This is a genomic window from Microbacterium sp. LB12 (assembly GCF_037150835.1).
Taxonomy (GTDB): domain Bacteria; phylum Actinomycetota; class Actinomycetes; order Actinomycetales; family Microbacteriaceae; genus Microbacterium.
Window position 1 is genome coordinate 1 of record NZ_JBBCPF010000004.1, and the last position, 55,182, is coordinate 55,182.

Consider the following 55,182-nt stretch of genomic DNA (forward strand, 5'->3'; position numbering starts at 1 on the left):
CCCGGTTACATTCCGAACCCGGAAGCTAAGCCTCACAGCGCCGATGGTACTGCAGGGGGGACCCTGTGGGAGAGTAGGACACCGCCGGACTCCTTTTAGTCAAGAAAGCCACCCAATGTTGGGTGGCTTTCTTGCGTTAAGGCGCGGGTTTCCCTCGCAGCTTCACCGCTTCAGTCGTGCCTCGAGCATGGCCGCGCACTCCTGCACCGCTGCCACGAGAAGCTGCTCATCCAGATCGTCGCGGCCCCACGTGACGGCCACAGCCGCGACAGGCCATCCGGCCGCGTCGAGAACCGCGGCGCCCACACTCCGCAATCCATCCGCGATCTCGCTGTTCTCCGTCGCATACCCCTGCACCCGCACCTCACGCAGCAACTCCCGCAACTGTCGCGGCGTCCGTGGCCCGAGTCCCGTGCGATCGGGGAAGGCCGATGCATCGGGGTAGAGCGCCCGCACCTGTTCGCGGGGGAGTGCCGCGAGCATGGCCCGGCCCGAGGCGGTCAAGTGCGCCGGAAGCCGGACCCCGACGTCGGTGACCAGAGCCGGGCGTCGAGGTGCCCGCTCTTCGACGATGTAGAGCACATCCCCACCGCTCATCACGGCCAGATGCGCGCTCTCACCCAAGCGGTCGGACAGGGCAGCTACCAATGGTCTTCCACGTCGAGCCAGCGGCTGCTGCCGGGTGTATCCGCCGGCGAGCTCGAACGCCGACGTCCCGAGACCCCACCGTCGCTCCTCGCGCAGGTGCAGCACGAAGCCGTGCGCGGCAAGGGTGGTGAGTAGGTGATAGACCGTCGAGCGCGGCAGCTCCAGCTCACGGGCGATCGCTGAAGCCGCGACCGGGGCAGGGCGACCGGCGAGGTAGCTCAGGATGCGCAGGGTGTTCTCTGCGGCCGGGACCTGTGCCGCTTCCTGCTTGTCTGGTATCACAGACAAAGCATCGCACGAACGGGTGTCCCGGGCGAGCGGCCGGGTGTGGAATCGAGTCATGAGTGATCCTGTCTCCGTTCTCGTCGGCGCGGCCCCGTTGTCTCCTGCCGATGTCGTCGCCGTCGCGCGCCTCGACGCTGCTGTCGTGATCGATGCCGACGCGCTCGAACGCGTCGCCGAGACGCGCCGCGTGATCGACGGGCTCGCGGCCGACCCGCATCCGCACTACGGGGTGTCCACCGGATTCGGCGCACTCGCCACGACGTTCATCGCCCCGGATCGCCGCCTGCAGCTGCAGGCCAGCCTCATCCGCTCCCACGCTGCCGGCACCGGCGCCGAGGTCGAGCGGGAAGTGGTGCGCGGGCTGCAGCTCCTGCGTCTGCAGACCCTCGCCTCCGGGCGCACGGGCGTGCGGCCGGTCGTCGTCGAGACCTATGCCGCCCTGCTGAACGCCGGGATCACGCCGGTCGTGCGCGAGTACGGCTCGCTGGGATGCTCCGGCGATCTCGCCCCCCTCGCACATATCGCCCTCGCTGCGATGGGGGAGGGCGATGTGCGCAACGCATCCGGTGAGCTGGTGCCCGCCGCCGACGCCCTCGCGGACGCGGGCATCGAGCCGCTCACCCTCGTGGAGAAGGAGGGGCTCGCCCTCATCAACGGCACCGACGGCATGCTCGGCATGCTGGTGCTCGCCCTGCACGACCTCGAGACGCTGCTGCTGACCGCCGATCTCGCTGCGGCGATGTCGGTGGAGTCGCAGCTCGGTACCGACGCCGTCTTCGCGGCCGACCTGATGGCTCTCCGCCCCCAGACCGGACAGGCCGAGTCGGGCGGCAACCTGCGGGCCTTCCTCGCCGACTCGCCGATGGTCGCCAGCCACAAGGGGCCCGACGACGGTCGGGTGCAGGACGCGTACTCTCTGCGCTGCTCTCCGCAGGTTCACGGAGCCGCGCGCGACACACTCGCCCACGCGGCCACGATCGCCGGACGCGAACTCGCGAGCGTCATCGACAACCCGGTCATCACGCTGGACGGACGTATCGAGTCCAACGGCAACTTCCACGGGGCGCCGGTCGCGGCGGTTCTCGACTTCCTGGCGATCTCGGTCGCCGACGTCGCGTCGGTCTCGGAGCGCCGCACCGATCGGGCGCTGGATCCGGCGCGCAGCCACGGTCTTCCCCCGTTCCTCGCGGACGAGGTCGGCGTCGACTCCGGCCTCATGATCGCGCAGTACGCGGCGGCCGGGATCGTCTCCGAGCTCAAGCGCCTTGCGGTACCGGCATCCGTCGACTCGATCCCGTCATCCGCGATGCAGGAGGACCACGTGTCGATGGGGTGGGCAGCGGCACGCAAGCTGCGACGCGCGATCGACGGCCTCGGCCGCGTCCTGGCGATCGAGATCCTCACCGGTGCCCGGGCGCTCGACCTGCGTGCCCCGTTGCAGGCCGGTCCTGCCACGGGTGCCGTCCGCGACCTCGTCCGTACCGTCGCCGCCGGGCCCGGCCCCGACCGCTTCCTCTCACCCGAGATGGAAGCCGTCACCGCACTCGTCCAGTCGGGCGCCGTCGCCCGCATCGCAAAGGAGCACGTCCATGGCTGAGAACACCACCTCCGGTCCCCGCGTCGTCCGCGCCGCCCGCGGCAACCAGCGCACCGCGAAGAGCTGGGGCGCCGAGGCCGCCAAGCGCATGCTGATGAACAACCTCGACCCCGAGGTCGCCGAGCACCCCGAAGACCTCGTCGTCTACGGGGGCACGGGCAAAGCCGCGCGCAGCTGGGAGGCATACGACGCCATCGTTCGCACGCTCGACGAACTCGAACCGGACGAGACGCTGCTCGTGCAGTCCGGCAAGCCGGTCGGTGTGTTCCGCACCCACGAGTGGGCGCCGCGCGTGCTGATCGCCAACTCCAACCTGGTGGGGGACTGGGCGAACTGGCCGGAGTTCCGCAGGCTCGAAGAGCTCGGACTCATCATGTACGGACAGATGACCGCCGGCTCCTGGATCTACATCGGAACCCAGGGCATCCTGCAGGGCACGTACGAGACCTTCGCCGCCGTGGCCCGCTCGCTCGGCCGCGACTCGCTGCGCGGCACCCTGACCCTCACCGGCGGTGCCGGGGGAATGGGCGGCGCGCAGCCGCTCGCCGTGACCCTGAACGACGGGGCGGTGCTGATCGTCGACGTCGACGAGTCGCGCCTGGCGCGCCGCGTGGAGCACGGGTACCTCGACGAGTACACGACCGATCTCGACGCCGCCGTCGCGCGCGTCGTCGCGGCCAAAGACGCGGGGGAGGCCCTGTCTGTCGGAGTGGTCGGCAACGCTGCCGCGGTGTTCCCCGAGCTGCTGCGTCGCGGAGTGCCGATCGACGTCGTGACCGACCAGACCAGCGCGCACGACCCGCTCGCCTACCTCCCGCTCGGCACCACGGTGGCGGATTGGAAGGCGGAGGCGGAGCGCGACCCCGAGGACTTCACCCGCCGCTCGCGCGCATCGATGGCCGCGCACGTCGAGGCCATGGTGGCGTTCCAGGATGCGGGGGCTGCGGTGTTCGACTACGGCAACTCGATCCGTGCGGAAGCACAGCTGGGCGGCTTCGACCGGGCGTTCGAGTTCCCCGGATTCGTGCCCGCGTACATCCGCCCGCAGTTCGTAGAGGGACGCGGACCGTTCCGCTGGGCCGCGCTCTCGGGCGACCCCGAGGACATCTACAAGACGGACCGGGCGATCGCCGAGCTCTTCCCCGAAGACGCCGCCCTGCACCGCTGGCTCGAGAAGGCCGGCTCGACCGTGCATTTCGAGGGGCTGCCCGCCCGCATCTGCTGGCTCGGATACAAGGAGCGTCACCTCGCGGGACTCAAGTTCAACGAGATGGTCGCCTCGGGTGAGCTCTCGGCGCCGATCGTGATCGGTCGCGATCACCTCGACTCCGGCTCCGTGGCCTCGCCGTATCGCGAGACCGAGGCGATGAAGGACGGCTCCGACGCGATCGCCGACTGGCCTCTGCTGAACGCCCTGCTCAACACGGCATCCGGCGCGTCGTGGGTGTCGCTGCATCATGGCGGCGGCGTGGGCATCGGCCGCTCCATCCACGCCGGCCAGGTCACGGTCGCCGACGGTTCGGAGCTCGCCGCCCAGAAGCTGGAGCGCGTGCTGACCAACGATCCCGGCACCGGCGTGATGCGCCACGTCGATGCCGGCTACGAGCATGCCCGCGAGGTCGCCCGCGAGCGCGGCCTGAACGTGCCGATGCTCTGAGAGGCTCAGGACATGTCGACGCTCATCACGAACATCGCGGAGCTGACCACGAACATCGCCGCGGGTGACGACCCCACCGGAGTCCTCACCGATGCCGCGGTGCTGATCGAGGGGGAGCGGATCGCGTGGGTCGGTGCCGCCGCGGACGCGCCGGAGGCCGACGCGGTCGTGGACGCTTCCGGGCGAGCGATGATCCCCGGGTTCGTCGACAGTCACAGCCACCTCGTCTTCGCGGGCGACCGCGCCGCCGAGTTCGAGGCGCGCATGGCGGGGCAGAAGTACGCCGCCGGCGGCATCCGCTCCACTGTCGCTGCGACCCGTGCCGCAACCGAGGACGAGCTGCGCGGCCGACTGCGGGGCTTCCTCGACGAGATGCTCGCGCAGGGCACCACGACCGTCGAGATCAAGAGCGGCTACGGACTGAGTGTCGATGCGGAGGAGCGACTGGTGCGGCTCGCCGCGGAGGTGACGCCCGAGGTCACGTTCCTCGGCGCCCATGTCGTCCCCGCCGAGTACGCCGACCGACCCGACGCGTACGTCGAGCTGGTCATCGGTCCCATGCTCGACGCCTGCGCGCCGCACGCGAAGTGGGTCGACGTGTTCTGCGAGACCGGCGCCTTCACGGTGGCCCAGTCGCGGCGCGTCCTGGAAGCGGGGATCGCACGCGGGCTCGTGCCTCGCGTGCACGCCAGCCAGCTCGGCCCCGGGGAGGGCGTGCGTCTCGCGGTCGAGCTCGGCGCGGCCTCCATCGACCACGGCACCTACCTGACCGACGAAGACGTGGATGCGCTCGCCGGCTCCGACACCGTGCTCACGCTGCTGCCCGGCGTCGAGTTCTCGACCCGACAGCCGTACCCCGACGCCCGACGCCTCATCGACGCCGGGGTCACCGTGGCGCTGGCCTGCGACACCAACCCGGGGTCGAGCTTCACCTCGTCGATGCCGTTCTGCATCGCGGTGGCCGTGCGCGACATGGGGATGAGCCCTGCGGAGGCCGTGTGGGCGGCGACCGCAGGGGGAGCGCGGGCGCTGCGCCGGGACGACATCGGCGTGATCGCCCCGGGGGCCAGGGCCGACCTGGTGCTGCTGACGGCGCCGACGCGCATCCACCTGGCCTACCGTCCCGGTGTGCCGCTCGTGGACACCGTCTGGAAGGACGGCGCGGCGGTCGGCTGAGGCCACCCGGCGCTCAGCCGACCACCGCGGTCACCGCAGAGCGTTCACTCCAGAGCGCTCGCGACGACGACCGCCGCCGCCGCGGACCACGCCTGCGGGCGGCACGCGGCCGGATAGGGCAGCGGCGCGCCACCGGGCACTCGCGTATCGCCGGCGTGCAACTCGGGCACCCGGTAGTCGAAGCCCTCCGCGAGATCGAGCAGCTGCCCCGCGATCAGGCGTGCGTCGCTGTCGAGTCCGGCGCGCAACATGCCGTGCACCGCGATCGCGGTGTCGTGTGCCCACACGCTGCCGCCGTGATAGCTGAGCGGCCAGTATCCGGCGGCACCCGTGGACATCGTCCGGATGCCGTAGCCGCTCGACATGCTGGGAGCGGTCAACAGGGCCGCGCACACCCGCTCCTCCTCAGGATCGAGGATGCCGGTGCCGATGAGGTGACCGATGTTGCTCGTGAGCGTGTCGACCGGGGCGCCGTGCGCGTCGAGGGCGATGGCCGGATAGTGTCCCTCGGGCGTGGTGACCCAGTACGCGGATCGGAACCGTTCGCGGAGGTCCGCGGCCCAGGTGCGCAGCTCTCCCGCACCGGGTTCGCCGAACGTATCGAGGAGGTCGGCGCCGCGGACGGCCGCCTCGTAGGCGTAGCCCTGCACCTCGCTGAGGGCGATGGGACCTTCGGCCAGGCGTCCGTCACGCCACTGGATCGAGTCGCCGGAGTCCTTCCAGCCCTGGTTCGCGAGACCGTGTCCCGACTCGTCGGCGTAGTCGATGAAGCCGCTGCCCGAGGCGTCGCCGTGCACCGTCATCCAGGTGAGTGCCGCACGGAGGGCAGGGAGCAGTGCCCGCACCTCACGCTCGGGCATCCCCCCGGCGTGGGCGTCGGCGAGGAGGCAGATCCAGAGCGGAGTCGCGTCTACGGTGCCGTAGTACAGCGGTGGCAGGTGCACGCCCTCGTTCGGCAGAGACAGTGCGCCGCTGCGCAGTTCGTGGGCGATCTTGCCCGGTGCCTCGGCCGTCGAGGCGTCGTGCGTCGTGCCCTGGAGTCGCGCCAGCACGCGCAGCGTCGACGCCGCGATCTCGGGGTCGAGCGTCAGCGCCAGCCGCGCGGCCCACAGCGAATCCCGCCCGAAGAGCGTGAAGAACCAGGGGGCACCCGCCGCGTAGAACGCGTCGTCCGGATGCGCGGGGAGGGCGAGGCGGAGGGCGGAGAGATCGGCCGTGGCCTGAGCCATCCAGCGAGCGGCCCGGGAATCGGCGGGCACGGCGGGCTGCGGGGCCCGCGACGGACGCGCGGCCGTGACGACCAGTGTCGGGTCGTCGAGGTCGACCAGCCAGCCCACGGCGACGGATCCCCGCGGCGGCACCACCGCGTGCCAGCGCAGCACCAGGGCATCGCCGTCCTGCGTCACTGCGGCCTCGGGAGCGGTCAGCGTGAACGACACTTCGCCCGCGCGGCAGACCTCGCCATCCCAGCTCCACGCCTCCTCCGCGGCCAGCCCCGCCTTGACCCGCTGCATGGGGGCGAAGTCGGGGGTGATCCGGACCGTGAGAGTGACCGGGGTCGCGGTCGCGAGATGCGAGGCCACCGTGATCCGCTCGGAGAACGATCCGGCGGCGACACGGCGGTCGCGATCCATCCGCACCTTCGGGTCGGCGGAGTCGTCATCGAGCCCACGCAGGAGGTCCGTGAGGATCGTCTGCGAGGGCTCCGGCGAGGCGCAGCCGATGGACTCCAGCGCGGTCCCCGCGACCGTGAGCTCGATGCTCCTGATGTGCCGGACATCGCCGTGATAGATGCCGTGGATCGGGGCCGTGCCCATGCGTCCGAGGTCGTCGGACCAGGCCTGGGTCGGCGCCTCGAGCATGATCACGGCGTCGTCCAACAGCGGCTGGAGGGGCGGGGTGGGGGTCATTCCTTGACGGCTCCTTCTGTGGAGTTCATGATGCGGCGCTGGAAGACGAAGAACATCACGGCGACGGGGATCGTCATGATGAGCGCGGCCGCCAGCTTGAGCGGATACTGGGTGCCCTGGCTGAGCCCGCCGCTGGCGAGCGAGGCGACGCCCTTGGTCAGCGTGGTCAGCGCGGGGTCGTTGGTGGACACGATGAAGTGGCTGAGCTCGTTCCACGAGCCCTGGAACGACAGGATCACGATCGTCACGAGCGCCGGCGTCGCCATCGGCAGCACCACCGACCAGAACAGCCGGAACGTGCCGGCCCCGTCGATCCGCGCCTGCTCCTCGACCGATTCGGGGATCGACTCGAAGAAGTTCTTCATGATGAACACCCCGGCCGCGTCGACGAGCAGCGGGAGGATCATCCCGGCGTAGGAGTTGAAGATGCCGAGCTGGTTGATCACGAGGAACTTGGGGATCAGCAGCACCACGGTCGGCACCGACATCACCGCGACCAGGGCGGCGAAGACCACCCCGCGACCGCGGAACCGGAGCCGGGCGAGCGCGTAGCCGGCGAGCGAGTTGAAGAACACCCGTCCCGCGGTGACGAAGATCGTCACGATCGCGCTGTTCACGAACCAGGACGGGAAGTCGGAGTTGCGGAAGAGGCGCTCGTACGCCGCGAACGTCCAGACGTCCGGGATGAGCGTGATGCCGCTGGTCGCGGCATCCTCATCGGTCTTGAAGCTCGTCGCGACCTGGATCAGGAACGGATAGATGTAGATGATCGCGAGGACGATGAGCAGGGCGTACAGCAGGACCTGCCAGGTGAGCTGCTTCGAGGAGAGGCGTCTCATGACGATGCCCCCTTCGATGGCGACTGGTAGGCGCGGATGCGGCGCTTCGAGACCGGTCGATCGCGCAGGACCCAGCGCTGCAGGAGTGTGAAGACCACGATGATGACGAACAGGATGAACGCGATCGCCGCGCCCTGGCCCCACTCCTGGTTCTGGAACGCGGTCTGGTACGAGAGATAGGCGGGCGTGAGAGTCGTCTTGCTCGGCGCGCCCCGGGTGCCCGTGTAGATCTGGTCGAACACCTGCCAGCAGCCGATCAGACCCAGGGTCAGCACCGTGAACAGGGTCGGTCGCAGCTGAGGGAGCGTGATGCGCCAGAAGCGCTGCCAGCCGTTCGCACCGTCCATCATGGCGGCCTCGTCGACGTCGGCGCCGAGGTTCTGGAGCCCGGCGAGGAAGATGAGCATGAACGTGCCGGAGGTCGTGAAGATCGCCATCAGGATGTACGCGCTCATCGCGATCGAGGGCCCTGCGAGCCACTCCCACCAGGACACCCCGAGCGCGCCGCTCTGGGTGAGGGCGGCGGGCCCGGCATCGACGCCGACCGTGCCGAGCGCGAGGTGCAGGATGCCGCGCGGGTCGTTGAACCAGTTGGGGCCGTTGATGCCGAACCAGGCGAGCACGTCGTTCACGGCGCCGCTGGAGGTGAAGAGGAACATCCAGAGCACGGTGATCGCGACGGTGCTGGTCACCGAGGGGAAGTAGTAGGCGGTGCGGAAGAAGCCGCGACCACGCAGCATGGCGCGGTTGACGAGGATGGCGAGGAACAGCGCGAGCGCGGTCTGCAGGGGGACCACGAGCAGGACGTACCAGGCGTTGTTGCGCAGCGCGGTGCCGAAGTCCTTGGTGGCGAGCCCGCCGTCGGTGAGGACCGCTGCGAAGTTGTCGCCGCCGACGAAGGACACCGAGCCCGAGAGGGGGCTGCCGCGCCCTGCCCAGTCCGACACGCTCACCCAGAGCGCCATGAGGACCGGGATGAGCAGGAAGACGCCGAGGATGATGATCACCGGCGCGGTGAACAGCCATCCGGCTGCCGCCTCGCCGCGGCGGAGCCCGGAGGCCCCACCACGACGAGACGCTGCCTTGACCGCCATGGTTACTTGACGACCGCTTCGAGGTTCGACTGGACGGAGTCGAGGATCGTCTTCGGGTCGGCGGTCTTCAGGGACTCGAGCTGCGAGTTGAAGTCCGCGATGACGTCGGCCGTGCCGGCCTGGTTCGGCGGGAACTGTGCGTACTCCGCACCGGCGAGGAACGGCGCCAGGTCGGGGTTCGCGGACGTCCAGTCGGCGGCGGCGGACTTGATCGACGGCATCGGACCGAACGCCTTCGAGAAGGCGAGCTGGCTGTCGGCACTGGTGAGGTACTCGACCAGGTCGAGCGCGGCCTGCTGGTTGGGGCTGTCCGCGGCCATGCCCCAGCAGTTGGTGAACTGGAGAGTGCCCTTGCCGCCGGGACCCTCGGGCAGCTCGGCGACCGTGTACTGCAGGCTGCTGTAGTCGTTCGCGAGCGCGCCGGTGATCCAGTTGCCCTCGATCACCATGGCGGCGGCCTGCTTGCCGAGCGCCTCGCCGCCCCATCCTGCCCCGACGTCCTTGGCGAAGGCGAAGGAGCCGTCGGCGAGATGCGTCTTGACGTAGTCGAGGGCGTCGACGTTGGCGGGGTCGTTCGCGATGACCGTGCCGTCGCTGACGAGACCGCCGCCCGCCTGCGCCATGAAGGTGCCGACGCGCTGGTACTCGGCGCCGAATGCGAGACCGACGTGGTCGGCCGTGGTGAGCTTCTGCGCCACAGCGGCGAGGTCGTCCCACGTCTTCGGGAGGTCGGCGTCGGTGAGACCGGCGTCGGTCCACATCTGCGTGTTGATGATGAGGGAGAGGGTGGAGAAGTCCTTGGGGGCGCAGTAGAACGTGCCGTCGACCGTGAAGTTCTCCACGAGCGAGGGGTAGAAGTCGTCCTTGTTCGCGAGCTGGTCGCCGTAGGCCTTGAGGGATCCGTTGGCGGCGTAGCCGGACGCCTGGTCGGTGGAGAGGTAGAACAGGTCGGCCGGGTCGCCCGCGGCGAAGCCCTGCGACAGCTCCTGGTCGAGGTTGCTCGCGGTCTGAAGCTTCACCTTGGTGCCGGATTCGGCCGACCATGCATCGAGCGCGGACTGCACGGCAGCGGTCTCGGCGTCGCCGGAGGAGCCGATCAGCACTGTCAGCGCGTCGTCGGAGGAGGTGAGTCCCTCGCCGTCCGACTTCTGGTCGTCGCCGGCGAATCCGGAGCCGCAGCCCGTGAGCACGAGCGCGCTGGTGAGCAGCACCGCTCCTGTTCCGAAGACTGCGCGAGTGGTGTGCCGTGTCATGGTCTCTCTCCTTTGATGAGTCACTGCGGGCGACGGCCTCGGGTGGACCGTGCAGGATCGTCGCAGAAATTTGAACGATCAAACTCTGCGTGGAATAGGCTAGGCGGGAGTCGCGGGACCTGTCAACCCGGACGTGAGCGAGGAGGTCCGATGGCGAAGGCGCCGACCGTCGAAGACGTCGCCGAGCGCGCGGGCGTCTCTCGGCAGACCGTCTCGAACGTGCTGAACACGCCGGACATCGTGCGGCCGGCGACCCGGGAACGCGTCATCGCGGCGATCCACGAGCTCGGCTACCGACGCCATGCCGCGGCGCGCCAGCTGCGCCTACGCCGCAGCTCGACGATCGGCATCCGCCTCGATCCGTACGTCGGCGGGATCTCCGGCGTCGTGCTCGACCGCTTCGTGCATGCGATCACCGAGCGGGCGAGCGAACGCGGCATGCGGATGCTCGTCTACGCCGCACGCACCCGCGAAGAGGAGATCGCCCGTCTCGCCGAGCTCTGGGAGGGGTCGGAGATCGACGCCGCCATCATCACCGGCACCTCGCGAGACGACCCGCGCGTGCGCAGCCTCGACCAGGACGGACTGCCCTTCATCTCGTTCGGCCGCCCCTGGGGCGAGGACGACATCGCCGATCCGCGCCACCTCTGGGTCGACGTCGACGGTGCCGCGGGTACGCGCGCCGCGACCGCCCACGCCCTCACGTTCGGTCACCGCGTCGCCTTCCTCGGCTGGCCCTCGGGCTCGGGCACCGGCGACGACCGCGAGCGCGGCTGGCGTGAGGCCATGGATGCGGCAGGCGCCGACGGCATGCGGCTGACGGCAGAGGAAGGCGTGCCCTTCGGGCGAGCCGGGATGGAAGCGGCGCTCGCCGCGGGGGCGGCCCCCGACGCGCTCGTGTGCGCCAGCGACTCGCTCGCCGTCGGTGCGCTGCTGGCCGTCGCGGCGGCGGGACTCACTCTCCCGGTGATCGGGTTCGACAACACGCCGACGGCGGAGGCACTGGGCTTCTCGAGTGTCGAACAGCGTCCGGAGGACGTCGCCACGGCGGTCCTGGAACTCCTCATGGGGCCCACGGGCGAGGTCGTCGCGCCGCGGAGTCTGCAGGCCGGATCCGCCCACGCCCTGATCACCCCGGAGCTCGTGGTCCGCTGACCGCGGGTACGATCCCGCGTCAGGATCCCGGCGGTCGTGCCGTCACGGCATCGAGGAGGTTGTGCAGCCGCTCTTGCGGATCCCCGGTGAGGAACACGACCCGCGGAGCGTGCTCGTCATCCTCCAGGTCGTCGACGAGGTCGAGCAGCGCCTCGTCCATCGCCTCGCGCAGGGCCGGGTCCTCGTCGTCCGGGACGGCGATGCGGCGCCCGGATTCGAGGGGCAGCACGGCCAACAGCTCGAACGTCGGCAGCGACTCCTCGACGATGTGCGTCGCCCGGCCCAGCAGCGCGCCGTCGCTCCGCCCCAGTCGCTCGAGTGCGACGAGGTAGGCGAGGAAGTCGAGGGGTCCGCGCTCGGCGATCAGCGCCGCGTGCCCCGCGCTCTCGAGCAGACGCGAGGCGGAGACCCGCAGCTGCACGGCGAAGCTGGACTCGCTCGCCGGGTCGTCCAGATCGAGGTCCTCGAACGGATCGGGGAGGACCAGGTACTCCGGCAGCGCGGCGTGGAAGTCGGCGATCAGCGTGCTCTTGCCGCTCGCATGCGTGCCGGCGACGACGATCCTCATCGACGGGCGGCGAAACCGGCCAGCAGTTCGAGCACGCACAGGGCGGCGAGCCGGACCGTGCGCGCATCCTCGGCGTCGGCTGTCGCGTCGACCTCGGCGAGATCGGCGCTGACGACCCGCGCATCTGCGGCGACGGCCCGGGTGAGGGCCCGCAGCTCCCACGCCTGGAGGCCGCCGGGGACACTCGCCGGGCACCCGGGCGCCACAGAGCGATCGCACACGTCGACGTCGATGTCGAGGTGGATGCGCGGTGCGCTCCCGCCTCCCGCGATCTCCAGCGCTTCCGCGACCACGTCGTCGACGCCGCGGCGGCGCAGCTCATCGAGGGTGATGACGCGGATGCCCCACTCGGCTGCGCGCTGCGCGTAGGCGAGGGAGTTCGCGAAGTCCGCGATGCCGATCTGGACGATCCTCGTGGGTTCGATCCGTGCGGTGTCGATGGGAGACGCGGTCGGGGTGTCCTCGACGAGACGCCGCACCGGGGTGCCGTTGGAGACGCCGTCGCGAAGGTCGAAGTGCGCGTCGAATGTGATGAGCCCGGTGGCCTCGGCGCCGAGCGCGACCGGATAGGTGAGGGAGTTGTCGCCGCCGAGCGCGATCACGAGCCCGGCCGCCGCGGCGAGCTCGCGCACGCGGGAGATGACCCTCGCCTCGCCCGCTGCACCGTCGGGGTCGGTCACGTCGCCGGCATCGACGATGCGCAGGACCTCGTTCAGATCCCGTGCCGGCGGTCCCATCAGCGTCGTCCCGTAGCGGGGGAGCGCGTCGCGGATCGCTGCGGGAGTCGCATGCGCGCCCGTCGGCGAGAGGGAGGTGCGCCACGTCGGCACGCCGAGCACCACGGCATCGGCGTGGCCGTCGAAGGCGGGCCACGAGCCGGCGCGCGGCCAGAGCGGGTCGTGACTGAGCTGTCGGGATGCGGGGGCCATGGTCAGACTCCGGGGATCAGGGCGTGGGCGATGGTGAAGATGGCGAGACCCGCGAGAGCCCCGACGAAGGTGCCATTCAGGCGGATGTACTGCAGGTCGCGACCCACCATGAGCTCGATCTTCTCGGTGGTCTCGACCGGGTCCCAGCGCTCGACGGTGTCGGTGATGATCGACGCGATGTCGTGGCGGTAGCGGTCGACGAGGAACACCGCGGCATCCGACACCCAGGTGTCGACGCGCTGCTGCAGCGCAGCATCCGTCGTCAGACGCTCGCCGACCTCCTGCAGGGCCTGGACCGCCCGGCGGCGCAGCCCGCTGTCGGGGTCGGCGAGGGCCGAAAGCAGCCCGTTCTTGGCGGTGTTCCACGCCTCGGCGGCGAGGGCGCCGACCCGCGGGCTGTCGAACAGCGAGGCCTTGGCGTTCTCGAGCTTCGCGCGCGTCGCCGGATCGTTCTGCAGGCTGTCGGCCAGGCGCGCGAGGTAGCCGTCGATCGCGAGGCGGGCCGGGTGGCGGGGGTCCTCCTGCACCGCGCGGACGAACTTCACCGCCTCGTGGTAGACCGTGTCGTCGACGAATCGGTGCGCGAGCTTCGGCACCCAACCGGGCAGGCGCCGCGAGACGAGACCCGTGAACGACGCGGCGTTGGCGTCGAGCCAGCGGGCGATGCTGTCCGCAGCGAGATCGACCGCGCCGTGATGGGCGTCCGCCTCGACGATCTTCTCGAGCCAGGCGCCGGCGGGCGGACCCCATTCGGGTGCCACCAGGTGCTCGCGGGCGAGGTCGGTGATGAGGTCGCGCACGTCGTCGTCGCTGAGCGCGTTGAGCACGGCGGCGGCGATCGTCGCCCCCTCCGCACCGACCCGCTCGGCGTGCGGGGCCTCGCGCAGCCACTCGCCGGCACGCAGCGCGATCCGCGTGCTGGAGAGCTTGGTGCGCACGACGCTCGCCTCGAGGAAGTTGGTCTCGACGAACTCGCCGAGCGTGCGTCCGATCTCATCCTTGCGGTTCGGGATGATCGCGGTGTGCGGGATGGGCAGGCCGAGTGGCCGCCGGAAGAGCGCGGTCACCGCGAACCAGTCCGCCAGCGCACCCACCATGCCGCCCTCGGCGGCGGCGCGGACGTACGCGAGCCATTCGATCCGCTGCTGGAACGCGAACGCGAACACGAACACGACGGCCATGAACACCAGCGCACCGAGCGCCACCGCCTTCATGCGCCGGAGCGCGCGCAGACGCTCCTGGTCGGCGGGCGAGAGCTGCGTCATCGGTGTTCGCGGCATGACGTCATCCTTTCACGCCGCCCGCCGTGCGGACCCGGGCGTCGGACGGCCCATGTCTCGGCGCTCAGACAGCCGGGCCGGCCGCGGGGCGAGTACCCTCGAGACGTGATCGAAGACATCAAGAAGCGTGCACTGCACCGCACCAGCATCCTCGAGGGTCAGATGCGCGGCGTCGCGCGGATGATCGAGAACGAGGAGTACTGCATGGACATCATCACGCAGTCCCGTGCGATCCAGCGCTCCCTGGAATCCCTCAACCGGCTGCTGCTGGAGAACCACCTGCGCACGCACGTGACGCACATGTTCGACGAGGGCGGCGAGGAGCGGGACAAGGCCGTGGTCGAGCTGCTCAAGGCGTTCGACTTCGACAAGAAGTAGACACGACGCGGCGCCCCGACGAAGTCGTCGGAGCGCCGCGCGGCGGTTCAGCGGCCGTCGAAGACCTCGTCCTCCATGGCGTCGTACCCCTCGGCCTGGGGGTCGCCGTGCGAGCCGCCCGAGATCGCGTACTCCTCCTCCGGGGAGAGCACCAGGCGGTGGCGGAAGAACAACCCGAATCCGAGCAGGATCACCACGTAGACGATCGCGATCGCGATGATCGCCGGACCGAACGTCGGGTTCAGCAGGAAGCCGACGAAGATGAGTGCGGCGATGACCAGCGCGACGGCGGCACCCGGGATGCCCCAGGGGCTGCGGTACGGGCGGTCGACGTTCGGGTACTTCTTGCGCAGCACCATGAACGAGATGAGCTGCAGGCCGTAGGCGAGCACCGCACCCCACACGGCGATGTTCAGCACGATCGCGCCGGCCACGGATCCCGCGCCCTTCGCATCGACCGCGGCGAGCACATCGAGCACGATGAGGGCGACGAAGCCGATGGCCGCACCGACCACGAGAGCCACCCACGGCGTCTGCCGCTTGCCCGTGAGGGACAGGAACCGCGGGTAGTAGCCGGCGCGGGACAGCGAGTACATGTTGCGTCCGTAGGCGAACATGATGCCCTGCAGCGAGGCGAGCAGACCGATCAGGGCGAACAGTGCGAGCACGGCCGCGAGCTGGTCACCGACGATCGCGCGGAATCCGTCGAGCAGCGGTTCGCCGGCGGTGCCGGTGGCCTCGGCGCCGATCACGCCGGTGTTGAGGAACAGCACCAGCAGGCCCGTGACGATGAGGGTGCCGCGCGCCCAGAACCCGGCCTTCGGGATGTCGCGGGTCGGGTTGTGCGACTCCTCGGCCGCCAGCGGCAGCTCCTCGATCCCCAGGAAGAACCACATCGCGAACGGCAGGGCGAAGAGGATCGGCAGCACGCCGTGCGGCAGGAACTCGGTCTGGCCCGGGTCGGGCGCGATGTCCCACAGGGCATCCCAGCTGAACGCGCCGGAGAAGATCGCCATCAGCGAGAACACCAGGATGATGCCGATCGAGATGATCGAGACGATGATCGCGAAGCGGAAGGAGATCGCCGCTCCCGCGGAGTTGAGGGCGATGAAGACGACGTAGAGGATCAGATACCAGAGCCACCCCGGCAGCTCGAGGCCGAGCAGCTCACTGGTGATGCCGTTCGCATACGAGGCCGAGAAGTAGACGATCACCGCCGTCGTCGCGACGTATTCGATCGTCTCCGCCGCGCCCGTGACCAGGCCGCCCCACGGCCCCATGGCCGAGCGTGCGAAGGAGTAGGCGCCTCCGGTGTGCGGCATCATCGCCGCCATCTCGCCGATCGCGAAGATCATGCCGTAGTACATGAGCACGAGGATCACGAACGCGATCAGCATCCCGCCGAAGCCCGCGAAGTCGATGCCGAAGTTCCAGCCCGAGAAGTCACCGGAGATGACGGCCGCGACGGCGAGGCCCCACAGGCCCCAGACGCCGGCGGATCTCTTCAGCGTGCGTTTCTCGAAGTACTCGCTCCCGGCGCGTGTATAGGTCGCCCCAGCGACCTTGCGGGACTCATTGCTCTGCTCAGACATCCGCTCTCCGTTCGCATGCATACAGGCGCCGCGTGCACCTTGCGGATGATTGTGGCAGTCAATGGTGGTTTCGTCTACCTTTAAACGTCGAGGTGTGATCTACTCTGAGGGCGAAGCCGGTCGAACGATCGCTTCACCACGACGACGGGAGCGAGAAGATGTCGGGAAACCTGAGCATCGAGCAGCTGGACGCCGGCATCGCCGCCGGCGAGATCGACACGGTGATCGTGGCCTTCGCCGATGCGCAGGGACGACTGGTCGGCAAGCGGGTGTCCGCGCGGCTGTTCCAGGAGGACATCCTGCACCACGGCGCCGAGGCCTGCGACTACCTGCTGTCGGTCGATGTCGACATGAACACGGTCGACGGCTACGCGATGTCCGGCTGGGACCGCGGCTACGGCGACATGGTGCTGCGGCCCGACGTCGAAACCCTCCGCCGCATCCCCTGGCTGGACGGCACCGCTCTGGTCATCGCCGACCTGGTGTGGCAGAACGGCGAACCGGTCGGCCCGTCACCCCGGGCGATCCTCGACCGGCAGCGCGAACGCCTCGCCGAGCGCGGATGGACCGCGTTCTCCGGCACCGAGCTGGAGTTCATCGTCTTCGACAACACCTACCGCGACGCCTGGGCGCGCCGGTATGAGGGGCTCACCCCGGCCACCGACTACAACGTCGACTACAACCTGCTGGCCTCCACGCGGCTCGAGCCGCTGCTGCGCGACATCCGCAACGGCATGGACGGCGCCGGGCTCTACTGCGAAGGCGTGAAGGGGGAGTGCAACCTGGGTCAGCAGGAGATCGCGTTCCGCTACGCCGAGGTGCGCGAGACCGCCGACCAGCACGCGCTGTACAAGAACGGCGCGAAGGAGATCGCGGAGCAGCACGGCCAGGCGCTCACCTTCATGGCCAAGTTCAACGAGCGCGAGGGCAACAGCTGCCACATCCACCTCTCGCTGCGCGCCGACGACGGCACACCCGTCATGGCCGGCGACGGCGAGCACGGCTTCAGTCCCGTCATGGAGCATTGGATCGCCGGCATCCTCGCGACTCTGCGCGAGTTCACGCTGCTCTACGCGCCCAACATCAATTCGTACAAGCGCTTCGCGAAAGGCAGCTTCGCGCCCACCGGGGTCGCCTGGGGCATCGACAACCGCACGTGCGCGCTGCGCGTGGTCGGGCACGGCTCCGGGCTGCGGGTCGAGAACCGGGTGCCGGGCGGCGACGTGAACCCGTACCTGGGCATCTCGGCGATCATCGCCGGAGGCCTGTACGGCATCGAGAACGAGCTGCCGCTGCCCGAGCGCTTCACCGGCAACGCCTACGAGGCAGGCGTCGATCACCTGCCCACGACGCTGCGTGAGGCCGCGCAGCTGTTCAGCGAATCGTCCATCGCCCGTGCGGCCTTCGGCGACGACGTCGTTGACCACTACCTGAACCAGGCGCGCATCGAGGTCGAGGCCTACGACGCCGCCGTCACCGACTGGGAGCGCATCCGTGGTTTCGAGCGGCTCTGAAACGGCACCCCTGGTCGGCGTCACGACCTATCTCGAGCAGGCGCAGCAGGGGGTGTGGAACGTGCGTGCCGCGTTCCTCCCCGAGCAGTACCTCACCGGTGTGACCTCGTCCGGTGGCATCGCGATCCTGCTGCCCCCGCAGAACCCCGATGCGGCGGATGCGGCCATCGCGGGGCTGGACGGGCTGATCCTCTCCGGCGGCGCGGACGTCGCGCCCGAGCTCTACGGCGCCGAACGGCATCCGCTCACCGACCCCGCCCGTGTCGACCGCGATGCGTGGGAGCTCGCGCTGTTCCGGGCGGCGGAGCGACGGCGCATGCCGGTGCTCGCGATCTGCCGGGGGCTGCAGCTGGTCAACGTCGCCCGCGGCGGGACGCTCCAGCAGCATCTGCCCGAGTCGCTGGGCACCGAGCGCTATCGCATCGGCGGCGGGGTCTTCGCCGAGAACGAGGTGCAGGTGTCGGACGGCACCGCGCTGGCCGGTGTGCTCGGCGCGGGCGACGTGCGCGTGCACAGCTACCACCACCAGGGCATCGACCGGCTCGGCGAGGGGCTGGTGGCCGCTGCGCGCTCCGACGACGGTCTCGTGCAGGCCTTCGTCGACGACTCGGCGGGCCACCTCGTCGGCATCCAATGGCATCCGGAGGAGAACGCGGAGGACCGGCGGCTCTTCGCCGACCTCGTCGCGCAGGCGCGTGCATTCGCTGAGACCAGAGAGGGAGGCGCCCGATGAGCGCGTTCACCGTCATCAATCCGTCGACCGGCGCCGCGATCCGCGAGGTCGCCCGTGCGGATGTCGGCGAGACAGACGCCGCGATCGCCCGCGCCGTCGTGGCGCAGCGACGGTGGGCCACGCTCGCCCCCGTCGCCCGGGCCGACGCGCTCCGATCCTTCGCGCGGGCGGTCGAAGCCGCGACCGAGGAGCTGGCGCAGCTGGAGGTGCTCAACTCCGGGCATCCGATCGGCTCCGCACGCTGGGAGGCCGGGCACGTCGCACAGGTGCTCAATTACTACTCCGCCGACCCGGAACGACTGTCGGGCCGGCAGATCCCGGTCGCCGGCGGGCTGGATGTCACCTTCCACGACCCGTACGGCGTGGTCGGGGTGATCGTGCCGTGGAACTTCCCGATGACGATCGCCTCCTGGGCGTTCGCGCCGGCGCTCGCCGCGGGCAACGCGGTCGTGCTGAAGCCGGCCGAGCTGACCCCGCTCACCGCGATCCGCCTGGGCGAGCTCGCCCTCGACGCAGGGCTCCCGGAGGGACTGTTCGAGGTCGTCACCGGGTCAGGTTCGGTGGTCGGTCAGCGACTCGTCGATCACCCGGACGTGCGCAAGGTCGTCTTCACCGGATCGACCGAGGTCGGCATCGAGGTCGCGGCGGGCTGCGCGCGGGCGCTCAAGCCCGTGACGCTCGAACTCGGCGGCAAGAGCGCCAACATCGTCTTCGCCGATGCCGACCTGGAACGTGCGGCGGCCGGAGTGCCCGGCTCGGTGTTCGACAACGCCGGACAGGACTGCTGTGCGCGCAGCCGCCTGCTCGTGCAGCGCTCGGTGTACGACCGCTTCCTCGAACTGCTCGAACCGGCCGTGGCCGCCTGGCGTGTGGGAGATCCCGCGCATCCCGACACCGACATGGGACCGCTGATCTCCGCGGGACACCGCGACACCGTCGCCTCGTTCCTCGACGGGGCGGACATCGCCTTCCGTGGCACGGCTCCCGACGGGGACGGCTTCTGGTTCGCCCCTGCGGTCGTGCTCGCGGACCCTGCCGACCGGATCGCCCAGCAGGAGGTGTTCGGACCGGTCGTCGCGGTGATGCCGTTCGACGATGAGGCCGACGCGATCCGCCTCGCGAACGACACCGTGTACGGACTCGCCGGCTCGGTGTGGACCCAGAACCTCGGGCGGGGTGTGCGTGTCGCCCGCGGTGTGCGCAGCGGGGTGCTGTCCGTGAACTCGCACTCCTCGGTGCGCTACGCGACCCCGTTCGGCGGCATGAAGGCGTCGGGGCTGGGGCGCGAGCTCGGGCCCGACGCGGCCGAGCACTTCACCGAGACCAAGAACGTCTTCTTCGCGACCGATGACCACTGATCGCGTCACCGCCCACCACACTCTGAACGGAGAACCCACATGAGCATCGATCTCACCCAGCGTCTCAAGGACCGCGTCGCCATCATCACCGGCGGTGCGAGCGGCATCGGGTTCGCCACCGCGAGGCGCTTCGCCGACGAGGGCGCCTTCGTCGTCATCGCCGACGTCGATCCGACCACCGGCGAGGCGGCTGCGGCGGAGGTGGGCGGGGTGTTCCGTCCCGTGGACGTCGCCGACGAGGCGAAGGTCGATGCACTGTTCGACGGTGTCGCCGCCGAGTTCGGGCGCATCGACATCGCCTTCAACAACGCGGGGATCTCGCCCGCCGACGACGACTCGATCGAGACGACCGAGCTCCCGGCCTGGGACCGGGTGCAGGATGTGAACCTCAAGAGCGTGTACCTGTGCAGCCGCGCGGCGCTGCGGCACATGGTGCCGGCGGGGAAGGGCTCCATCATCAACACGGCGTCGTTCGTCGCGCTGCTGGGATCCGCGACGTCGCAGATCAGCTACACCGCGTCGAAGGGTGGCGTGCTGGCGATGTCGCGCGAGCTGGGCGTGCAGTTCGCCCGGCAGGGGGTGCGCGTGAACGCACTGTGCCCCGGGCCGGTGAACACCCCGCTGCTGCAGGAGCTGTTCGCGAAGGATCCGGAGCGCGCCCAGCGGCGCCTGGTGCACGTGCCGATGGGACGCTTCGCCGAGCCCGCGGAACTCGCCGCCGCCGTGGCGTTCCTCGCCTCCGACGACTCGTCCTTCATCACCGCGAGTGCGTTCGTCGTGGACGGCGGCATCACGAACGCCTACGTCACCCCGCTGTGAGCGGCCCTCACCTCGCTGTGACAGGGTGAAGGCATGAGCGATCACCTCCACGACGGCGACCTCGTCGAGGTGCGCAGAGCGGTCTATCGACCCCTGCGGCGCGGCAACGCGCTCGAGGATGCGGTCGCCCGCCTCGTGCAGACCATCCGTCTCGGCGTCGTCGCCCCGGGGGAGTCGCTGCCTCCGGAGCGCGAGCTCGCGGCCTCGTTCGGCGTGAGCCGGGACACGGTGCGCGAGGCGATCCGCGAGCTCGCCGACACCGGCTACCTGCGGGCGCGCCGTGGACGGTACGGGGGCACGTTCGTGGCCGACCCGCTGCCGCACCCCTCGGTGGCGCGCACCGTGACGCCCGAGGAGATCGACGACGTGCTGGGTCTGCGGCGGGTGCTCGAGACCGGTGCGGTCCGGGCGGCGGCCGGGCGCACGCTGGACGCCGCCACCCGCGCCGACCTGTGGGCACGGCATGAGGCGGCGCTGCCGGCCGGTCCGGACGAGTACCGTCGCCTGGACACCCTGCTGCATCTCGCGATCGCCGAGGCGGCCGGGATCCCCTCGCTCGTGGCACTCGTCGCGGAGAACCGCGCCGACGTCAACGCCTGGCTCGACACGTTCCCCCTGATGCCGCGCAACATCCAGCACTCGGGCGAGCAGCACGAACGCATCGTCACCGCCATCCTCGCCGGACGCCCGGATGCGGCGGACGCGGCGATGCGCGACCACCTCGCCGGCTCCGAGGCCCTGCTGCGCGGCTTCCTGATCTGATCCGGGCCAATCGGTCGTGAGTTTCGCGAATCGCAACGGATACCGTTGCGACTCGAGCACGAGACTTTCCATTTCGCTATACCTGCGGTCATTTCTCTGACAGACTCGCGGCAAGCGAATCTCAATGGGGAGGCTCCATGCCCGACACCACCCGAACGTCGACGGCCACACTCGACGCACCCACCGTGACCGGTGGAGTGCGCATCGACCGCGTCACCAAGCGCTACGGCACCGCCACCGCCGTCGACGACCTCAGCCTCGACGTGCAGCCGGGGGAGTTCCTCTCCCTCCTCGGCCCTTCCGGCTGCGGCAAGACGACCACCCTGCGCATGATCGCGGGGTTCGAATATCCGGATGCCGGAGACATCCTCATCTCCGGTCGCAGCGTGCTGACCCTGCCGCCCTACCGGCGTGAGGTCAACACCGTCTTCCAGGCCTACGCGCTCTTCCCGCACCTCACGGTCGCCGAGAACGTCGCCTACGGTCTGCAGCAGAAGCGCGTGCCCAAGGCGGAGCAGCGGGAGCGGGTCAGCGAGGCGCTCGACATGGTGCAGCTGCGGGCGTTCGCCGACCGCAAGCCGACCCAGCTCTCCGGCGGGCAGCAGCAGCGCATCGCGCTCTCGCGCGCGCTCATCAACCGTCCGAGCGTGCTGCTGCTCGACGAGCCGCTGGCCGCGCTCGACCGTCAGCTGCGCGAGGAGATGCAGCTCGAGCTCAAGCTGCTCCAGGCGCGGTTGGGCACGACGTTCGTGTTCGTCACGCACGACCAGGCCGAGGCGCTGTCGATGAGCGACCGGATCGCCGTGATGCGGGCGGGGCGGATCGAGCAGCTCGACGCGCCGGCCGCGATCTACGCCGAGCCCGCGTCGGCCTATGTCGCCTCGTTCATCGGGCAGCAGAACTTCGTGCACGGCATGGTGCGCGCGGACGGAGCCGCGGTCGACACCGCGATCGGCGCGATCGCCGGACGCTGGGGCGGCGAGCCGGTCGCTGCGGGACAGCCCGCCGTGGCCGCTATCCGCCCCGAGTACGTGCGGCTGGAACAGGGAGAGGGAGCCGGCGTGCCGGGACGGGTCCTCGGCGTCTCGCATCTCGGCGAGACCCTGCAGGTGGCCGTGCGCGTCGGCGAGGACGCCACGTTCCTCTCACGGATGCCTGCGCCGACCGCCCCGCCCGTCGGCGTCGACGACGAGGTGCGGTGCGTGTGGAATGCGGCCGACGCCCGCCTGTTCGCCGCCGACGGCATCCCGACCACGGCGACCCACGTGATCACCCTCCCGCAGGGCGGCGGCCGATGACGGGCGCTCCTCCGGTGCGCGTGCTCGCGCATCGGAGCGCTGCTCGCGTCATCACGGCCGAACTCACCCGCCGCGGATTCCTCGCCACTGCGCTCGCCGCGGGCGGCGCCGTGCTGCTGAGCGCGTGCGCGCCGGGACAGAACGCCGCCGCCGTGCACGCGAAGGGCGGACCGCTCGAGGACAAGCTGTCGATCTACAGCTGGGGCGACTACGACGCCCCCGAGGTGCTCGAACAGTTCACCGCCGAGAACGGGCCGAGGATCGTGCTCGACGCGTTCAACTCCAATGAGGAACTGATCGCCAAGCTCGTCGCAGCGCGCGGCACCTCGGGGTATGACATCGTCGTGCCGACCGGGGTGTTCGTGGGCCCGATGGCCGAGAACGGGCTGCTGCAGAAGTTCAACCTCGACCTGCTGCCGAACATGACGCACGTGGCACCCGAGTTCCGCGGGCGCTCGTGGGATCCCGGCAACGAGTACTCCGTCTGCAAGGCGTGGGGGACCACCGGGTTCGTGTACGACAAGCGCGTGATCTCGCGGGAGCTCACCACGTGGAGCGACTTCATCGACGCCGCGCAGAACGAGGCGTCCGGATCCACCTCGGTGCTCGACGACCCGGCGCCGCTTCTCGGCATCTACTTCTGGGCGAACGGCATCGACTGGACGACCACCGACCCCGCCGACCTCGACGCGGTCGAGAAGTTCCTCGTGAAGGAGCTCGCCCCACACGTCTCGGCGTTCGACTCGTACCCCGGCGGCTCGTCGATCCCGCAGGCCTCGCACGCGCTGCTGCAGTCGTACAACGGCGATGCACGGCTCGGCATCTTCGAATCCGACGACCCCGACCGCTGGCAGTGGGTGCTGGGGAGTCCGGCGACCGAGCTGTGGATGGACAACTGGGCCATCGCCGCCGGTGCGCCGCACCCCGAGGCCGCGCACGCGTTCATCAACTTCGTGCTGCAGCCCGACGTACAGCTCGCGCAGGTCGATTACATCGGGTATGACACCGGTATCTCGGGCATCCGCGACGAGGCGGAGGCGGCCGGGCTGGAACGGCTCGACATGGTGTTCTTCGACGAGGAGCAGGTGCAGACGATGCATGAGGGAAAGCTGACGGAGGCGCAGGATCGCGTGGTCGAGATCTGGAACTCGATGAAGGCGGCCGCCGGTGCCTAAGCTCAAGTTCGGTCTCGCGATCCCCGCCTGGATCTGGCTGCTCGTCTTCTTCGTCGCCCCGATCTTCATGGTCGTGGTGTTCAGCTTCGGCTACAAGCCGAGCATCTTCGCCACGCATGCCCTCGACCACCTCTCGTTCGACCGCTATCTCGAAGCGCTCTCGCCGACGTTCTTCAGCACGTTCCTGAACACCCTGTGGATCGGCATCCTGGGCACGCTGCTGTGCCTGGTGATCGGCGGTCCCGTCGCGTACTGGATCGCGGTGAAGGCGCCGCCCTCGAAGCGCGGGCTGCTGCTCGCCCTCGTGATGGTGCCGTTCTGGACGAACTTCCTGGTGCGCACGATCGGCTGGCAGGTGATCCTCGCCCCGGAGGGCTGGCTCTCGCAGCTGCTGCAGGGCATCGGCATCATCCCCGGTCCGCTCGATCTGCTCTACTCGCGCGGGGCGGTGCTGCTCGGCGTGGTCTACAACTATCTGCCGCTGATGATCCTCCCGCTGTTCGTGGCCTTCGACCGGGTGTCCGGTCCGCTGCGGGAGGCGAGCAAGGACCTCGGCGCGAACAGCATCACCACCCTCCTGCGGGTGACGGTGCCGCTGGCCCGGCCGGGCATCATCGCGGGTGTGCTCCTCGTCTACATCCCGCTCATGGGCGACTACATCACCGCCACGGTGCTGGGAGGCGCGAAGGGCAACATGATCGGGCAGGTCGTGGCGAGTCAGTTCCAGACCGCGCAGAACTGGGCACTCGGCTCGGCGATGGCGGTGCTGCTGATCATCGTCATCATGCTCTCGATCGCGGTGGCCGCGGGTCTGCTCTGGCTCCTGACGCTGCCACTGAGACAGCGCAACCGACTCGTCCTGGGGGAGGGATCATGACCGACACGAAGACCAAGACCGATGCGACCACCATGACCGCCCCGACGTCCGCGGCACCGGCACCCCGCGTGCGACGAGGGGCGGGACGCTTCGTGCTCCCGATCTGGGCGGCGCTGGTGTTCCTGTTCCTGTTCCTGCCGATCCTCGTGATCATCGCGTATTCGTTCAACGTGGGACGCCTGCTGGTGTCGTGGGACCACTTCGGCTTCGAGTCGTTCCTCGCGATCGTCAACAAGCCGGCGATCCGCGATGCCGTGCTCGTGTCGGTGCGCACCGGACTCCTCGCCGCCCTGCTCGCCACCGCACTCGGCACGCTGGCGGGCATCGCGATGGCCCGCAACCCGGGCAAGTGGGTGTGGTGGTTCCTCGGGCTCCTGCTGCTCGTCTCGGTCACGCCCGAGATCGTGGATGCCGTCGCACTGCTGCCGTGGCTGGTGTTCCTCGGGCAGGATGCCGGCATCGGCATCTTCAACGACGGCACCATGAGACTCGTGGTCGGGCAGTCGCTGTTCTCGATCGCGATCGTGTCGTACATCGTGCGGGCGCGGCTGGTGGGACTCGACGCGCGACTGGAGGAGGCGTCGGCCGACCTGTACGCACCGCCCGTGCGCACGTTCTTCAAGGTCACGCTGCCGCTGGCGATGCCCGCCGTGCTGGCCGGGTTCCTGCTCTCGTTCACCCTGAGCCTCGACAACACCGTCGTGTCGGCGTTCGTGCAGGTATCGGGCACCACGCCGTGGCCGGTGTACGTGCTCAGCGCACTGCGCAGCGGGTTGCGCCCGGAGATCGCCGCGGTGTCGACGATCATGCTGGTGCTCACGCTGCTCGCGCTCGCACTGGTGGCCGTGGTGCTCAAGAGGGCGGGGGACTCGGCCACCGAGATCGCCCGCACGATGGCAGGAGGATGACCGTGGCCTACGCAGATCTCGTCTTCACCGGCGGTGCCGCAGGAGGTCGGGTGTTCCTCTCGGACGCCGCACGCTCCACCGCCCACGCCGTGGCCGTCACGGACGGCCGCATCAGCGCGGTCGGGCACGACGTGTCGGCGCTGATCGGCCCCGACACCGAGGTCGTCGACCTGGCGGGTGGGTTGCTGGTGCCCGGCTTCCAGGACGCGCACGTGCATCCGGTGTGGGGCGGGCTGGACATGCTCCGCTGCGACCTGTCCGCCCTGGCGACGCGGGACGAGTATCTGGCGCGCATCGCCGAGTACGCGGCCGCGCATCCGGGGGACGAGTGGATCCTCGGCGGGGGCTGGCAGATGTCGGCCTTCCCCGGTGGCACCCCGACCGCGGCCGACCTCGATACGGTGCTCCCCGATCGCCCGGCATTCCTGCCGAACCGGGACGGGCACGGTGCGTGGGTCAATTCCCGGGCACTCGCGCTGGCCGGCATCACGAGCGACACCCCGGATCCGGTGGACGGTCGTATCGAGCGCGACGCGTCGGGTGCCCCGACGGGCACGCTGCATGAGGGCGCGATGAGTCTCGTGAACCGGCACCTGCCGGTCGAGCCGCCCGAACGCCTGATCGACGCGCTCCTGCAGGGGCAGCGCTACCTGCATTCGTACGGGGTCACCGCCTGGCAGGATGCGATCGTCGGCACCGAGTACGGCGATGCGGGCGACCCGCTCCCCGCCTACCTGGCCACCGCGTCGTCCGGCGCGCTCACCGGCCGGGTGGTCGGCTCGCTGTGGTGGGATCGCTCGCGCGGGCTCGAGCAGATCGAGGATCTGGTCCGGCGGCGCGACGAGAGCACGGCGGGTCGATTCCGCGCGCGCAGCGTGAAGATCATGCAGGACGGCGTCGCCGAGAACTTCACCGCCGCGATGCTCGAACCGTACTGCGACGGGCACGGACATCCGCGCGAGGACTCGGGCATCTCGTTCGTCGAGCCCGAGCTGCTGAAGGAGGCCGCGACCCGGCTCGATGCGCTCGGGTTCACGCTGCACTTCCACGCGATCGGCGATCGGGCGGTGCGGGAATGCCTGGACGCGGTCGAGGCGGCGCTGCGGCACAACGGCCCACGCGGGAACCGGCATCACATCTCGCACATCCAGGTCGTGCACCCCGACGACGTGCCGCGGTTCCGGGCCCTCGACGTCACCGCGAACATGCAGATGCTGTGGGCGACGCTGGAGCCGCAGATGGTCGACCTCACGATCCCGTTCCTCGGCGCGCAGCGCAGCACCTGGCAGTATCCGTTCGGAGACCTGTTGCGCTCGGGGGCCGCGCTCGCCGCGGGAAGCGACTGGTCGGTGAGCACCCCGAACCCGATGGCCGCGATCCATGTCGCCGTGAACCGCCGCTCCGCCCCGACCGAGTGGGAGGGTGACTACGAGGCGTTCCTGCCGGAGCAGTCGATCGACCTGGCCACCGCGCTCGTCGCCTACACGGCGGGTTCGGCGCGGGTGAACCACCTCGACGACACCGGCACGATCGCGGTGGGCATGCGTGCCGACCTCGCCCTGCTCGACCGCGACCCGTTCGTGCATCCCATCGAGGAGATCGGTCTCACCGAGGTGCGCGGCACCTGGGTCGAGGGGGAGCGGGTGTACGACGCGGCAGTCTGAACAGGCGCCTCCACGCAGAAGGGCCCGGCGATCACGAGTCGCCGGGCCCTTCTGCGTGGCTGGTCAGCCCGCGGCGACCTCGTCGGCCACGGACAGGGCGCCGTCGATCGCGGCGAGACCGCGCACCAGCTCGTCCTCGCTGATCACGAGCGGCGGAGCGACGTGCACGCGGTTGAAGTGCGTGAACGGCCAGACCCCTGCCTTCTTCGCGGCGGCGGCGAACGCACCCATCGGCGCGGCGTCCGCGCCCGAGGCGTTGAACGGCACCAGCGGTTCGCGCGTCTCCTGGTCGCGCACGAGCTCGACCGCCCAGAACAGGCCGCGTCCACGGACCTCGCCCACACTCGGGTGCGACTGCGCCCAGGCGCGCAGCGTGGGCTCGACGATGCGCTCGCCGAGGTCGCGCACGCGTTCCAGGATGCCGTCGCGGCGGAACACCTCGAACGTGGCGACGCCGGCCGCACAGGCGAGCGGGTGACCCGAGTAGGTCAGGCCGCCGGCGAACGGCATCGTGTCGAACGCGTTCGCGATGCGGTCGGAGATGACCACGCCGCCGAGCGGCACGTAGCCCGAGTTCACCCCCTTCGCGAAGGTGATGAGGTCGGGGCGGCCGTCGTACGCGTCGACGCCGAACCACTCGCCGAGGCGGCCGAAGCCGACCATGACCTCGTCGGCGATGTAGACGATGCCGTAGCGGTCGCACAGCTCGCGCACGCCCTGCAGGTAGCCGGGCGGCGGCACGAGCACGCCGTTGGTGCCGACGACCGTCTCGATGATGATGGCAGCGATCGTCTGCGGTCCTTCGAGCTGGATCGTCTGCTCGAGGTGCGCGAGGGCACGCTCGGACTCCTGCTCGGGGGTCTCGGCGTGGAACGGCGAGCGGTACAGGTACGGGCCGAAGAAGCGCACGGCGCCGGAGTCGACCGTGTCGTTCGCCCAGCGGCGCGGGTCGCCCGTGAGCGAGATCGCGGTCGACGTGGAGCCGTGGTAGCTGCGGTACATCGACAGCACCTTGCGGCGGCCGGTGAACTGGCGGGCCATGCGCACCGCGTACTCGTTCGCCTCGGCGCCGCCGTTGGTGAAGAACACCTTCTCCAGGCCCTCCGGCGCGACCTCGGCGATCAGCCGGGCGAGCTCACCGCGCACGTCGTTCGCGATCGCCGGCTGGATGGTGGCGAGGCGGCCGGCCTGCTGCTGGATCGCGGCGACCAGGTCGGGGTGCTGGTGCCCGAGGTTGAGGTTCACGAGCTGGCTGGAGAAGTCGAGGTACGCGTTGCCCTGGTAGTCCCAGAACGTGGACCCCTCGCCCGCGGCGACGGGCAGCGGATCGATCAGTCCCTGCGCGCTCCAGGAGTGGAACACGTGGCCGCGGTCGTCCGCGCGCACCTGCGCCTCGGCCTCGGGGGCGGGAAGCGGGTGCGAGACGCCGTGGCGGTCGGTGTACTTCGTCATCGTGATGGCTCCTGTCAGTGGTTGCTCGGGAAGCCGAGGTCGATCTGGGAGGGGGTGTGGTCGGGCCAGCGGGTGGTGACGACCTTGGAGCGCGTGTAGAAGTGCACCGACTCGGGGCCGTAGATGTGCGAGTCGCCGAACAGCGAGTCCTTCCAGCCGCCGAACGAGTAGGCGCCGATCGGCACGGGGATCGGCACGTTGACGCCGACCATGCCGACCTCGATGTCGAACTCGTACTGGCGGGCCGTGCCGCCGTCGCGCGTGAAGATCGCGGTGCCGTTGCCGTAGGCGTTGCTGTTGACGAGGGCGACCGCGTCGGCGTAGGTGTCCACGCGCACGACCGACAGCACCGGGCCGAAGATCTCGTCGTCGTACACCTTCATGCCGGGGGCGACCTGGTCGATCAGGCTGACGCCGAGGAAGAAGCCGTTCGAGTCGAACTCCTTCTGCGTGCCGTCGACGACGACCGTGGCCCCCTCGGCGGCGGCGCCGGTGACGTACGAGGCGACCTTGTCGCGGTGCTCGCGCGTGATGAGCGGCCCCATCTCGCTCGCGGCATCCGTGCCGGCACCGATCGTGAGTCCGCCGATGCGGTCCGCGATCGCGGTGACCAGGTCGTCGGCCACATCGCCCACGGCGACCAGGACGGAGACGGCCATGCAGCGCTCGCCGGCCGAGCCGTAGGCGGCGGACACGGCGGCGTCGGCGGCGGCGTCGATGTCGGCATCCGGCATCACGACCATGTGGTTCTTCGCGCCGCCGAGCGCCTGCACGCGCTTGCCGGCAGCGGAGGCGCGCTGGTAGATCGAGCGGGCGATCGGGGTGGAGCCGACGAAGCTGACGGCGTTGACCCGCGGGGAGTCGAGCAGGGCGTCGACGGCCTCCTTGTCGCCGTTGACGACGTTGAGCACGCCGTCGGGGAGGCCGGCCTCCTGGAACAGTTTGGCGAGCCAGATCGAGGCGGACGGGTCCTTCTCGCTCGGCTTGAGCACGACCGTGTTGCCGCAGGCGATCGCCGAGGCGACCATCCACAGCGGCACCATGACGGGGAAGTTGAACGGGGTGATCGCGGCGACCACACCCACCGGCTGCTTGACGGAATGCACGTCGACACCGCGGGCGACCTGTTCGCTGCGCTCGCCCTTGAGCAGGTGCACGAGGCCGGCGGCGAACTCGACGTTCTCGATGCCGCGCGACACCTCGCCGGCGGCGTCGGAGAGCACCTTGCCGTGCTCGGACGTGACGATCGCCGCCAGCTCGGGGGTGCGCTCCTTGAGCAGCTGCCGCAGCCGGAAGAACACGTCGGCGCGCTTGATGAGGCTGGTCTCGCGCCAGGCGGGGAGGGCAGCGGCTGCCGCGGCGACGGCGGCGTCCACCTCGGCGGTGGAGGCGAGGGCGACCTGCTTGGTGACCTCGCCGGTGGCGGGATCGAAGACCTGACCGGTGCGGACCGCTTCCGCGGTCTCTGCGCCGTTGATGACGTGACGGACGATGTCCACGGTGTTCCTCCGACTGCTGAAGATGGGGATTCTCGAACACTCTGACCGAGGTTCGGTACGCTGATACTCCTCAATGATCACAGAGCGGAGTCGTGAATCGTGATGTCAGAACGTCAGGAGTTCGTCGCGGACCGGACAGATCGTCCGACACGCGCCAGCGTGCTGCTCACGGTCGCCGAGGTGCTCGCGGAGTCGGCGCTGCAGGCGGGCGAGCCCGAGGTCGTCGTCGGCGGCGGCGCGCTCGACGCCGAGGTGCGCTGGGCCCACGTGTCCGACAGCGCGGGCGTGGCCCGCCTGCTCGACGGCGGCGAGCTGCTGCTGAGCACCGGTGCCGGCTGGCCGGAGCGCCCGGAGGAGCAGACCGCATTCGTACGAGGGCTGCATCGTGTCGGCATCGCGGGGATCGTCCTGGAGCTCGGCGCTTCGCACCCGCGAGTGCCGGATGCCGTGGCGCAGGCGTGCGCGGAGGTCGGCCTGGCTCTGATCGCCCTGACCAGCGAGGTGAAGTTCGTCACCGTGACGGAGGCGGTGCACCGCGCGCTGATCGCGGCGCAGACCGATGCCCTGCACGAGCGTCAGCACCTGCACGAGCTGTTCACCGCCCTCAGCCTGCAGGGTGCTCCCGCCGATGTGGTCGTGGCCGAGACCGCCAGGGCGCTCGGCTCACCGGTCGTGCTGCAGAACCTCGCCCACGAGGTGATCGCCGTCGAGGGGCTCCGCGTGCCGGTGGCGGACGTGCTCGCGGGGCTCGACGACGTCGACGTGGAATCCGTCCCGGTTCAGGCGCGCGGGGTGCGCTGGGGCACGCTGTCCGCGCTGCCCGGCCCGTCGCATCCTGCGGGACGGCATACCGTGCTCGAGCAGGGGGCAACCGCGCTGGCATTCGGATGCCTCGCCGATGGTGGTGACGCCGAGTGGGCGGTCCTCGCGCAGAGCGGCCTCATCGACGACCTGCTCGGTGCACGGTTCGCGAATCCCGACGACATCCGCGCGCGGCTCGCCGCGGGTGGCTTCGTGCTCGCCGACCATCACTGCCACGGCATCGTCGCCCGCGGCGCCGTCTCCGCGAGCGAGCTGGCGTATCGGGCGCGACAGGCCGGGTGCGCGGTGGTCGCCGCCCGCGTCGACCAGGACGACGTCGCGCTGCTGTCGGCTCCTGCATCCGTGCCGCTGACCGACGCCGTGCTCGCCCGCATCGCCGGGCCCGATCGCACGGTGTTCGTGGGGCCGGTCGCCGATGACGTCCTCGGTCTGCTCGCATCCGTGCGCGCGGCGCGGGACCTGGCGGCGGGCGATCCGTCCCGCACCGGGTCGCGGGTGCGGCGGGTGGAGGACCGCCCGCTCGAACGCCTCGTCGCCTCCCTGCGCGACGATCACCGCCTGCACGAGCACAGCGAACGCATGCTGGCGCCGCTCATCACCCACGACCGGGAGCGCCACGGCGACCTGCTGGACGTGCTCACCGCGCTCGTCGCGCATCCCGGGAACCGTTCGGCGGCCGCAACGGCCAGCCACCTGTCCCGGTCGGTGTTCTACCAGCGGCTCGCCGTCATCGCCGACCTGCTCGACGTCGATCTCGACGACGGCGAGACCCTTGCGGCGCTCCACCTCGCCCTCTCGGCACGGCGGAGCGCCACACGGGTCTAGAGCGCGGACTGCGCGCGCGTCAGCACATCCCGCAGGATCTGCTCGATCTCGCGGAACTCGGCGGGGCCGATCGTGAGCGGCGGAGCGAGCTGGATCACGGGGTCGCCCCGGTCGTCGGCACGGCAGTACAGTCCGGCCTCGAACAGCGCGGGGGAGAGGAAGCCGCGCAGCAGACGCTCGGACTCGGCGTCGTCGAACGTCTCCTTCGTGCCCTTGTCCTTCACGAGCTCGATGCCGAAGAAGTAGCCGTCGCCGCGCACGTCGCCGACCAGCGGCAGATCGAGAAGCTTCTCGAGCTCGGCGCGGAACTGCGGCGAGTTCTCGCGCACGTTCGCGTTGAGGTTCTCCTCGTCGAAGATCGCCAGGTTCTCCAGCGCCACGGCGGCCGACACCGGGTGCCCACCGAACGTGTAGCCGTGCGGGAAGTAGGTGTCGCCCTTCGAGAACGGCTCGTAGATGCGGTCGCTGACGATCGTGGCGCCGATGGGGGAGTATCCGCTGGTCATGCCCTTGGCGCACGTGATCATGTCGGGCACGTAGCCGAGTCCGGTGCACGCGAAGGTGTGGCCGAGGCGGCCGAAGGCGCAGATGACCTCGTCCGACACGAGCAGCACGTCGTACTTGTCGCAGATCTCGCGCACGCGGGCGAAGTACCCGGGAGGGGGCGGGAAGCATCCGCCGGAGTTCTGCACCGGTTCGAGGAACACCGCGGCCACCGTGTCCGGGCCTTCGAACAGGATCATCTCCTCGATGCGGTTGGCGGCCCAGAGCCCGAACGCCTCGATGTCGTCGGTGGGTCCGCCCATCTCGGCGGCGCGGTAGAAGTTCGTGTTCGGCACGCGGAAGCCACCGGGGGTGACCGGCTCGAACATCGACTTCATGGCGGGGATGCCCGTGATCGCCAGGGCTCCCTGCGGGGTGCCGTGGTAGGCGACCGCGCGCGAGATCACCTTGTGCTTGGTGGGCTGGCCCTGCAGCTTCCAGTAGTGCTTGGCGAGCTTGAACGCGGTCTCGACCGCCTCGCCGCCGCCGGTCGAGAAGAAGACGCGGTTGAGGTCGCCGGGTGCCTCATCGGCCAGGCGGTCGGCCAGCTCGATCGCGGCGGGGTGAGCGTACGACCACAGCGGGAAGAACGACAGCTCGGACGCCTGCGCCGCCGCGGCCTCGGCGAGCCGTCGCCGCCCGTGACCCGCGTTCACCACGAACAGGCCTGCGAGACCGTCGAAGTACTCCTTGCCCTTCGAATCCCAGATCCGGTGTCCGTCGCCCTTGACGATGATGGGGACGCCGGACTCCGCCATCGTGGACTGCCGGGTGAAGTGCATCCAGAGATGGTCCTTGGCCATCGTCTGGAGCGCGGATTCCGACGGGATGGTGCGTGAATTGCTCATCTGGTCCCCCAGTTGTAGAGCTGCTTCTGCAGCTTGGCGTAGATGAAGGTTTCGGTGGAGAGGACGCCCTCGATGGGGCGGATGACGTCGTTGATGAGGGCGAGCAAGTCGTCGTCGTCCTCGCAGACGACTTCGGCGAGCACATCGAAGGAGCCGACCGTGATGACGACGTAGTCGACCGTCTCGATCGCGGCGATGGCCTCGGCGACCCGCCGCGCATCGCCCGACACGCGCACGCCGATCATGGCCTGCCGGTGGAAGCCCAGCTGCATCGGGTCTGTGACCGCCACGATCTGCATGACGCCCGACTCGGTCAGTCGCTGCACGCGCTGGCGCACGGCGGCCTCGCTCATCCCCACGGTGCGGCCGATGTCGGAGTACGAACGGCGGCCGTCCTCCTGGAGCAGCTCGACGATCGTCTTCGAGACCGCATCGAGGGAGGGGTGCTTCTTAGCCGGGCTCATGGTGCGATCTTCGCACTTGGACGCGCTCTCAGCAACCGATCTCGCAGAATCGAGCGATTCGACCAGCGGAATCAGTACGAAAGTGATCAGGAGTCGAGCGGTCCCAGCCAGGCGCTCGCCGCGGTGGAGTGCGCGGATTCGGGGTCGGAGGGGTGGAAAGCTCCCGCCAGCACGTCGCGGTAGAGCCGGGACAGCTCGTTGGCGGAGAAGTACGAGCCGCCGCCGGCGACGAGCATCGCCTGGTCGACGACGTGCTTGGCCATGGTGATCGCCCGGTGCTTGACACCCGACAACTGCGGGAACCACCGGGCCCCGTGGTCGACCCGGTCGTCGACGTCGCGGGCGAGCACGGCGATCTGCGGGGGCAGCGCGTCGTAGGCGATGGCCATGTCGGCGATGCGCCACCGGATGTCGGGGTCCTGGCTGTATGCCAGGCCGGTCTTCTTGGAGTGCCGCTTCTGCGCCGTCGCGACCGAGAGCTCCAGGGCGCGCCGGGCGATGCCGGTGTAGACGGAGGCGAGCAGGATCTCGAACACGGAGAAGATGCCGAACACGATCGGGTCGGGGCTGGGGCCGGGGTCGATGCGCCGCACCACGTGGGCCGCGTCCGCCGTGGCGCCGTCGAGGCGGGTGGTCCTGCTCTGCGTCGCCCGCATGCCGAGCGTGTCCCAGTCATCGGAGGTGGTGACGGCGTCCGTCCGCTCGATGAACGCGAACACGAGTTTGGGGGCATCCGCGCTGGTGGTGTCGAGCCCGTGCAGGCCGAGTCGCGTCCAGACCGGGGCGAGCGAGGTGAAGATCTTCGTGCCGGTGAACGCGTAGCCGCCGTCGGCGTCGGGTACGGCGGCGGTATCGCTGCCGAACAGCACGAGGTCGTTGCCACCCTCGCTGATCCCGAACGCGAACACCTCGCCGGCGACAGCCCCGTCCTGCACGAACTCGAGGCCGGGAACCCCGCGGTCGGAGAAGACCTTCGCGACGCCGGTCCACACCAGGTGCATGTTGATCGCGAGGGCGGTCGCGGGGGCAGCTCCGGCCAGGCGCTGCTGCAGGATCGCGGCCTCGGCGAGTCCGAGTCCCGCGCCGCCACGCTCGGTCGGGACCAGGATCGACAGGTAGCCCGCGGCACGCAGTTCGTCGAGATCCTGCTGCGGGAACGTGTTCTCGCGGTCGTGGATCGGCGCGCGCTCGCGGATGCGCGCGAGCAGGTCGTCGGGAAGGTATGCGGACGGATCGAAGCCGCTCATGCCAGGGCCTCCAGAAGCTGTCGGATCGATTCCTCCGGGCGATCGCGGTGCAGGGAGTGCCCGGCGCCCTCGACCACCGACATCGTGATCCGCGGGTTCGCGGCGAGCACCTCTTCGGCGAGGTCGCCCGTGAAGATGCTGTAGACGCTGGGGTCGGCACCGATCACGTGCGTGGGGACCGCGAGGCGGGCGGCGTCGGCACGCACATCCCACGGCTGATTCTGCGCGCTGGTCTGCTCCACCGCCCAGGCGCTCGCGCGCAGCACGGCATCCACCTTGAGCTCCTGATCCTGCGGGTGCCAGTGCGGATGCTCCTCCTGCACGACCTCGAGCCTGGTGTCGGCGAACGCGCGCTCCTGGCTCTTGCGCACGATCGACGCGTCCCGGCCGTCGACGTGGATCGCGGGGTCGATGAGCACGAGCCGCCGGGTCCACTCCGGTGCCGATGCCGCGGCCACGGTGGCGGATGCCCCGCCCAGGGAGTGCCCGACGACCGCGTCCCACGCGTCGCCGTCGGCGGGACGCGTGTCGATGAGGTCGGCACCGTACGCGCCGACGGAGTAGTCCAGCGATCGCGGGGCGTCGCCGTGGCCACGCAGGTCGACCGCCGTCGCATGCCAGCCCGCCGCGGCGAGAGCGTCGCCGAGACGCCACATCAGGGCGGCGGAGGAGCCGAGCCCATGGACCAGGAGGGCGCGTCGAGCGGCGGTGGGAGACCCCCACGCGATGCGGGGCAGGGTGAGCGGTGCGGCCATTGCACCAGCCTACGACCGCGGGAGTCGGGGGCTCCGTGCTCCCGGATCGAGAGTTCGATTCAGTCGAGCGGCGGCAGGTCGGCGGCGATCGTCAGCACGCGCTCCGCGGCGGCGTGGCCCGCGGAGAGGCGGGCGGCGAGGTCGGCCCCCTCCAGCGTCGCCGCGAGGAAACCGGACGCGAAGGCGTCACCTGCTCCGACGGGTTCGACGACCTCGACGACGGGCGCCGGCACGAACACGGGCTCGGCGTCTCCGTCGAAGGCGGTCGCGCCGATGTCGCCGTCCTTGACGATCAGCAGTGCGCAGTGAGGAAGGAACGCACGGATCTGCGCGGGGGTCACGGTGCCCCAGATCCGCTCGGCCTCGTCACGGCCGACGAACGCGATGTCGGCGGCATCCGCGAGGCGGGCGAGGGTCCGAGCCGCCTCCTCGGGGCTCCAGAGGGCACGGCGGTCGTTCACGTCGAACGACACCAGGGCGCCGGCCGCGCGGGCGTCGTCATACAGTCGCTCCACCATCGCGAGGCACGTCTCCGACAGGGCGGGCGTGATGCCGGTGGTGTGCACGATGCGCACGCCGTCGAGATGAGCGGCGCCGAGGAATCCCGGTTCCATGCGGGATGCCGCCGATCCGCGGCGGTAGTAGTAGACCGCCGACGATTCGACGCCGGGGTCCTTGAACATGACGCCGGTGGGCGCGGTGTCATCCCGCTCGACCCACAGCTCCACGCCGCGGCGTTCGAGCTCGGTGGCGAGCCGGGTGCCGAGGGGATCCTGCCCGAGCCGCGAGGCCCAGACGGCCCGGTGTCCGGCCAGCGCGACGCCGACCGCCACGTTCGCCTCGGCGCCGGCGTGGGTGATCGTCGCGGTGTCCGCTTCGGCGAGACCGGCGCCGGTGGGGGTGACCAGCGCCATCGACTCGCCGACGCACACGATGGCCGGAGCAGAGAGAGAGGAGGGGGAAGTGCTCATGAAGGGGTGACCGCCAGGGGCTCGGTGTCGGGATGGGGGCTCGCGTCGCGGTGACGCAGGTCGGGGAAGGAACGGACGAAGACGACGGAGACGATCAGGCCGACCGCGGCGAAGATCGTGGCGGCGAGGTAGGCACCGCGCCAGTCGCTGACGTCGACGAGGAACCCGGCGACGGCAGATCCGGCGGCGGCGCCGATGAGCTGGCCGGTACCGGCCCAGCCGAACGCCTCGGCGGTCTCGCTGAACTTCACGCTCGCCGAGGTGATCGCGAACAGCACGGCGAGGGCGGGGGCGATGCCGATGCCGGCGAGGATCAGTGTGCCGCCGAGCCAGAAGACGTTGAGCATGACCATCGTGAGGCCGAGTCCGATGGTGACGATCAGCAGGCGGCGGGCCATGGCCCAGGGGCCGATCGGGATGTGACCGAACGCCAGACCGCCCGCCAGGCTGCCGACCGAGAACACGGCCAGCACGAGCCCGGCGGCCAGGCTGCCGTGCTCGAACGTCGCGACGACGCCCACCTCGACCGCGGCGCAGGCCCCGATGAGCAGGAAGCCGATCACGGTGGCGAGCAGGACCGGCGGTTTGAGCACGACCTTGCCGAGCGCGTTGCGGCTGCGCGGGATGCGCACACGGCCGACCTCCGGGGAGAGGATGAACCACGTGCCGCCCAGCACGAGGATGATCGCCACCAGCAGGAGTCCCTCTGTGGTGCCGATCTGCGTCGAGACGAGCGTGATCACGACCGGGGCGAGGATCCAGATGATCTCCTGCAGCGAGGCATCCAGGGAGAACAGCGGAGTGAGCTGCGAGGAGTTCACGAGCTTGGGGTAGATGGTGCGCACCGCGGCCTGGATCGGCGGGGTGGAGAGTCCGGCGATCATGCCCAGCGCCATGTAGCCCGGCACGTTGAGCGGAAGCGTGGCGAGGCACAGCACGGCCAGCACGCACACCGACAGGGTGAGGGTGATCACGCGGCGCATGCCCCACACGCCCATCCAGCGGCTCGTGATGGGACCGGCCACGGCCTGTCCCACGCTGGTCGCGGCGAGCACGAGCCCGGCGGATCCGTACGACCCGGTCTGCTGCTCGACGTGCAGCAGGATGGCCAGCGACATCATCCCGTTGGGGAATCGCGCGGTCAGCTGAGCAGCGATCATGCGCGCCACTCCGGGCGTGCGAAGAAGATCCCGATATCCCGCCACCAGGCAACGGTACCGGGCGGCGGGTCCGCTCGTCGAAGGGGGCGATCCGCGACACGCCCGCGACACGCCGAAGGACGATTTCCACAGGAATCCGAATGTCGGAAGCTGGGCGTACCGTGCCCCCTGTGGATGGATCGCTCACAGGGGCTTCCCAGCCGCGATTTCCCGCGGTTCGAGTGCTCTTCGGGAGGGGCTTCGCCTGTGGAAGAAACGGTGGAGAACCTGTGTTGTACCCGTGGAGAACGGTGGATAACTACACGGATGTAACTACTACCCCTTGTGGTCGCCCCCAATGTCGGTCCCCATATGTAGTATTGAAGTCCCGGCAGGGGTCTACCGGGAAAACGCCTGACGAGACACGCAGGCCAGAGATTTGAGGGGTTACGAAACGATGTCGATCACGGTCTACACCAAGCCTTCCTGCGTTCAGTGCAACGCCACCTACCGTGCCCTGGATGCCAAGGGCATCGAGTACGAGATCCTCGACCTGTCCGAGGACCCGACGGCTCTCGAGCACGTGAAGTCGCTCGGCTACATGCAGGCGCCCGTCGTCGTCACCGACGAGGGTCACTGGTCGGGCTTCCGTCCCGACAAGATCGACGAGCTCGCCACCCGCCTGGCGTGACACACCATGAGCGCCGTCGCGACCGCAGCGCCGCTCCTGGTCTACTTCTCGAGCGTCTCGGGTAACACCGCGCGATTCATCGAGAAGCTCGGGCTTCCGGCTCGACGCATCCCCCTCACCCGAAAAGACGAAGACCTCGTCATCGACGAGCCCTTCGTGCTGGTCACCCCGACCTATGGCGGGGGAGTCGGACGAGGCGTCGAGAAGGGCGCCGTTCCCAAGCAGGTGATCCGGTTTCTCAACGACGAGCGCAACCGGCGTCACATCAGGGGAGTGATCTCCGCGGGAAACACCAACTTCGGCGAGGCGTTCTGCCTCGCCGGCGACATCATCAGCCGCAAGTGCCACGTGCCTCACTTGTATCGGCTCGAGATCTTCGGCACACAAGACGATGTGGATCGCGTGAGCGACGGATTGGAACGACGGTGGCAGCTCCAGTGACTGAGACAGTGGCATTCAAGGCGAACCCGGCATATGAGGGGCTCGACTATCACGCGCTGAACGCGATGCTCAACCTGTACGACGCGAACGGCAAGATCCAGTTCGACGCCGACAAGCGGGCAGCGCGGGAGTACTTCCTGCAGCACGTGAACCAGAACACGGTGTTCTTCCACTCGCTCAAGGAGCGCCTGGACTACCTCGTGGAGAAGGAGTACTACGAGGGCGCGGTCATCGAGAAGTACTCGATGGAGTTCATCCAGAAGCTCAACGATCTCGCGTACGGCAAGAAGTTCCGCTTCGAGACGTTCCTCGGCGCGTTCAAGTACTACACGAGCTACACGCTCAAGACGTTCGACGGCAAGCGCTACCTCGAGCGCTTCGAGGACCGCGTCGTCATGACCGCCCTCGGTCTGGCCGACGGCGACGAGAAGCTCGCCGTGAACCTCGTCGAGGAGATCATCTCCGGCCGCTTCCAGCCGGCCACCCCGACGTTCCTCAACGCCGGCAAGGCGCAGCGCGGCGAGCTCGTCAGCTGCTTCCTGCTGCGCATCGAAGACAACATGGAGTCGATCGCCCGCGGCATCAACTCCGCGCTGCAGCTCTCCAAGCGCGGCGGCGGTGTCGCTCTGCTGCTCTCGAACATCCGCGAGTCGGGTGCGCCCATCAAGCAGATCGAGAACCAGTCCTCGGGCATCATCCCCGTGATGAAGCTCCTCGAAGACAGCTTCAGTTACGCCAACCAGCTCGGCGCGCGTCAGGGCGCCGGCGCGGTGTACCTCAATGCGCACCACCCCGACATCATGCGGTTCCTCGACACCAAGCGCGAGAACGCCGACGAGAAGATTCGCATCAAGACCCTGTCGCTGGGTGTCGTCGTGCCGGACATCACGTTCGAGCTCGCCAAGAACGACGAGGACATGTACCTGTTCTCGCCCTACGACGTCGAGAAGGTCTACGGCGTGCCGTTCGGCGACATCTCGGTCACCGAGAAGTACCGCGAGATGGTCGACGACTCGCGCATCAAGAAGACCAAGATCAACGCGCGCGAGTTCTTCCAGACGGTCGCCGAGATCCAGTTCGAGTCCGGCTACCCGTACGTCATGTTCGAAGACACGGTGAACAAGGCCAACCCGATCAAGGGTCGCATCAACATGTCCAACCTCTGCAGTGAGATCCTGCAGGTGAACACGCCGACCACGTACAACGACGACCTGTCGTACGACAACATCGGCAAGGACATCTCCTGCAACCTCGGGTCGATGAACATCGCGCTGTCGATGGACGCCGACGACCTCGGCCAGACCGTCGAGACGGCGATCCGCGCCCTCACCGCGGTGAGCGACCAGAGCCACATCGGCTCGGTGCGCTCGATCGAGGACGGCAACGACCGCTCCCACGCGATCGGCCTCGGCCAGATGAACCTGCACGGCTACCTCGCTCGCGAGCACGTGTACTACGGGTCGGAAGAGGGCATCGACTTCACGAACATCTACTTCTACACGGTGCTGTTCCACGCGCTGCGCGCGTCGAACAACCTCGCCATCGAGCGCGGCACGACGTTCGACGGGTTCGAGGACTCGAAGTACGCGTCGGGGGAGTTCTTCGACAAGTACATCGACCAGGCCTGGGTTCCCGCGACCGAGAAGGTCAAGGAGCTGTTCGCCGGCAAGCACATCCCGACGCAGGATGACTGGGCCGAGCTGAAGGCGTCGATCCAGAAGCACGGCATCTACAACCAGAACCTGCAGGCGGTGCCGCCGACCGGCTCGATCTCGTACATCAACAACTCGACGTCGTCGATCCACCCGATCGCGTCGAAGATCGAGATCCGCAAGGAAGGCAAGCTCGGTCGCGTCTACTACCCGGCGGCGTTCATGACGAACGACAACCTGGAGTACTACCAGGACGCGTACGAGATCGGCTACGAGAAGGTCATCGACACCTACGCGGCAGCCACCCAGCACGTCGACCAGGGTCTGTCGCTGACGCTGTTCTTCAAGGACACCGCCACCACGCGCGACATCAACAAGGCGCAGATCTACGCATGGCGCAAGGGCATCAAGACGATCTACTACATCCGTCTGCGTCAGCTGGCGCTCGAGGGCACCGACATGGCCGAGTGCGTCTCGTGCATGCTCTGACCCGCTGACCCGCGAACGCATCTGATACCGAGAAACGACGAAGAACAATGACTCCCGAAAGACTCAAGCTGGTGTCCAGCGTCCAGGCCATCAACTGGAACCGCATCCAGGACGACAAGGACCTCGAGGTCTGGAACCGTCTGGTGAACAACTTCTGGCTGCCGGAGAAGGTGCCGCTGTCGAACGACGTGCAGTCGTGGAACACGCTCACCCCCGACGAGCAGCTGCTCACCATGCGGGTGTTCACCGGTCTGACCCTGCTCGACACGATCCAGGGCACCGTGGGCGCGGTGTCGCTGATCCCCGACGCGATCACGCCGCACGAAGAGGCCGTGTACACGAACATCGCGTTCATGGAGTCGGTGCACGCGAAGAGCTACTCCTCGATCTTCTCGACGCTCGCGTCGACGAAGGAGATCGATGAGGCGTTCCGCTGGTCCACCGAGAACCCGAACCTTCAGAAGAAGGCTCAGATCATCATGGACTACTACCAGGGCGATGACCCGCTCAAGCGCAAGGTCGCCTCCACCCTGCTGGAGTCGTTCCTGTTCTACTCGGGGTTCTACCTGCCGATCTACTGGTCGTCGAAGGCGAAGCTGACGAACACGGCTGACCTGATCCGCCTCATCATCCGTGACGAGGCCGTGCACGGGTACTACATCGGCTACAAGTTCCAGCGCGGCCTGGAGACGGCGGATCAGGCGCGCCGCGACGAGCTGAAGGACTACACCTTCTCGCTGCTGTACGAGCTCTACGACAACGAGGTGCAGTACACGCAGGACCTCTACGACGGCGTCGGTCTGACCGAAGACGTCAAGAAGTTCCTGCACTACAACGCCAACAAGGCCCTCATGAACCTGGGCTACGAGGCGATGTTCCCCTCCAGCGTCACCAACGTGAACCCGGCGATCCTGTCGGCGCTGTCGCCGAACGCGGACGAGAACCACGACTTCTTCTCGGGGTCGGGCTCGTCGTACGTCATCGGCAAGGCCGAGGCCACGGAAGACGACGACTGGGACTTCTGAGTGTCGTGAGTCGGCGGCGGATGCGCTGACGACGGCAAAGCCCCCGGCGGGTCGCTCTGATCGAGCATCCCGCCGGGGGCTTTGCCGTAGGCTCAGGCGGTCGCCACTGCCGGCGTCACAGGCGCATCGGCCGGGTCCTCTTCCACGACGAGTCTCCCCTGGTCGCGGAAGTGCCCGATGACGACCAACACGAGGCCGGCGACTGCCCACCCCGCGAGAACGAGGATCGGGAAGGTGACATTGGCGTCGGGGAAGTACGACGTGTCGCGGAGCAGCGAGTTGCCCGCTCCGGGCGGAAGCCACTGTCCGACGGCACCCCATGGCGTGGCGAGGAACTCCTTGGGAAGCTGTGCGCCCGAGATCGGGTTGCCGATCAGCATGAACAGCACCGGACCGACGGCGATGCCGGGGCGGCCAAAGATCGACGCGAAGCCGACGATCGTGGCGCCCATCGCGAGCAGGGTGAGCCCGAACGCACCCGCGTTCGCCCAGTAGTCGCCGCCGAGGAACCCGAACCATCCCTGCATGATCCCGGCGATCGCCATGCCGCCGACGGCGGCGTAGACGACCAGGGCGGTGACCCGGCGCCAGGCTCCGGAAACCGCGAACACGATGCCGATGCCGCCGATCATCCCGCCGAACACGAGCGGGAGCGCGGCGGATGCCAGGCCGACGCCACGGGTGTCGGTGCTCACGAGGGGCACGATGTCGGTGAGCGGGACGGTCACCACAGGCGTCGTCGGGGCACCCGCTGCGGCTGCCGCCGCGGTGGCCTGCTGCTGCGCCATCGTCTGCAGCTGCGCGTGGAGCTGGGTCATGATCGCAGACGTCGCGGATCCCGCGGCCGACGCGGTGAGCACCTCGGGCTCGGTTCCGAGGATGATCGCGCCGTACGCCTCACGCGTCTTGATCGCCTCGACGGCTGCCGCGCGATCGGACACCTCGATCAGGTCGAACGCGCCGTCGCCCTGCTCTTCGAGGGCCTGTTCCACGGGCGCGAGCGCCTCGGACGGGCCGCTGATCGCGATCGGGACGTTCTTCGGGTCGACCGTGGCGCTCGGCCAGGAGAATGCGAGCACCACCAGGCAGACGACGGCGGAGAGCACGACGCCCATGAGTGTGGCGCGTGCCCACGGGGTGTGGGGTGCGTGGAGTCCCGATGCGGCGAGAGCGGGGGCGGAATCGGACATGGTGCCTCTTCAGTTCAAAAAAAACGAATGTACGTTCTTTATAATACGACGACGGGGGTGCCGCAAGTCCCGGGCATCGAAATCAGAGAGGATGAGAGCATGCCGAAAGTCAGCGAGGCTCATCGCGAATCCCGACGCGATCAGATTCTCGACGCCGCCGTCACCTGCTTCCTTCGCCGTGGCGTACGCGCGACGACCATGGCGGAGATCATCGCCGAATCGGAACTCTCCGCCGGCGCGATCTACGGCTACTTCGAGGGCAAGCAGGATCTGGCGGTCGCAGTGATGCGTCGCGAGGTCGCGAGCCGCCAACAGGAGCTCGAGGCGCTCTCCGAGAGCGCGAACGTCCGCCCGCCCCAGGTGATCCGGATGATCGCCGGCTCCATCGCAGGCAAGGCCGCCACGCCTTCGCTCATCGTGCAGATGTGGGGGGAGGCCGCGAGTGACCCCGACTTCGAGCAGATCGCCGCGGCCGCCTTCGCAGAGGTGCGCGATCTGCACAGCACTCACCTCATCCGCTGGCTCGAGGCGAGCCGTGGGCTCGGACGTCAGGAGGCCGAGCAGCAGGCGCAGCTCCTGCTGCCGGTGCTGCTCTCGCTCGTGCAGGGCTTCATCCTGCAGCTCGCTCTCGTGCCCGGGTTCGACGAGGGCCGGTATCTCGATGGCGTGGAGCTGTTGTTCGGAGGTGCGCAACGATCCGGGAGCACCGCCGACGCCTAGACTCGTCGGGATGACCGAGGAGACCGTCACCGACGCGCGCGTCCCGGCGACCGTGACCCGGAAGCTCGTGCGGAACCCGGCCATCTGGGGCGCTCTGCTGCTGCTCGCGGCGCTCGGATTCACGCTCGCGGGCGACGACCTGAGCTTCTTCCCGTTCCTGCTCATGCTCGTCGGCGGGTGGTGCTTCGGCTTCTCGTTCGTGAACACTACGCTGGGCATGGTTCCCGCTCGGAACGGGGCGGCGCTGCACGTCGGAGTGGCCGTCGTGCTCGGCGCGCTGATGGTGTTCATGACGGAGTTCGGGGGAGCCCTGCTCGGCCCTCTGCCCGAGTCGGTCCGCGCGGTCGTCCTCGTGCTGCAACTGGCGGCGATACCGGCGACCGGATGGATCTGGTTCGGGGTCATCAGCCGCGTGACTGATCTGATCCGGCGACGGGACGCCAAGAAGCGTCCTCCGCTCGTGTGCCCGGACTGGGAGCGAGACGAGAGCGGAGACGGTTCGATCGTGCGCTTCCCCGGCATAGAACTGCGCATGCGCAGGCTCACCCAGATGATCGTCGCGATCGTGTTGGTCGTCGGCCTGTTCGGTGTCGCCCTGCTGATCGCCCTCGACGACATCGTGATGCGGATCGGTCCGCGCATCGCGATCATCCTGATGGGCGTGGTGGTCGGTCTTCCCGCGTACCTGCTGTTCGCCGCCCTCCTGCGACGTCGTACGCAGGAGTGTGCTGTCGCGTTCGGGAACGACGAGATCCGCGTGAGGGTGGGGTCCGCGGTGTACACCGTGCCGTTCCGCGAGCTGGAGTACCTGCGCTGGCGCTCGCGCAGCGAGTACGCGCGCCTCGAGGTCCGCTCCGGCGCGGACGTGGACCTCTCCATCGTGACCGGACTCGCGAAGCCGCCGACGGGCTTCTCCGCCGAGCTCCCTGCACTGCCGAGGAGAGTCTTTCGACGGCTGGAGCTCGCCGGACTCTCCGTCGAGAAGTCGCGGCGTGACGAGGTGATCACCTTCCGGCGATGATCGTGCAACACCGCGAGTCCGACGTCGGTGGTGCGTGCGACGATCCGGGACATGGAATCCCTTCGACTCCGTCTCTGGTCCGCGCAGGACATCGAGCTGCTGCACGCCGCGAACACCCCGGCCATGACCGCGCATCTGAACGGGCCCGAGAGCGAGGAGGAGATCGTGGAGCGGCACGCCCGCTACCTCCGGCTCCTGGAATCCGGCGAGGCGCGGACGTTCGTGATCGAAGACGACGACGGTCTCGCACTCGGTTCGATCGGTCACTGGCGTGTCGACTGGCGGGACGAGCCCGCGCTCGAGACGGGGTGGTTCGTTCTCCCGGAGGCTCAGGGGCGCGGTGTGGCGTCGGCAGCACTCGCTCTGCTCATCGACGACGCCCGCGCCCACCGTGACGCTCGCCGGTTCCTGACCGCCTTCCCCGGCGTCGATAACGCGGCATCCAACGGTGTGTGCCGTCGGAACGGATTCGCGCTGGTCGGCACCATCGGCGAGGAGTTCCGCGGCGCCGAGCTCGTCATGAACGAGTGGGCTCTCGACCTCACGAGCCCGCCGGGTACTCCTGTTCCCTGAGTGAGCGTGCGAGGTGCGCGGCGTTCCTCGTGGCCGTCGCGATCGCCGAAGCGACCTTCTCCGGCGTCTCCTCAAGATCTTTGTAGTCGGTCGTGTGCATCGCCTCGCCGTTCCAGTAGACCGAGCCCTGCGCGGGGATCGAGTAGCCGACGTCGTTCAGCGACTGGAACAGGATCGCTGCGATGTGATGGGCGCCGTCCTCGTTTCCGACGATGCCCGCGATCGCCACCTTGTCGAACAGCGTGGGCCGCCCGCGGGCATCGGTCTCGGCGAGCTCGGCGTCGAGGCGTTCCAGTACGCGCTGCGCGACGCTGGAGTGCTGGCCCATCCAGGTCGGCGTGACGAACACGAGGATGTCGGCGTCCAGGACCTGTCGTCGGATGCGTGGCCATTCGTCGTCCCCGCCCATGTCCTTCTCGACGCCGGGGCGAAGGGACAGATCGACCGCGCGGACCAGGTCGCCCGTGATGCCGTGCCCGGCGAGGGCATCGAGGAGCTGCGAGGCGAGCAGATCGGAACTGGACGCCGCAGGGGAGGGCTTCAGCGTGCACGAGATTGCGAGGGCGGTGAGCGGGCTCTTCATGTCCCGAGCACACCACGGGATGATCGGGGTGCACAGGGGCTTTCCGTGTCCGGGCTATCCTGGTAAACGGCACCGACGACAGGAGATCCCGTGATCCTCAGCTTCCTCTTCTTCATGATCCTCTTCATCGGAGGGATCCTGGTGATGGGCATGTCGTTCGGCCTGCCCGAGTTCCAGGCGCTCGCCTTCTGCGGCGGACTCCTGCTGGTCACCCTCTCGCTCGCGTTCATCTTCCGGGAGCGCGGCACGGCCACCCGCCGGTCGAACAACTGGTCGGGCAAGGCCACCGACTGATCTGACGCGATTCGGCGTCTCGACGACGCCGACCGCTCAGTCCTGACCGCTCAGCGCCGTCGCGCGAGTCGCGCCTCGAGGTTCGCCCTCACGGCGGGCCACTCCGGTTCGATGATGGAGTACTCGACGCTGTCGCGCAGCGCCCCGTTGCGGTAGCGGCTCATGGCCCGCATCACGCCGTCCTGCTTGGCGCCGAGCCGCTCGATGGCCGCGCGCGACTGGAAGTTCACCCATTGCGTGGTGAGGCCGACGCGGAAGACCCCCAGCGTCTCGAAGGCGTGCCGGAGGAGCAGGAGCTTCGATTCGGCGTTCGTGCCGGATCCGTGCGCCGACGGACGGTTCCACGTGAACCCGATGTGCAGCCGCGGGACGTCGGCGACGATGTCGTAGTACGACGTGAGCCCCAGGATGCGGCCCGTCGCATCGAACGCGGTGAACGGCACCATCTCGCCCTTCTCGATCAGCCCGATGCGTCGGTCGACCTCGGCGGCGACTCCGTCGGGTGCGGGGACCGAGGTGTACCACGCCGACTTCCACAGGTCGCCCTCCTGCACCGCCTCGATCAGCCCGTCGACGTGCGCGCGATCGAGGGGGCGCAGCTCCACGAGATCGCCGGAGAGAGTGACGGGTGCGGGCGTGACGAGGAAGGCCATGACGATATTCAACCAGTGCGAGCGAGAGCGCCTCGGCGCAACAGGCGCTGGTAGGCGCTGACGAGCTCGATCGTGACGTCGAGCTCGAATGCCAGGCTGGCAAGGTGCGGGCCGCGCAGCTCCTCGGCGTCGGCGTAGGCCTGCGGGGTGATCAGCAGACCGGCAGCCCATTCGTCGGCCTGGCGCTCCTGCTGTTCGCGCCGTGCCGCCGACGCCGTGGGAGCGTGACCGAGCCGCGCGTGGCCGAGTTCGTGCGCCAGGACGCTGCGGGTGGTGCGTGCGCTCATCCCTGGTGCGAGGCGGATGGTGCGTGCCACGGGGTCGTACCCGCCGCACGTGCGTCCCGGACGTTCGATGACACGCAGCCTCTGCTCCTCGGCGAGGCGGAGCAGCTGCTGCATGGGTCTCCTCAGTAGAGGTCGTCCGTGTCGGCGTCGTGCCGGACCGGGGAGTCGAAGGCGACTTCGGGGATATCTTCGCGTGGGCCGGCGACATCGGGGGTGCGGCGGATCGGGGTGATGCGCGCGGTGGGCTCGCCGTCGGCGCGGAGTCGCTCCTCGGCGCGCGAGATCAGCACGTGGGGTTCGAGTCCCAGCGTGGCGCAGACCGCGTAGACGACGGGGACGGGGATCGCGCGCTTGCCCGTGACGTAGTTGTCGAGTGCGCTGCGCGCGATGTTGATGCTGCGGGCCATCGCTGCGATGCTGCTCCGTGAGGCGGCGATCTCCGCGCGCAACTGGCGACCGACAGCGTCGTTGAACTCCTCGGCAGGTGTCTTCACCCGCCTCACCATAGCAGCGGATCGACCCCAGAATGCTGCCATTCTGGTCCATGCGAACGCTAGAGGGTGACAGGTGGGGGTGTATTGTAGACGGATGGGGACAGTCTTGCGTCATCTGTTGGCATCCGAAGTCGAAGGCGCGCGCGTTCACGCCGGAGTCAGCTTCTCGCGACTGGCGCAAGCGACGGGGATCCGAGGCGAGGCGCTGGCCGACCTGCTCGACGGGCGTGAGGACTTCACGATCGTCGACCTGGTGCGGATCGCCGAGGTTCTCGACGTGCCGGTCACCACGCTGCTCCCCGGCGCAGTCGGCGAAGACGGCTGACGACCGGCGGATGCCGAGGGATGCCGAGGGATGGCGAGGGTGCGCGCGGTAGCGTGGGGCCATGAAGACCGTACCGTTCGGATCCACCACTGCTCCCGCCGTCGTCGCCGGAATGATGCGCATCATCGACAAGGACGACGCTCACATCCGCGAGCTGTACGCGACGGCGCGCGCGGCCGGCATCGACTTCTTCGACCATGCCGACATCTACGGCGGCGGCATGCACCGGTGCGAGGAGCGCTTCGCCGAGGCGCTGGGGCTCACGTCCTCGGAGCGCGACGAGATCGTGATCCAGACGAAGTGCGGCATCGTGCCGTCGCAGGGGATGTACGACTTCTCCTACGAGCACATCGTGGGCCAGGTGGAGGGCTCGCTCGCGGCCCTGCGCACCGACCGGATCGACGTGCTCCTGCTGCACCGCCCCGACATCCTCGTTGAGCCGGACGAGGTCGCCCGCGCCTTCGACCACCTGGAGTCCTCCGGCAAGGTCCGCGCGTTCGGCGTCTCGAACCACACCCCGCGTCAGATCGACCTGTTGCGCACCGCCGTGCGGCAGCCCCTGGTCGCCAATCAGTTGCAGCTGTCGATCGCGCACGCGCCGATCCTCGCCCAGCCGGTCGCCGCGAACATCGAGGGGCAGGAGCAGGGGGTCGTGCGCGACGGCGGCGGCATCGTGGACTACTGCCGCATCAACGGGATCACGATCCAGGCCTGGTCGCCGTTCCAGGCCGGTCATGGGCAGGGGGTGTTCCTCGACAACCCCGCGTATCCCGAGCTCAACGCCGTGATCGACCGGCTCGCAGGGGCGTACGCGGTGAGCCCGCTGGCCATCGCCACCGCATGGATCACCCGGCACCCCGCGGGCATGCAGGTCGTGCTCGGCACCACGACACCGCAGCGGGTGCAGGATGCCGCGGCCGGCGCTCACATCGAGCTGACCCGCCCCGAGTGGTACGAGCTGTTCCGTGCAGCGGGGCATGTGCTTCCGTAGACCGCGCCACGACCCCTGGCGTCGTCTACCCTGAACACATGTCGTTCCTGTTCTCGCTTCTCGTCATCGCCCTGATGATCGGCGCGCTGATCGACATCATCACGCGGGACAACTCCCTCGTGAAGCACCTGCCGAAGTTCGTGTGGATCATCGTCGTCATCCTGCTGCCGCTGATCGGCAGCATCCTGTGGTTCGCGGTCGGCCGGGAATGGGGCGAGAGTGGGATCGCGATCCCGAGGATGCGGCGGCCCGAGCGGACGGCTCCGCGCACCGACGTTCGACCGGCTCCACCCACCGACACCCGCACGACCGAGCAGCAGATCGCCGACCTCGACCGCGAGATCGAGGAGTGGCGCCTGCGCGAGGAGATCGAGAAGCGCCGCCGCGACGGCGACGGCACGAGCGGAACGCCCGGTCCGTCGTCCTAGCCGACCGGCTCGCGATCGAAGGACTCGCGGATCGCCTCTTCGAGTGCCGGATGACGGAACACGAAGCCGGCGGCGAGCAGCTTCTCCGGCAGCACCCAGCGGCTCTTGAGGATCAACTCCGTCTCGGTGCGGATCCCGATGGCCCCGAGTTCGAGCATCCAGCGCGGCATCGGCGGACCGATACGCGCGCCCAGCACCTGTCGGACGGTCGCCATGAACTCGACGTTGTCGACCGGATGCGGGGAGGCCGCGTTCACCGGCCCGTCGAGCGACGGCGTGCGCGCGAGGAAGTCGATGATGCGGGCCACGTCTTCGATGTGCACCCAGCTGAAGCGCTGCCGACCGCGGCGAGCCCCGGGGGCATGCCCCGTCCCTGCCGCGCGGCGAGCGGCGCTCACCGGCCATCGACCGTCGTACTGCGGGCCGCCGAGGCCGAGACGCGCGAGATTCCGAAGCGGGGCGAGCACGCCGCCATGACCGAGCACGATCGTGCTGCGCAGCGCGACGCGACGGGTCGCCGGGAGATCCTCGGCGTAGAGCGCGGCCTCCCATGCCTTCGCGACCTCGACCGAGAACCCGCTGCCGATCTCGCCGGTGGACTCGGTCATCGGGCGGTCTTCGGCGTGCCGATAGATCGTGGCCGTCGACGAGTTCACCCAGAGCGCGGGAGGAGTCGACGCCCGCGCGATCGCCGTGCTCAGCGACGCCGTCGTGTCGAGCCGGGACCGGAAGATCTCCGCCCGGTTCTCCGGTGTGTAGCGGCAGTTGACGCTCTTGCCGGCCAACCCGATCACCAGCGCGGCGCCGTCGACCGCGCGATCGATCGCGACCTGATCGCCCCAGCGGATGTCCGCTCCCGACCGGGAGATCGTGACGACCTCGCGGCCCTCGGCACGCAGCCGCGGCACGAGGAAGCTCCCCATGAAGCCCGTGGATCCGCCGATGACGACCCGGCCTGTGCTCATGCGCTCCGCTCCTCCTTCCGGACTCGGGGGTCCGGAACGTACGGGGACTGCGCTACGAGCGTCACGGTTCGAGCCTAGCCCGGCCGCGGCGGAGGTCAGCCGCGCGACGTCGCCGTCACGCGGGCGTCGACGTTCGCCGGAGACAGCACCTCACGGGCCACCATGATCGCGGCGCCGAGCACGGCCGCGCGCTCGCCGGTCGGGGACTGCACGATCGCCAGATGCTGCGTGGCGAGCGGGATCGAACGGCGGTAGACCACTTCGCGCACACCGGCCAGCAGGTGCTCGCCCGCGCGCGCGATGCTGCCGCCGAGGATCACGATCGACGGGTTGAGGAGGTTGACGACGGTCGCGAGAACCTCGCCGACATCACGCCCCGCCTGGCGGAGCGCCTCGATCGCGGCGGTGTTGCCGTTGCGGACGAGCTCGGTGACGTCACGGCTGGTCTCGGCGTCGATGCCCTGAGCGCGCAGCGACGCCGCGATCGCGCTGCCGCTCGCGAGATCCTCGAGGTCGCGCTCCTCGTCAGCCGCGTGTGTGGACTCGGCCGAATGCGGCACGCGGACGTGACCCATGTCTCCTGCCGACCCCTGTGCGCCGCGCTGCAGTCGGCCGCCGGCGATGATGCCCGCGCCGATACCGGTGGCGACCTTCACGAAGATCAGGTCGGTCGTGTCGGGGAAGCTCGTGGTCTGCTCGCCGAGCGCAAGGACGTTCACGTCGTTGTCGACCAGGACCGGGACGTCGAACGTCTGCTGCACGTAGCCGGGGATGTCGAACCGGTCCCACCCCGGCATGATCGGCGGGTTGTACGGGCGTCCGGTCGAATGCTCGACCGGTCCGGGCACGCCGATGCCGACGCCGACGATCGCGGTGGCTGCGGTCGACAGCTCGGTGAGGAGGGTCTGCGCCTCGGCGAGCATGCGATCCAGGACCGGCTCCGGTCCGCTCGCGATGTCGAGCGCGTGCGTGGTGGAGCCGAGGATGCGGCCGCCGAGGTCGGCGATCGCGACCGTGGCATGGGAGGCGCCGAGATCGACCGCGAGCACGAGGCCCGCGCGCGGGTTGAAGGCGACACGGGAAGGTGGACGCCCCCCGGTCGAGGCGGCTTCGCCTGCCGGGACCAGCAGCCCGGTGGCGAGCAGCGCATCGACACGCGTCGACACGGTGGAGCGGGCGAGCCCGGTGAGGTGCACGAGATCGGCCTTGGTGCGCGCCTGTCCATCCAGCAGCAGCTGGAAGATGTCTCCGGCACCCGTGGAGGCGCTGGGGAAGATGCGTTCCGCGTCACTCATAGGGGTCAGTAAATCACAGGACTTCCGCGCTCTGCGGTAAGAGATCTGACGGTGGAGAAAAATCTTTTGACGAAGATGTAGCAAAAGTATGTCGAGCTGTGTCAGAATCGTCGACATGACAACGGACGTCACAGCTACCGGCGTCGGAACGATCCGATCCGGCTTCCTCGGCGGGGGATTCATGGCCCAGGTGCACAGTCGCGCGGCGCGCGCCGCAGGTGCGACCACCGCGGTGCTCGCGAGCTCTTCCCTCGACCGTGCACTCACCGCCGCCCGCGAGCTCGGCATCGATCGCGCGGCGACCGACATCTCCGAGCTCCTCGCCGATGACGTGGACGTGGTGCACGTGTGCACCCCCAACGCGACGCACGCGGCCCTCGCTCTCGACGTGATCACCGCGGGCATCCACGTGATCTGCGAGAAGCCGCTCGCCACCACCGTCGACGATGCCAGGGCGCTCGCCGACGCAGCCGCCGAACGCGGCATCGTCGCCGCCGTGCCGTTCGTGTACCGCTACCACCCGATGGTGCGCGAGGCGCGGGCGCGCGTCGCCGCTGGTGAGATCGGCGACCTGCTCACCGTGGACTGCGGCTACCTGCAGGACTGGATGCTGCTTCCCGGCGACGACGACTGGCGCGTGACCTCGGCAGACGGCGGCCCCTCCCGCGCCTTCGCCGACATCGGCTCGCACCTGTGCGACCTGCTCGAATTCGTCGCGGGGGAGCGGATCGTCCGCCTCACCGCCCGCACGCGCCGCGTGTACGAGGAGCGCGGCGGACGTGCCGTCACCAACGAGGACGCGGTGTCGATCCTCGTCGAGATGGCATCCGGTGCGATCGGCACCCTGCTGATCTCGCAGATGGCCGCCGGACGCAAGAACTCCCTCACGCTCGAACTGCACGGTGCTCAAGCCAGTCTGCGCTTCGACCAGGAACGCCCGGAGGAGCTCTGGGTCGGCGAGCGCGACGGAAGCCGGCACCTGTTCCGCGACCCGCAGACCGCCCACCCCGGCGTCGCCCGGTTCTCGGTCGTCCCGGCCGGACACTCGCAGGGCTACCAGGACGCCTTCAACGGCTTCGTCGCCGATGCCTATGCGGCGATCCGCGGCGAGACCCCGGACGGGCTCCCCACCTTCGCCGACGGCGTGCGCGCCGCCCAGCTCACCGAGGCCGTGCTGCTCGCCGCCGGAGACGAGCGCTGGGTCGACACCCCGGCCCCCTGAACGACCCCGACACCACGCTTCCTGATTCAACGCAGACAGAAGGAACAGACATGACTGACAACTACGACCTCGTGATCGTCGGCTCGGGGCCGAACGGTGCGATCATCGCCAACCAGGTGCACCAGCAGGTGCCGGAGGCCTCGATCCTCGTGCTCGAAGCCGGCCGCGAGATCACCGGCGTCGCAGGCGAGCACCTGGTCGAGGCCGACGAGAGCGCGATGAACGCGTCCTACGACGACCTCATGCGCCGCGCCCGCCAGATCGAATACGTCAAGGACGCCGTCTCGATGAACGAGATCGACGGCGACGGATGGGACCCCGAGTCCTCGGGGGTGTTCCCCGCGGCATTCTTCGGGCACAACTTCGCGGCCTTCCCCGGAGCATCCGTCGCCTGGAACATCGGCGGCATGGGCGTGCACTGGACGGCCGCGACCCCGTGGCCGTATGCCGAGGAGATCCCGGCCTTCCTGCCCCGTGACGAGTGGGATGCCGACCTCGAGACCGCCCGCGGACTGCTGCGCACCTACGTCGGGCCGCTCGTCGCGGGCGTCACGAACCCGTTCGAGGAGCCGCTGTTCGCCGCACTGCGCGAAGCCGTTCCGAGTCCCGACCCCGCCCGCGAGTTCGGCTACATGCCGATGGGTGGCATGCCCCGCGTGGGCCAGCCGTTCGCCCGCACCGGCCCCCGCGACATCGCGCCCTTCGTCTTCGACGGCAGCGTGCCGAACGTGAGCCTCACCAGCGGCGTGCTCGTGCACCGGATCGAGCACGACGGCACGCGCGTGACCGGCCTCGCCTACCGCGACCTCGTCACCGGCGAGGAGACGACCGTGCACGGCGCACAGGTGCTGATCGCCGGCGACTCCCTGCGCACGCCGCAGCTGCTGTGGGCCTCCGGCATCCGTCCCGCCGCCCTCGGCGCATACCTCAACGAGCACGCCACGATCGACGGCGAGGTCGACATCGACGCGGCACGCTTCGGACTGACCGACGCCGACATCATCGAACCGCCCGCGGGTGAGCCCTTCATCGGCTCGTTCTGGAGCCCGTCGATCGGCGCCACGCGCCCCGCCCACGGACAGCTCATGGAGCGCATGTTCGAGGGGCGCCACAAGCTCAGCGTGGGCTGGTACTGCGCGACCGAGATCCGCGCCGAGAACCGCATCGAGTTCTCGGACGAGCTCACCGACGCCCTCGGGATGCCGCACATGACCGTGCACTTCTCGTACTCGGAGGCCGACCTCGCCGAGATCCGCCGCACGCAGGAGGTGCAGCGCACCGCCGCGGCTGTGATCGGCGACTTCCCGACCGAGGATCGCGAGATCCAGCCTCCCGGAGCATCCCTCCACTACACGGGGACCGTGCGCATGGGCACCGCCGACGACGGCACCAGCGTCGTCGACACCGATGGCCGTGTGTGGGGCTTCGACAACCTCTACCTCGCCGGCAACGGTGTGATCCCGACCGCGCTGACGTGCAACTCGACGCTCACCGGAGCCACGCTCTCGGTGCGCATCGCCCGCGCGGTCGCCGCTTCCCTCTGACCCTGCAGTACCCCTACCCACCAAGGAGATGTTCGCGATGCACACTCACACCTCTTCGCGACGCCGGGCGACGATGCTCGGAATCGCGCTGGTCACATCCAGTGCCCTGCTGCTGACCGGTTGCGGCCGCAGCGGCGACAGCGGCGGCGGCAGCGCCGGCGAATCCACCAAGGTCGACGACAAGCCGGCCACCGGAACGCTGGAGATCTGGACGCAGGGTGCCGACGGCGCCGAACTGCCCCAGATGTTCGACGAGTTCAAGAAG

General features: G+C 69.3%; 54 protein-coding genes and 1 rRNA gene (1 of these 55 only partly in view). 31 read left to right on the forward strand and 24 right to left on the reverse strand.

What is annotated here, in order from left to right; genetic code table 11:
* Nucleotides 1-90: ribosomal RNA gene (gene rrf / locus WFM69_RS08630) — 5S ribosomal RNA — on the forward strand; the annotation flags it as partial.
* 72 nt (nt 91-162) lie between these two features.
* Here the strand turns inward: rrf and WFM69_RS08635 are convergent.
* Nucleotides 163-936 carry an IclR family transcriptional regulator gene (locus tag WFM69_RS08635; protein WP_442928464.1) on the reverse strand — a complete coding sequence of 258 codons (774 nt, stop codon included), beginning with the start codon at nt 934-936 and terminating at the stop codon, nt 163-165.
* Nucleotides 937-988: 52 nt separating this feature from the next.
* Here WFM69_RS08635 and hutH point away from each other — a divergent pair, with 52 nt between their 5' ends.
* The 3 genes from hutH to hutI are packed head-to-tail and all read left to right on the forward strand — an operon-like array spanning nt 989 to nt 5,363.
* Nucleotides 989-2,530, forward strand: a complete 1,542-nt coding sequence (hutH, locus tag WFM69_RS08640) for a histidine ammonia-lyase (protein WP_337003666.1) — start codon at nt 989-991, stop codon at nt 2,528-2,530.
* The gene (hutU, locus tag WFM69_RS08645) at nt 2,523-4,187 is read left to right on the forward strand and encodes a urocanate hydratase (RefSeq protein ID WP_337003668.1); all 1,665 of its coding nucleotides are present in this window, start codon (nt 2,523-2,525) and stop codon (nt 4,185-4,187) included. Before hutH ends, hutU begins: the two co-directional genes overlap by 8 nt.
* A gap of 12 nt (nt 4,188-4,199) precedes the next feature.
* Nucleotides 4,200-5,363, forward strand: a complete 1,164-nt coding sequence (gene hutI, locus WFM69_RS08650) for an imidazolonepropionase (protein WP_337003670.1) — start codon at nt 4,200-4,202, stop codon at nt 5,361-5,363.
* A gap of 44 nt (nt 5,364-5,407) precedes the next feature.
* Here hutI and WFM69_RS08655 read toward each other — a convergent pair whose 3' ends face one another.
* From WFM69_RS08655 to WFM69_RS08670, 4 genes are read right to left on the reverse strand one after another with little or no spacing between them, the layout of a single operon-like run.
* Nucleotides 5,408-7,273 (reverse strand): glycogen debranching N-terminal domain-containing protein, encoded by a 1,866-nt coding sequence (locus WFM69_RS08655; protein WP_337003671.1) that lies wholly within the window; start codon nt 7,271-7,273, stop codon nt 5,408-5,410.
* Entirely contained in the window at nt 7,270-8,112 is an 843-nt protein-coding gene (locus WFM69_RS08660; protein WP_337003672.1) for a carbohydrate ABC transporter permease, read from the reverse strand. Before WFM69_RS08660 ends, WFM69_RS08655 begins: the two co-directional genes overlap by 4 nt.
* Entirely contained in the window at nt 8,109-9,206 is a 1,098-nt protein-coding gene (locus tag WFM69_RS08665; protein ID WP_337003674.1) for a carbohydrate ABC transporter permease, read from the reverse strand. Before WFM69_RS08665 ends, WFM69_RS08660 begins: the two co-directional genes overlap by 4 nt.
* A 2-nt stretch (nt 9,207-9,208) precedes the next feature.
* A complete protein-coding gene (locus WFM69_RS08670) occupies nt 9,209-10,459 on the reverse strand; it encodes a sugar ABC transporter substrate-binding protein (RefSeq protein WP_337003676.1) in 1,251 nt (416 codons plus the stop codon).
* Nucleotides 10,460-10,609: 150 nt separating this feature from the next.
* Here WFM69_RS08670 and WFM69_RS08675 point away from each other — a divergent pair, with 150 nt between their 5' ends.
* Nucleotides 10,610-11,614 (forward strand): LacI family DNA-binding transcriptional regulator, encoded by a 1,005-nt coding sequence (locus WFM69_RS08675; RefSeq protein WP_337003678.1) that lies wholly within the window; start codon nt 10,610-10,612, stop codon nt 11,612-11,614.
* Nucleotides 11,615-11,633: 19 nt separating this feature from the next.
* Here WFM69_RS08675 and WFM69_RS08680 read toward each other — a convergent pair whose 3' ends face one another.
* Genes WFM69_RS08680 through WFM69_RS08690 form a run of 3 tightly spaced genes read right to left on the reverse strand, consistent with a single transcriptional unit; the run spans nt 11,634 to nt 14,391 of the window.
* Complete coding sequence (locus WFM69_RS08680) at nt 11,634-12,182, reverse strand: hypothetical protein (protein WP_337003680.1); 549 nt, start codon at nt 12,180-12,182, stop codon at nt 11,634-11,636.
* On the reverse strand, nt 12,179-13,111 hold the full coding sequence (locus WFM69_RS08685; protein ID WP_337003682.1) for an agmatinase family protein: 933 nt from the start codon (nt 13,109-13,111) through the stop codon (nt 12,179-12,181). The genes WFM69_RS08680 and WFM69_RS08685 overlap by 4 nt, the downstream gene beginning before the upstream one ends.
* Nucleotides 13,112-13,113: 2 nt before the next feature.
* Nucleotides 13,114-14,391: a DUF445 domain-containing protein gene (locus tag WFM69_RS08690; RefSeq protein ID WP_337003684.1), complete on the reverse strand. Its 1,278-nt coding sequence runs from the start codon at nt 14,389-14,391 to the stop codon at nt 13,114-13,116.
* 105 nt (nt 14,392-14,496) lie between these two features.
* Between WFM69_RS08690 and WFM69_RS08695 the strand changes: the two genes are divergently transcribed.
* Nucleotides 14,497-14,769 carry a metal-sensitive transcriptional regulator gene (locus WFM69_RS08695; RefSeq protein WP_337003686.1) on the forward strand — a complete coding sequence of 91 codons (273 nt, stop codon included), beginning with the start codon at nt 14,497-14,499 and terminating at the stop codon, nt 14,767-14,769.
* A 47-nt stretch (nt 14,770-14,816) separates the two neighbouring features.
* Here WFM69_RS08695 and WFM69_RS08700 read toward each other — a convergent pair whose 3' ends face one another.
* Nucleotides 14,817-16,361 carry an amino acid permease gene (locus WFM69_RS08700; RefSeq protein ID WP_337003688.1) on the reverse strand — a complete coding sequence of 515 codons (1,545 nt, stop codon included), beginning with the start codon at nt 16,359-16,361 and terminating at the stop codon, nt 14,817-14,819.
* 158 nt (nt 16,362-16,519) lie between these two features.
* On the opposite strand from WFM69_RS08700, the gene WFM69_RS08705 reads away from it, so the two are divergent.
* The 10 genes from WFM69_RS08705 (at nt 16,520) to WFM69_RS08750 (ending at nt 27,469) form a co-directional block, all read left to right on the forward strand.
* Nucleotides 16,520-17,875: a glutamine synthetase family protein gene (locus WFM69_RS08705; protein ID WP_337003690.1), complete on the forward strand. Its 1,356-nt coding sequence runs from the start codon at nt 16,520-16,522 to the stop codon at nt 17,873-17,875.
* On the forward strand, nt 17,856-18,608 hold the full coding sequence (locus tag WFM69_RS08710; RefSeq protein ID WP_337003692.1) for a gamma-glutamyl-gamma-aminobutyrate hydrolase family protein: 753 nt from the start codon (nt 17,856-17,858) through the stop codon (nt 18,606-18,608). Before WFM69_RS08705 ends, WFM69_RS08710 begins: the two co-directional genes overlap by 20 nt.
* On the forward strand, nt 18,605-19,966 hold the full coding sequence (locus tag WFM69_RS08715) for an aldehyde dehydrogenase family protein (protein WP_337003694.1): 1,362 nt from the start codon (nt 18,605-18,607) through the stop codon (nt 19,964-19,966). Before WFM69_RS08710 ends, WFM69_RS08715 begins: the two co-directional genes overlap by 4 nt.
* A gap of 39 nt (nt 19,967-20,005) precedes the next feature.
* The gene (locus tag WFM69_RS08720) at nt 20,006-20,785 is read left to right on the forward strand and encodes a 3-oxoacyl-ACP reductase (RefSeq protein ID WP_337003697.1); all 780 of its coding nucleotides are present in this window, start codon (nt 20,006-20,008) and stop codon (nt 20,783-20,785) included.
* Nucleotides 20,786-20,818: 33 nt separating this feature from the next.
* A complete protein-coding gene (locus tag WFM69_RS08725; RefSeq protein WP_337003699.1) occupies nt 20,819-21,547 on the forward strand; it encodes a FadR/GntR family transcriptional regulator in 729 nt (242 codons plus the stop codon).
* A 137-nt stretch (nt 21,548-21,684) separates the two neighbouring features.
* On the forward strand, nt 21,685-22,845 hold the full coding sequence (locus WFM69_RS08730) for an ABC transporter ATP-binding protein (protein ID WP_337003701.1): 1,161 nt from the start codon (nt 21,685-21,687) through the stop codon (nt 22,843-22,845).
* Nucleotides 22,842-24,020, forward strand: a complete 1,179-nt coding sequence (locus tag WFM69_RS08735; protein ID WP_337003704.1) for a polyamine ABC transporter substrate-binding protein — start codon at nt 22,842-22,844, stop codon at nt 24,018-24,020. The genes WFM69_RS08730 and WFM69_RS08735 overlap by 4 nt, the downstream gene beginning before the upstream one ends.
* The gene (locus tag WFM69_RS08740) at nt 24,013-24,897 is read left to right on the forward strand and encodes an ABC transporter permease (RefSeq protein ID WP_337003706.1); all 885 of its coding nucleotides are present in this window, start codon (nt 24,013-24,015) and stop codon (nt 24,895-24,897) included. Before WFM69_RS08735 ends, WFM69_RS08740 begins: the two co-directional genes overlap by 8 nt.
* Entirely contained in the window at nt 24,894-25,805 is a 912-nt protein-coding gene (locus WFM69_RS08745; protein ID WP_337003708.1) for an ABC transporter permease, read from the forward strand. The genes WFM69_RS08740 and WFM69_RS08745 overlap by 4 nt, the downstream gene beginning before the upstream one ends.
* Entirely contained in the window at nt 25,802-27,469 is a 1,668-nt protein-coding gene (locus WFM69_RS08750; protein ID WP_337003710.1) for an amidohydrolase, read from the forward strand. Before WFM69_RS08745 ends, WFM69_RS08750 begins: the two co-directional genes overlap by 4 nt.
* A 63-nt stretch (nt 27,470-27,532) precedes the next feature.
* Here the strand turns inward: WFM69_RS08750 and WFM69_RS08755 are convergent, their stop codons facing one another.
* Together WFM69_RS08755 and WFM69_RS08760 are read right to left on the reverse strand one after the other, a co-directional pair.
* A complete protein-coding gene (locus WFM69_RS08755; protein WP_337003712.1) occupies nt 27,533-28,921 on the reverse strand; it encodes an aspartate aminotransferase family protein in 1,389 nt (462 codons plus the stop codon).
* A 14-nt stretch (nt 28,922-28,935) separates the two neighbouring features.
* Nucleotides 28,936-30,420, reverse strand: coding sequence for a CoA-acylating methylmalonate-semialdehyde dehydrogenase (locus WFM69_RS08760; protein ID WP_337003714.1), 1,485 nt, complete (start codon nt 30,418-30,420; stop codon nt 28,936-28,938).
* 102 nt (nt 30,421-30,522) lie between these two features.
* Here WFM69_RS08760 and WFM69_RS08765 point away from each other — a divergent pair, with 102 nt between their 5' ends.
* Entirely contained in the window at nt 30,523-32,067 is a 1,545-nt protein-coding gene (locus tag WFM69_RS08765; protein ID WP_337003716.1) for a PucR family transcriptional regulator, read from the forward strand.
* Here the strand turns inward: WFM69_RS08765 and WFM69_RS08770 are convergent.
* From WFM69_RS08770 to WFM69_RS08795, 6 genes are all read right to left on the reverse strand, one after another.
* Nucleotides 32,064-33,458: an aspartate aminotransferase family protein gene (locus WFM69_RS08770; protein ID WP_337003718.1), complete on the reverse strand. Its 1,395-nt coding sequence runs from the start codon at nt 33,456-33,458 to the stop codon at nt 32,064-32,066. The genes WFM69_RS08765 and WFM69_RS08770 overlap by 4 nt on opposite strands.
* Entirely contained in the window at nt 33,455-33,922 is a 468-nt protein-coding gene (locus tag WFM69_RS08775) for an Lrp/AsnC family transcriptional regulator (protein WP_337003720.1), read from the reverse strand. Before WFM69_RS08775 ends, WFM69_RS08770 begins: the two co-directional genes overlap by 4 nt.
* Before the next feature lie 86 nt (nt 33,923-34,008).
* Nucleotides 34,009-35,169 carry an acyl-CoA dehydrogenase family protein gene (locus WFM69_RS08780; RefSeq protein ID WP_337003722.1) on the reverse strand — a complete coding sequence of 387 codons (1,161 nt, stop codon included), beginning with the start codon at nt 35,167-35,169 and terminating at the stop codon, nt 34,009-34,011.
* Nucleotides 35,166-35,924, reverse strand: coding sequence for an alpha/beta fold hydrolase (locus WFM69_RS08785; RefSeq protein WP_337003724.1), 759 nt, complete (start codon nt 35,922-35,924; stop codon nt 35,166-35,168). The genes WFM69_RS08780 and WFM69_RS08785 overlap by 4 nt, the downstream gene beginning before the upstream one ends.
* Nucleotides 35,925-35,983: 59 nt before the next feature.
* Nucleotides 35,984-36,895 carry a sugar kinase gene (locus tag WFM69_RS08790; protein WP_337003726.1) on the reverse strand — a complete coding sequence of 304 codons (912 nt, stop codon included), beginning with the start codon at nt 36,893-36,895 and terminating at the stop codon, nt 35,984-35,986.
* Entirely contained in the window at nt 36,892-38,055 is a 1,164-nt protein-coding gene (locus tag WFM69_RS08795; RefSeq protein WP_337003728.1) for an MFS transporter, read from the reverse strand. The genes WFM69_RS08790 and WFM69_RS08795 overlap by 4 nt, the downstream gene beginning before the upstream one ends.
* Nucleotides 38,056-38,491: 436 nt before the next feature.
* Here WFM69_RS08795 and nrdH point away from each other — a divergent pair, with 436 nt between their 5' ends.
* From nrdH to nrdF, 4 genes are read left to right on the forward strand one after another with little or no spacing between them, the layout of a single operon-like run.
* On the forward strand, nt 38,492-38,725 hold the full coding sequence (nrdH, locus tag WFM69_RS08800) for a glutaredoxin-like protein NrdH (RefSeq protein WP_337003730.1): 234 nt from the start codon (nt 38,492-38,494) through the stop codon (nt 38,723-38,725).
* Nucleotides 38,726-38,731: 6 nt separating this feature from the next.
* Entirely contained in the window at nt 38,732-39,166 is a 435-nt protein-coding gene (nrdI, locus tag WFM69_RS08805; RefSeq protein WP_337003733.1) for a class Ib ribonucleoside-diphosphate reductase assembly flavoprotein NrdI, read from the forward strand.
* Nucleotides 39,163-41,307, forward strand: a complete 2,145-nt coding sequence (gene nrdE, locus WFM69_RS08810; RefSeq protein ID WP_337003735.1) for a class 1b ribonucleoside-diphosphate reductase subunit alpha — start codon at nt 39,163-39,165, stop codon at nt 41,305-41,307. The genes nrdI and nrdE overlap by 4 nt, the downstream gene beginning before the upstream one ends.
* A 47-nt stretch (nt 41,308-41,354) precedes the next feature.
* Nucleotides 41,355-42,332 carry a class 1b ribonucleoside-diphosphate reductase subunit beta gene (gene nrdF / locus WFM69_RS08815; RefSeq protein WP_337003737.1) on the forward strand — a complete coding sequence of 326 codons (978 nt, stop codon included), beginning with the start codon at nt 41,355-41,357 and terminating at the stop codon, nt 42,330-42,332.
* Between the two features lie 92 nt (nt 42,333-42,424).
* On the opposite strand, the gene WFM69_RS08820 is transcribed toward nrdF, so the two are convergent.
* Nucleotides 42,425-43,522, reverse strand: coding sequence for an ABC transporter permease (locus WFM69_RS08820; RefSeq protein WP_337003739.1), 1,098 nt, complete (start codon nt 43,520-43,522; stop codon nt 42,425-42,427).
* A gap of 99 nt (nt 43,523-43,621) precedes the next feature.
* On the opposite strand from WFM69_RS08820, the gene WFM69_RS08825 reads away from it, so the two are divergent.
* From WFM69_RS08825 to WFM69_RS08835, 3 genes are read left to right on the forward strand one after another with little or no spacing between them, the layout of a single operon-like run.
* On the forward strand, nt 43,622-44,242 hold the full coding sequence (locus WFM69_RS08825; RefSeq protein WP_337003741.1) for a TetR/AcrR family transcriptional regulator: 621 nt from the start codon (nt 43,622-43,624) through the stop codon (nt 44,240-44,242).
* A 10-nt stretch (nt 44,243-44,252) separates the two neighbouring features.
* A complete protein-coding gene (locus tag WFM69_RS08830) occupies nt 44,253-45,263 on the forward strand; it encodes a hypothetical protein (RefSeq protein WP_337003743.1) in 1,011 nt (336 codons plus the stop codon).
* A gap of 51 nt (nt 45,264-45,314) precedes the next feature.
* Nucleotides 45,315-45,836, forward strand: a complete 522-nt coding sequence (locus WFM69_RS08835; protein WP_337003745.1) for a GNAT family N-acetyltransferase — start codon at nt 45,315-45,317, stop codon at nt 45,834-45,836.
* Here the strand turns inward: WFM69_RS08835 and WFM69_RS08840 are convergent.
* Nucleotides 45,805-46,419, reverse strand: a complete 615-nt coding sequence (locus WFM69_RS08840; protein ID WP_337003747.1) for a flavodoxin family protein — start codon at nt 46,417-46,419, stop codon at nt 45,805-45,807. The two genes, WFM69_RS08835 and WFM69_RS08840, sit on opposite strands and share 32 nt — an antisense overlap.
* A 90-nt stretch (nt 46,420-46,509) precedes the next feature.
* Between WFM69_RS08840 and WFM69_RS08845 the strand changes: the two genes are divergently transcribed.
* The gene (locus WFM69_RS08845; protein WP_337003749.1) at nt 46,510-46,713 is read left to right on the forward strand and encodes a hypothetical protein; all 204 of its coding nucleotides are present in this window, start codon (nt 46,510-46,512) and stop codon (nt 46,711-46,713) included.
* 50 nt (nt 46,714-46,763) lie between these two features.
* On the opposite strand, the gene WFM69_RS08850 is transcribed toward WFM69_RS08845, so the two are convergent.
* From WFM69_RS08850 to WFM69_RS08860, 3 genes are read right to left on the reverse strand one after another with little or no spacing between them, the layout of a single operon-like run.
* A complete protein-coding gene (locus tag WFM69_RS08850; RefSeq protein WP_337003751.1) occupies nt 46,764-47,366 on the reverse strand; it encodes a GNAT family N-acetyltransferase in 603 nt (200 codons plus the stop codon).
* A gap of 8 nt (nt 47,367-47,374) precedes the next feature.
* Nucleotides 47,375-47,767 carry an ImmA/IrrE family metallo-endopeptidase gene (locus tag WFM69_RS08855; RefSeq protein WP_337003752.1) on the reverse strand — a complete coding sequence of 131 codons (393 nt, stop codon included), beginning with the start codon at nt 47,765-47,767 and terminating at the stop codon, nt 47,375-47,377.
* An 8-nt stretch (nt 47,768-47,775) separates the two neighbouring features.
* Entirely contained in the window at nt 47,776-48,147 is a 372-nt protein-coding gene (locus WFM69_RS08860) for a helix-turn-helix domain-containing protein (protein ID WP_337003753.1), read from the reverse strand.
* A 94-nt stretch (nt 48,148-48,241) separates the two neighbouring features.
* On the opposite strand from WFM69_RS08860, the gene WFM69_RS08865 reads away from it, so the two are divergent.
* The 3 genes from WFM69_RS08865 (at nt 48,242) to WFM69_RS08875 (ending at nt 49,891) form a co-directional block, all read left to right on the forward strand.
* The gene (locus tag WFM69_RS08865) at nt 48,242-48,472 is read left to right on the forward strand and encodes a helix-turn-helix domain-containing protein (RefSeq protein WP_337003754.1); all 231 of its coding nucleotides are present in this window, start codon (nt 48,242-48,244) and stop codon (nt 48,470-48,472) included.
* A 61-nt stretch (nt 48,473-48,533) separates the two neighbouring features.
* Nucleotides 48,534-49,463, forward strand: a complete 930-nt coding sequence (locus WFM69_RS08870; protein WP_337003755.1) for an aldo/keto reductase — start codon at nt 48,534-48,536, stop codon at nt 49,461-49,463.
* A 38-nt stretch (nt 49,464-49,501) separates the two neighbouring features.
* The gene (locus WFM69_RS08875; protein ID WP_337003758.1) at nt 49,502-49,891 is read left to right on the forward strand and encodes a PLDc N-terminal domain-containing protein; all 390 of its coding nucleotides are present in this window, start codon (nt 49,502-49,504) and stop codon (nt 49,889-49,891) included.
* Here the strand turns inward: WFM69_RS08875 and WFM69_RS08880 are convergent.
* Together WFM69_RS08880 and WFM69_RS08885 are read right to left on the reverse strand one after the other, a co-directional pair.
* Nucleotides 49,888-50,856 (reverse strand): epimerase, encoded by a 969-nt coding sequence (locus WFM69_RS08880; protein WP_337003760.1) that lies wholly within the window; start codon nt 50,854-50,856, stop codon nt 49,888-49,890. The genes WFM69_RS08875 and WFM69_RS08880 overlap by 4 nt on opposite strands.
* A gap of 95 nt (nt 50,857-50,951) precedes the next feature.
* Nucleotides 50,952-52,151, reverse strand: a complete 1,200-nt coding sequence (locus WFM69_RS08885; RefSeq protein WP_337003763.1) for an ROK family protein — start codon at nt 52,149-52,151, stop codon at nt 50,952-50,954.
* Between the two features lie 115 nt (nt 52,152-52,266).
* Here WFM69_RS08885 and WFM69_RS08890 point away from each other — a divergent pair, with 115 nt between their 5' ends.
* The 3 genes in view from WFM69_RS08890 to WFM69_RS08900 are tightly spaced (at most 50 nt apart) and all read left to right on the forward strand, a layout consistent with a single transcriptional unit that may run on beyond the window.
* Nucleotides 52,267-53,373 carry a Gfo/Idh/MocA family protein gene (locus WFM69_RS08890; protein WP_337003765.1) on the forward strand — a complete coding sequence of 369 codons (1,107 nt, stop codon included), beginning with the start codon at nt 52,267-52,269 and terminating at the stop codon, nt 53,371-53,373.
* 50 nt (nt 53,374-53,423) lie between these two features.
* The gene (locus WFM69_RS08895) at nt 53,424-54,917 is read left to right on the forward strand and encodes a GMC oxidoreductase (RefSeq protein ID WP_337003767.1); all 1,494 of its coding nucleotides are present in this window, start codon (nt 53,424-53,426) and stop codon (nt 54,915-54,917) included.
* A 37-nt stretch (nt 54,918-54,954) separates the two neighbouring features.
* Nucleotides 54,955-55,182 carry the 5' portion of a sugar ABC transporter substrate-binding protein gene (locus WFM69_RS08900; protein WP_337003768.1) on the forward strand. The gene runs 1,086 nt beyond the window's last position, so the window shows 228 of its 1,314 coding nt (coding positions 1-228); the start codon lies at nt 54,955-54,957; its stop codon lies beyond the right edge, outside the window.

Bases quoted from the DNA above. Each gene is read 5' to 3' on its own strand.
- hutH (WP_337003666.1), top strand. From the start codon at position 989: ATGAGTGATCCTGTCTCCGTTCTCGTCGGCGCGGCCCCGTTGTCTCCT.
- hutU (WP_337003668.1), top strand. From the start codon at position 2,523: ATGGCTGAGAACACCACCTCCGGTCCCCGCGTCGTCCGCGCCGCCCGC.
- hutI (WP_337003670.1), top strand. From the start codon at position 4,200: ATGTCGACGCTCATCACGAACATCGCGGAGCTGACCACGAACATCGCC.
- WFM69_RS08655 (WP_337003671.1), bottom strand. From the start codon at position 7,273: ATGACCCCCACCCCGCCCCTCCAGCCGCTGTTGGACGACGCCGTGATC.
- WFM69_RS08660 (WP_337003672.1), bottom strand. From the start codon at position 8,112: ATGAGACGCCTCTCCTCGAAGCAGCTCACCTGGCAGGTCCTGCTGTAC.
- WFM69_RS08665 (WP_337003674.1), bottom strand. From the start codon at position 9,206: ATGGCGGTCAAGGCAGCGTCTCGTCGTGGTGGGGCCTCCGGGCTCCGC.
- WFM69_RS08670 (WP_337003676.1), bottom strand. From the start codon at position 10,459: ATGACACGGCACACCACTCGCGCAGTCTTCGGAACAGGAGCGGTGCTG.
- WFM69_RS08675 (WP_337003678.1), top strand. From the start codon at position 10,610: ATGGCGAAGGCGCCGACCGTCGAAGACGTCGCCGAGCGCGCGGGCGTC.
- WFM69_RS08680 (WP_337003680.1), bottom strand. From the start codon at position 12,182: ATGAGGATCGTCGTCGCCGGCACGCATGCGAGCGGCAAGAGCACGCTG.
- WFM69_RS08685 (WP_337003682.1), bottom strand. From the start codon at position 13,111: ATGGCCCCCGCATCCCGACAGCTCAGTCACGACCCGCTCTGGCCGCGC.
- WFM69_RS08690 (WP_337003684.1), bottom strand. From the start codon at position 14,391: ATGCCGCGAACACCGATGACGCAGCTCTCGCCCGCCGACCAGGAGCGT.
- WFM69_RS08700 (WP_337003688.1), bottom strand. From the start codon at position 16,361: ATGTCTGAGCAGAGCAATGAGTCCCGCAAGGTCGCTGGGGCGACCTAT.
- WFM69_RS08705 (WP_337003690.1), top strand. From the start codon at position 16,520: ATGTCGGGAAACCTGAGCATCGAGCAGCTGGACGCCGGCATCGCCGCC.
- WFM69_RS08715 (WP_337003694.1), top strand. From the start codon at position 18,605: ATGAGCGCGTTCACCGTCATCAATCCGTCGACCGGCGCCGCGATCCGC.
- WFM69_RS08720 (WP_337003697.1), top strand. From the start codon at position 20,006: ATGAGCATCGATCTCACCCAGCGTCTCAAGGACCGCGTCGCCATCATC.
- WFM69_RS08725 (WP_337003699.1), top strand. From the start codon at position 20,819: ATGAGCGATCACCTCCACGACGGCGACCTCGTCGAGGTGCGCAGAGCG.
- WFM69_RS08730 (WP_337003701.1), top strand. From the start codon at position 21,685: ATGCCCGACACCACCCGAACGTCGACGGCCACACTCGACGCACCCACC.
- WFM69_RS08735 (WP_337003704.1), top strand. From the start codon at position 22,842: ATGACGGGCGCTCCTCCGGTGCGCGTGCTCGCGCATCGGAGCGCTGCT.
- WFM69_RS08745 (WP_337003708.1), top strand. From the start codon at position 24,894: ATGACCGACACGAAGACCAAGACCGATGCGACCACCATGACCGCCCCG.
- WFM69_RS08750 (WP_337003710.1), top strand. From the start codon at position 25,802: ATGACCGTGGCCTACGCAGATCTCGTCTTCACCGGCGGTGCCGCAGGA.
- WFM69_RS08755 (WP_337003712.1), bottom strand. From the start codon at position 28,921: ATGACGAAGTACACCGACCGCCACGGCGTCTCGCACCCGCTTCCCGCC.
- WFM69_RS08765 (WP_337003716.1), top strand. From the start codon at position 30,523: ATGTCAGAACGTCAGGAGTTCGTCGCGGACCGGACAGATCGTCCGACA.
- WFM69_RS08770 (WP_337003718.1), bottom strand. From the start codon at position 33,458: ATGAGCAATTCACGCACCATCCCGTCGGAATCCGCGCTCCAGACGATG.
- WFM69_RS08775 (WP_337003720.1), bottom strand. From the start codon at position 33,922: ATGAGCCCGGCTAAGAAGCACCCCTCCCTCGATGCGGTCTCGAAGACG.
- WFM69_RS08780 (WP_337003722.1), bottom strand. From the start codon at position 35,169: ATGAGCGGCTTCGATCCGTCCGCATACCTTCCCGACGACCTGCTCGCG.
- WFM69_RS08785 (WP_337003724.1), bottom strand. From the start codon at position 35,924: ATGGCCGCACCGCTCACCCTGCCCCGCATCGCGTGGGGGTCTCCCACC.
- WFM69_RS08790 (WP_337003726.1), bottom strand. From the start codon at position 36,895: ATGAGCACTTCCCCCTCCTCTCTCTCTGCTCCGGCCATCGTGTGCGTC.
- WFM69_RS08795 (WP_337003728.1), bottom strand. From the start codon at position 38,055: ATGATCGCTGCTCAGCTGACCGCGCGATTCCCCAACGGGATGATGTCG.
- nrdH (WP_337003730.1), top strand. From the start codon at position 38,492: ATGTCGATCACGGTCTACACCAAGCCTTCCTGCGTTCAGTGCAACGCC.
- nrdI (WP_337003733.1), top strand. From the start codon at position 38,732: ATGAGCGCCGTCGCGACCGCAGCGCCGCTCCTGGTCTACTTCTCGAGC.
- nrdF (WP_337003737.1), top strand. From the start codon at position 41,355: ATGACTCCCGAAAGACTCAAGCTGGTGTCCAGCGTCCAGGCCATCAAC.
- WFM69_RS08820 (WP_337003739.1), bottom strand. From the start codon at position 43,522: ATGTCCGATTCCGCCCCCGCTCTCGCCGCATCGGGACTCCACGCACCC.
- WFM69_RS08825 (WP_337003741.1), top strand. From the start codon at position 43,622: ATGCCGAAAGTCAGCGAGGCTCATCGCGAATCCCGACGCGATCAGATT.
- WFM69_RS08830 (WP_337003743.1), top strand. From the start codon at position 44,253: ATGACCGAGGAGACCGTCACCGACGCGCGCGTCCCGGCGACCGTGACC.
- WFM69_RS08835 (WP_337003745.1), top strand. From the start codon at position 45,315: ATGGAATCCCTTCGACTCCGTCTCTGGTCCGCGCAGGACATCGAGCTG.
- WFM69_RS08840 (WP_337003747.1), bottom strand. From the start codon at position 46,419: ATGAAGAGCCCGCTCACCGCCCTCGCAATCTCGTGCACGCTGAAGCCC.
- WFM69_RS08850 (WP_337003751.1), bottom strand. From the start codon at position 47,366: ATGGCCTTCCTCGTCACGCCCGCACCCGTCACTCTCTCCGGCGATCTC.
- WFM69_RS08855 (WP_337003752.1), bottom strand. From the start codon at position 47,767: ATGCAGCAGCTGCTCCGCCTCGCCGAGGAGCAGAGGCTGCGTGTCATC.
- WFM69_RS08865 (WP_337003754.1), top strand. From the start codon at position 48,242: ATGGGGACAGTCTTGCGTCATCTGTTGGCATCCGAAGTCGAAGGCGCG.
- WFM69_RS08870 (WP_337003755.1), top strand. From the start codon at position 48,534: ATGAAGACCGTACCGTTCGGATCCACCACTGCTCCCGCCGTCGTCGCC.
- WFM69_RS08875 (WP_337003758.1), top strand. From the start codon at position 49,502: ATGTCGTTCCTGTTCTCGCTTCTCGTCATCGCCCTGATGATCGGCGCG.
- WFM69_RS08880 (WP_337003760.1), bottom strand. From the start codon at position 50,856: ATGAGCACAGGCCGGGTCGTCATCGGCGGATCCACGGGCTTCATGGGG.
- WFM69_RS08885 (WP_337003763.1), bottom strand. From the start codon at position 52,151: ATGAGTGACGCGGAACGCATCTTCCCCAGCGCCTCCACGGGTGCCGGA.
- WFM69_RS08890 (WP_337003765.1), top strand. From the start codon at position 52,267: ATGACAACGGACGTCACAGCTACCGGCGTCGGAACGATCCGATCCGGC.
- WFM69_RS08895 (WP_337003767.1), top strand. From the start codon at position 53,424: ATGACTGACAACTACGACCTCGTGATCGTCGGCTCGGGGCCGAACGGT.